Raw genomic sequence first — 57671 nt, 5'->3', positions numbered from 1 at the left:
AAGTTGATCTGCCCGTTCGGTTGTTTGTGCCTTTGTTTCAAGATTATCGTCCAGATGTTTTTGTTTCAGCAGATGCCCAAGTTGCTATGGGACCCATTGATTATGTGTTTACCGGAACACAACATGCGGTAGTCTTTGTAAGGGATGTTTGGGCGTTTGATGTCGCATTTTGGGGGCCTTTGTTGCGTTGGCATTCGGCATTCGCTCCGGAAGGCATTAATATGAACTTTGTGGAAGTAATAGATCCCGGTTCCGATACGTCACCAGGGCATTTACATATTCGTACCTATGAAAAAGGTGTGGAGGCAGAGACACTTGCCTGTGGGACAGGTGCTCTGGCAGCAGCCATTGTGGCCCGTACCAGACACTTGGTTCACAGTAACCATATCCGTTTAAGCCCCAAAGGAGGGGATCTTGAAGTGGGGTTTACCTATGCTGAAGGGGTGTTTTCAGCGTTGTATCAGGCTGGGCCAACAGCAACTGTATATCGCGGTAGTATGTACCTGTAGCAGGTATTAGTGCGGATGAATTGTAAAAGGGATTTCTCGTGCCGCGTAGGCTGCCCCAACAATCCCTGCATTGTTTTTAAGGGTAGCAGGCACCATCTTGGCATTGGTTTTTAATAAATCCCAATATTTATCTGTTTTATTGGCAATCCCGCCGCCAATGATGAATATGTCTGGAGAAAACAACAATTCTAAATGGGCAAGATATTCATTGAAGCGTTCAGCCCAGGTGGGCCACTTTAGCTTTTGCTCTTTTCTGGCGCGGTCGCCGCAGTATTTCTCGGCAATGGTATCGCGCATTTTTAGATGACCCAGTTCGGTGTTGGGTACCAAGATACCATTACAAAACAGGGCAGATCCAATGCCTGTACCCACCGTGAGTAATACGACGGTTCCTGGATGGTCATTGGCGGCTCCAAAGTGTAGTTCGCCGATGCCCGCTGCATCTGCATCATTGATGACTTTAAACTCAAGTTCGGTTTTGGACTTAAAGAGTGCTTCTGCATCCACACCAATCCATTCTTGCGGAATATTGGAAGCCGTTTTGGTGACGCCATGCTGTACAATACTGGGCATAGTACAGCCAACGGGGCCATGCCATTTAAAATGGGCAATCATCTCGCCCACCGTATCTGCGACAACTTCCGGATAAGCAGGTTGGGGTGTATCAATACGATGGCGATGCCCCATCACTTCCCCATTTTCGGTATTCACTGGAACGCCTTTAATGCCACTCCCGCCAATGTCTATGCCAAGTCTGATCATGCTGGTTGTGTTTCAAGAACGAATAATAATTGCCGGATACGGTATTTCGATGCCTTTTTCTTGTAATGTACGAAGGAGGGCCTCATTAAGATCACCACGAAGGGGTACTTCATGCGCCATATTGCGGATCCATACGCGAAGCATGAGTGAAATGCCAGAGTCGGCCATTGCTGTAACAATGACAGAAGGTGCCGGGTCTTTTTCCAAACGGGCATCGGCGGCGGCAATCTGGAGTGCAACTTCTCTTGCTTCGGCAGAAGACTCGTTGTAGCCAATTGAAAATGGAATTTCCAAACGCAACAAGCCCATCATGGAGTGGTTGATTACCTTGCCATTGATCATTTGGTCGTTTGGCAAGACCATAATTTCATTGTTGACCGTCTTGATTCGGGTAGAGCGGAGGGTGATTTCATGAACCACGCCGTATTTTCCTTCCAAGACAATGTTATCCCCCACGCGAAATGGCTGGTCTATCAGAATGGTGATCCCGGCAATGAAATTTTTGATGGTGTCTTGTGCAGCGAATCCCACGGCCAGCCCAACCACGCCCAAGCCAGCCAAAAGGGGCGTAATGTTGATAAATTGGCCCAGTGCCGTCACAAGACCAAACGAAAAGATAAACAGTTTGGCGGTTTTTTCAAGTAATTGGTGCGCCCCACTGCCACTCTTTCCGGTTTTGTCCACTGTTTTGTGAATAAGCCGAACCACCACCTTGCTGACGAACCAAAAGAAGAGAAAAATTAGGAAGGCCCAAGCGGCCTTATAAAGTAAATCTTGTAAGATATACCCCCAATTGTAAAATAGTTCACCGGAAGCGAGTTGTTTAACCGTCGCAGCTACATCGGGTGGGGGTAAAGGCTTCAGTGTATTCGGGTCTATATCAGGTACTTTAGGTTGCATAAGGATGGTTTAAGAGATTTAAGGATGGTTTTTGATAGCAGCCGTCAGGGTGTTTTTGAGCAGCATAGCAATGGTCATTGGTCCTACCCCTCCAGGGACCGGAGTGATGAGGGCGGCCTTTTGAGAGACAGCATGGAAGTCCACATCACCTACCAAACGATATCCATTTTTTTTGGAAAGGTCTTCTATACGGTTGATGCCCACGTCAATAACCACCGCTCCTTCTTTTACCATGTTGGGGGCCACGAAATTTGGTTTTCCGATGGCCGCAACCAAGATATCTGCCTGTGCACTCAGCGCAGCCAAGTTTTTGGTACGACTATGGCATACGGTTACCGTGGCATCTGCTCCGGGCTGAATGAGTAGGTTGGCCATTGGTTTACCTACAATATTGGATCTTCCAATGACTACAGCATGGGCGCCTCGTGTCTCAACCCCACTTCTTTTAAGGAGTTCCATTACACCCGCTGGTGTTGCGGGTGAAAATGCCGGCTGACCAATGACCAAATTTCCGGCATTTTCAGGATGAAAACCGTCCACATCTTTCTGCGGAGCAATGGCATGAAGCACTTTTTTCTCGTCCATATGGGGTGGAAGGGGGAGTTGAACGAGGATACCATCTACGTTTTGATCTGTATTTAGGTGCTGAATAAGTTTAAGCAGGGCTGCTTCTGTCATAGAAGCCGGGTGTTGGATCGTTTCAGTGCCCATTCCCACCTCGGCACAGGCTTTGGCCTTGCCTCGAACATAAGAAGCCGACGCTGGATTGTCTCCGATTAACACCACTGCAAGAAAGGGGGGACGATGGCCGTGGGCGACCCATTGGGCTACGGCTTCTTTTACTTCTGCCCGGACTTCTGCTGCGATTGTTTTTCCGTCTATAATAGATGCTGCCATAGCTGTTTTTAAGGGGAAGATAAACGATGTTTTTGGTTCTTGAATTTGAATCTTCGGTCAGTAATAGAAAAAGCGCCCCGTTTTGAAGCGCTTTTCTTGACTTCGGATTATTATCTATACCGCGTAGGGTTATATTCACCTTGGGTTCTGACGCGATTGGTTACGGGAGGTAGATAGCCTCCTAAACCAGTGTCCATACCAGCGTCGCGGCAGGCATATAACATTTTTAGAACCCGGTCGCGGGTTTGCCACAGTACTGTAGATTCTACGTCGTTTGGAATCAAGATCATGTTGTCTCGATACCCAAGAACAAAACTGTTAAAATTGTCTGAAACCGTTATTTCTGCATGATCGCCCACATTTTGGTATTGTGCGGTGAATCTTCCACATTGCACCGAGTTACGATTCGTTTTTACAAAGTTCTGAAATAAGCGCAGCATAGAGGAATTTTTGTAGCCGTCCACTTCACAATTTAATTCTTCCTGACTCCCTCTGGGGAAGGCGCTACATCCTGTTTCCGTACCAGGGACAGGGGCAGGGTTGTGAGGACCATACTGCGAGTTGGCATAATGAGGATTTATCTTTGTCTCTGTAGGAACATTGTTTTGTGGCGCTACGGCACGGAATACTGGTTTTCCACCGCTGGACGTGTAATAGGGTGTTGGTTGAGGAGCTGGAACGCTGGGTTGAATGTCTCCCCATGTGGTCTGTGCCCAAGCAGTCGGGATCAGCAATACTGTGGTACAGGCAATGAGTAAATGACGATGAAGTTTTTTCATGGTTGATTCTCCCTGAACTGAAAATGTGGTGGTAAAGGTATCTAGGAAATAAAGATTATAAGGAACACCAGACTTGAATCTTGGACGAGAAGTTTAGATTCCCGTTTAACCTAAAATACGAAAAATATTGTTCAAGGCATATAGAAAGCGTTTCCATTTAATAAAATTTAGCGGTTTTTCGATGGAGGGCTTGAATTATAAAGTTCAAACAATGTATCTTTACCCCACTTGTTCTTTTTCAAGTTAAGCATTTATCCAGAAGAGCCGAGGGACAGGCCCTACGACGCTCTGGCAACCGTTCCCCATTACAGGGAAGAAGGTGCCAATTCCTGCCTTGTTGCATATGCACGGGGAAAGATGAACGCTTGATAGACACCGGTTATCCTATACGTTGATTTATCAAATGCGCCTCTTCTACCTCCGATGTAGTTGAGGCTTTTGCTTTTGCGCGCAAGCATGTCCCGCCTGCATCAGGACGTTGAGACTGGATGAATGTTCTTTGTTTAACCACTTACCCCATTTAAACAACGAGCAAAATCATGAGCAGACTACACTTCGATACCCTACAACTTCATGCAGGGCAAACACCTGCGCCCGGAACCAATGCACGCGCTGTTCCGATCTACGCAACAAGTTCCTATACGTTTAATGATGCCGATCATGGTGCCAATTTATTTGCCTTAAAGGAGTTTGGAAATATCTACACCCGGATTATGAATCCCACAAATGATGTTTTTGAGCAGCGGATGGCCGCGCTTGAGGGAGGCGTAGCGGCTTTGGCTACTTCCTCTGGACAAGCGGCGCAGTTCTTGGCCCTGACTACCTTGGCCGAGGCTGGGGATAATATTGTGACGACAAGTTACTTATATGGTGGAACGTATAACCAATTTAAGGTGCAATTTCCACGTATTGGTATTCAGGTTCGGTTTGCCGAGGGTGACGACCCTGCGAGTATCGAATCTTTAATTGATGAACGAACGAAGGCCATTTATGTAGAAACTATTGGAAATCCAAGATTTAATGTTCCGGATTTTGATGCGATTGCAGCCATTGCCAAAAAATATGGTGTGCCTTTGGTTGTGGACAATACCTTTGGTGCTGGGGGATACCTCTTTCGCCCGATTGAACATGGCGCCGACATCGTGGTTCATTCGGCCACAAAGTGGATTGGTGGGCACGGTACGGCCATTGGTGGGGTAATTGTGGATGCGGGTACATTTCCTTGGGACAATGGCCGTTTCCCGACGTTTACCGCACCTTCTCCAGGGTATCACGGCCTCAATTTTTGGGAAGTTTTTGGCAGTAATGGCGTGCTTGGCGTAAATGTAGCTTTTATCATCCGGGCCCGGGTGGAGGGATTGCGGGACTATGGCCCTTCACAAAGTCCTTTTAATTCCTTTTTATTGCTCCAGGGTTTGGAAACCCTCTCTTTGCGTGTACAACGCCATGTGGAAAATGCGCAGGTAGTGGCCGAGTGGCTAGAAGCCCATGATGCAGTAGCATGGGTGAGTTATCCGGGTCTTGTCAGTCATCCATACCACGAGCAAGCCAAAAAGTACCTCAAACGAGGTTTTGGGGGCGTGCTCAGTTTTGGTATAAAAGGTGGGCTTGAGGCCGGAAAGACATTCATTAACGGTGTGAAACTTGCCAGCCACTTGGCCAATGTGGGTGATGCAAAGACCCTAGTGATTCATCCGGCTTCTACTACTCACCAACAATTAACCGCAGAAGAACAACATGCTTCTGGAGTAACCCCCTCCCTCATTCGGCTTTCGGTGGGAATTGAATACATCGAAGATATAAAAGCCGATTTGAATCAGGCCTTAGTCGCATCACAGGTCTCTTAATGCACCAGACTGGGCGGAAGGACGGCTGGTATGTCCTTCCGCTTATCCTTGCCCACCTTAACAACAAACCATCATGGACATCCCTCTTCCATCCGGCCTTAAAACCTTATATATCCATCCATTCACCCTTGAAAATCAACACCAACTACATGCCGTACAGGTAGGGTATCAGGCGTGGGGTACACTCAATGAACGTCAAGACAATGTATTGGTGGTCTGCCATGCCTTGACCGGAAATACGGATATCGCTGACTGGTGGGGCGATCTATTGGGGCCAGGTAAAGCATTTGATACGAATCGGTATTGGGTGGTGTGTTTAAATGTATTAGGGTCGTGTTATGGGACGATGGGGCCATGCACAATCAATCCGGAAACAGGAAAACGATATGGTGGAACGTTTCCAAGGGTCACGGTTCGAGATTCGGTTCGACTCCACATCGAGGCACTAAAGCAATTAGGAGTACAAGGAATCGAAGCCGTTATTGGTGGTTCTATGGGAGGGATGCAAGCCTTGGAATGGGCTTATTTGGCACCGGAGTGGGTCAAGCGTGTGGCCGTGATTGCGGCTTCTGGACGCCATTCCGCCTGGACCATTGGGTGGAGCGAGGCACAACGTGCAGCAATCTATGCCGACCCTCATTGGCAGAATGGCTACTACGACGAAGCGAATCCGCCGCTTGCAGGATTGGCAGCTGCTCGTATGAATGCCATGATTTCGTATCGGTCTTGGCGTTCTTTTCAAGACCGCTTCGGTCGGGCAGAGCAGGCGTCTCAGGGCGAAGCCTTGTATGCCGTAGAGAGCTATCAACGGTACCAAGGCAGAAAATTAACCGAACGGTTTGATGCCAATGTCTATGTTCGGCTGACACAATTAATGGATTCGCACGATGTCTCACGAGGGCGTGGGGTCTATGAGCAAGTACTTCGAAGCCTGAACATTCCGGTCTTGGTTGTGGGGATAGACTCCGACCTTCTATATCCACTTCCTGAACAGGAGGAGTTGGCGCGGCATATACCGCAAGCACATTTCCGAATTTTACATTCAGAAGATGGCCACGATGCGTTCTTAATCGAATTTGAACAACTGAGTTCGTTTATTAAGCCCTTTCTGTCAGATTCGTACCCCCAAGTGAATGGCAAGGCCATTTCAAAATCGGTTGCTGAAAACGCGGTAGGGAAACCTGTTGGCCTACCTTTGGTGTCGGCAACGACCTCGAATAACCATCCCTTAAATCATAAGCTAAAGGAGTTAAAATGCAAAAGTATCGTGTTGGCGTCTTAGGGGCGACTGGTGCTGTTGGTCAGAAGTTCGTGGAGTTGTTGGATGGGCACCCGTGGTTCGAAGTGGTTGCCCTTGCGGCTTCCGAGCGATCGGCCGGGAAAAAGTACATAGATGCCGTAAATTGGATTGGCGCAACCCCGATTCCTGAAAAAATTGCAGGTCAAACTGTGGTGCTTGCGAATCCGGAAGAAGTGGATGCCGACTTTGTTTTTTCCGGTGTAGATGCCAGTGTGGCGTTGGAAATGGAATTGGCGTTTGCACAAGCTGGTATGCCAGTAATCTCCAACACCCGAAACTATCGGATGGAGCCGACTGTCCCATTGTTGGTTCCAGAAGTGAACCCGGCGCATCTGGCTTTAATTGATCGTCAGACCTACAGCAAGCAAGGCGGCTTTATTGTCACCAATCCCAATTGCTCAACGGTCGGTCTCGTGCTGGCCTTGTTACCCCTTCAGCAAGCATTTGGTTTGGAGGCAGTCCACGTGGTGACCATGCAGGCTCTTTCCGGCGCGGGTTATCCGGGTGTACCTTCTTTAGACATTTTAGGTAATGTCGTACCACACATCGGGGGCGAAGAAGCCAAAATGGAAACAGAGCCACTAAAATTGTTTGGCACCCTTTCAGAAGAGGGCATTCGCTTCGCAGACTTTAAGATCAGTGCTTCCTGTAATCGGGTTCCTGTTTTGGATGGCCATACCGAAAGTGTTTCGGTTAAATTAAAAACGCCCGCCGATCTTTCTGCAATCAAAGCAGCGTTTGAAACCTTCGAAGACCCGATTGGTCATCTGGGGTTGCCTTCGTCGCCTACGCCCCTGATCAAATTATTCGAGGATGAGCGTTTTCCGCAACCACGACGCCATGCTTCTTTGGGAAATGGCATGACGGTCTCGGTGGGGCGGGTGCGTGCGGATACATTATTCGATGTGAAGTTTACGCTTCTGGTCCATAATACCATTCGTGGAGCAGCAGGAGGCGCCATTCTCAATGCGGAACTTTTGGTGAACAAAGGCTACTTGAAACATCGGATTTAAAAAGCGCCTTTTAAATTGGGGTGCATCAACAGGTGTGCCCCTTCTATTTTGGGTATCCATGGCACATTTTACGATTATACAAGCCAAACGAGAACATCGAGATGAAATTGAACGACTTTGGAGGTCGCTTATGCGGCTACACCAGTCGTTGGATACCCGCTTTAGGCTTGCACCGGATGCAACAGATCGCTGGCGTAATAGTTTTTCCGACTGGCTCTATGAAGCCGATCATAAGATGTGGGTTGCCGTCGAGGAAAAGGGAATCGTAGGGTACATCGCAGCCCATTATGCCGTTACTTCTACCATTTTTGAACCGCCAGGAGAAGTTTTTATTCAAGAGATTTATGTTGATACAGCATATCGAGGGCTTGGGATCGGTAAAGCCTTGGTAGATCAAGTAAAAGAGTGGGCTGTGGAAATTGGAAGCGAACGCATTGGCTTAATTGCCTCTTCACGCAATGCGGAAGCCCAATCCTTCTGGAAACAGCAAAATGCGGTCGAATTCGCGATTCAATCGGTCATTGAATTATAAAATGATGTGAATATTGACTTGTTTTTTTAGGGGTAAAGCCAAACGTCGCAGGTATCTTCTTTTGTTTTTTTGGTTAATGTGCATATGTTCTTATTTAATTAAGTATTGAAAGCGCTTTTATGTTATTTTTGTAACCCAGTCTCTTTTTTGCTTCATTTATTTATCCTAAATCCCTTGCTGAGCCGTTGTTCTTTAGGTTTTATTTGTTCAATAAAGTTTGTTTATTTAATGGCACGTCCCCAACCTCAGAGGCAAGTTCGTCTTGTATGGATGCTACCTTCTTTGCCTAAAGGTTCTGACCGGATTTGGTTCTGAAATGAATCGTCCATCCTTGATCTGGCTAAAAATTTGTTGCTTCAAAAACAAAATCCTTAAAATAAGCAACTTGCTTTTTTAAGACCACTATAACCCCAATCTTATGACCACGCAGAATATCCCAGATACCGCCGGTGATGCAATTCCCGACGAAATGGTAACAATCCAGCCCCCGACAGTTACTGGTTCCGAGATTCTTATTCGAACTTTAGAATATGAAGGGGTAGAAGTTATTTTCGGCCATCCAGGAGGTGCTATTATTACTCTTTATGATGAGCTCAGCCGGATTCAGCCTTCGTTTAAGCATATTTTGGTGCGACACGAGCAAGGTGGGACCCATGCCGCAGAAGGATATGCCAAGGCCACGGGGAAAGTAGGGGTGATGCTGGCCACCAGTGGGCCGGGGGCAACCAATACCGTGACTGGAATTGCAGATGCTTATATGGACTCCGTGCCGATTGTCGTTATTACAGGACAGGTTCCTACACATCTAATTGGAAATGACGCTTTTCAAGAGGCGGATATTGTGGGGATTACCCGAACCATCACCAAACATAATTATTTGGTGCGGGATGTGCGGGATCTTTCAAGGGTGGTGCGTGAAGCCTTTCATATCGCCCAGTCCGGACGTCCAGGACCCGTTCTGGTAGATATCCCTAAAGACGTTCTACTGGCCAAGGCACCGCTTCAGATTCCAGAAAGTATTGACATCCGGGGGTATCATGTTCCAATGCAGCCATCCAAAGCAAAAGTCCAACAGGCTGCCGATATGATCATGGCCGCAAGCAAGCCCTTGTTGTATGTGGGTGGGGGATGTTTGTTTTCGGGCGCAGCCGAAGAATTGGCAGAACTGGCCAGAAAAACCCAGATTCCGGTGACGACTACCTTGCATGGCATCGGAGCGTTCCCCGTGACCGATGAGCTTTCGCTACATATGTTAGGAATGCATGGGACATGGTATGCCAATCAGGCAGTTCAACATGCGGATTTGCTGATTGCCGTTGGAGCACGGTTTGATGACCGTGTGACAGGGAAATTAGAATCTTGGGCGCCCCATGCAAAAATCATTCACATGGATATTGACCCTTCCTGTATTTCTAAAAATGTTTATGTGGATTGTGCGGTTGTGGGGGATGTGAAAAGGGTGTTACAGCAATTATTGCCTCTGGTTGGCAAAAAAGACACCTCGGCATGGCTTGAGCAGATTGCACAATGGAAACAAGAATGTCCATTGGGTTATGATAAAGACGGACAACTTCGGCCACAATATATCTTGGATTTGTTGTGGGAGAAAACCCAGGGAGATGCCGTTGTGATCACAGACGTCGGCCAAAACCAAATGTGGGGCGCACAATTTTTTAAATACGTCTATCCTCGTACCCATATTACTTCGGGCGGATTGGGAACCATGGGGTTCTCGTTACCAGCTGCCATGGGAGCTTCCTTCGGACAACAAACACGTCCCGTGGTCTCGATTAACGGGGATGGTGGTTTCTTGATGAATGCCCAAGAATTGGGGGTGATCTCGCAGTACAACCTGCCCGTAAAAATCATCATTTTCAATAATAATTTTCTTGGAATGGTCCGTCAGTGGCAGGAATTATTCCATGAAAGCCGATACAGCCATACCGATCTTTCTGGCTCCAATCCGGATTATGTAAAATTGGCCGAAGCATTCCGTATAAAGGGCTTGTATTGCGAAAATGTTGCCGATGTACAAAAAACGCTCGATGAAGCCTTTGCACACGATGGCCCCGTATTGATGGAATTTAAGGTGGTGAAGGAAGAAATGGTGTTTCCGATGGTTCCTTCTGGTGCTTCGACCGATGAGATGATCACGAAACGGATGACCCCCGATAGTTTTGTCTGATTTGTTTGCCTTAATCCATTAAAACATAAACCTATGTCCACCAAGACTTTAACCCCCCAGCAGATATACCGTAAAAAGGCAGACGGACTCCCCATTAATCCGGGTGATGAAACATTGGTGCAACGCCATATTATCAGTGTATTGCTGGAAAACCAATCTGGATCTTTGAACCGTGTACTGAATATGTTTGCGGCACGGGGCTTTAATTTGGAAAGTGTTGCTGTTGGTGAAACCGAAGATCCAAGTGTTTCTCGGCTCACGTTAGCCACCAGCGGAAATACCAAAGTAATCCGGCAGATTCTCCGTCAACTGAATCGGCTTGTTGAAACGTTGGAGGTGACAGACCTAAACGATGCGGACTATGTGGAGCGTGAAATTTGCCTCATCCGGGTACGGGCATTGGCTCATCAACGCAGCGAACTACGGGATACCCTCGAAATGTTTGAAGGAAAAGTAGTGGACATTACGCCCGAAACGTTGATGTTTGAAGTGATCGGCCCTACAAAAAAAATTAAAGCCCTTATTCATATATTGGGGCCTTATGGCATTTTGGATGTGGCCCGAAGCGGTAGGGTAGCCTTGGCCCGTCCTCTCATTCACGGTGATTGAGTTGTTCGCCATAAGTCTTTATGCGTAAATCAATACCAAATTTTGTACATAACCCATTAAGTTCACCCATGAAAGTTTATTATGATGCCGATGCTGACCTCGGTCTGATTCAGTCAAAAAAAGTAGCCGTTATCGGTTACGGGAGTCAGGGCCATGCCCATGCCCTAAACCTTCACGAAAGTGGCGTAGAAGTGGCAGTGGGCTTGCGTCCCGGTTCTGCTTCAGCCGAAAAAGCCTCGGAACGGGGTCTGAAGGTCTTGGCAGTTGCTGAGGCGGTTCAGTGGGCAGATGTGGTCATGATCCTCATTCCCGATCAGCACCAAAAAAAAGTATTTGATGCCGAAATTGCACCAAACCTTCGTGCCGGACAAGCGCTTGGCTTCGGACATGGTTTCAATATTCATTTCAAGCGGGTCATTCCTCCAACGGATGTGGATGTGTTTATGGTGGCCCCGAAATCTCCAGGGCATTTGGTCCGCCGGACTTATACCGAAGGTGCTGGAACGCCGTGTTTGGTAGCTGTTCATCAGGATGCAACCGGAGGCGCCTTGGAATTGGCGCTTTCCTATGCCTCTGGCATAGGAGGAGGACGTGTGGGGATCATCGAAACCAACTTTAAGGACGAAACCGAGACAGATCTTTTTGGGGAGCAAGCCGTATTGTGTGGTGGCTCGGAAGCCCTGATTAAAGCGGGCTTTGAAACTTTGGTAGAAGCGGGTTATCCGCCGGAATTGGCGTACTTTGAGTGCCTCCACGAGTTGAAGCTCATCGTTGACTTGTACTACGAGGGTGGCTTGGCGTACATGAACTATTCCGTATCCGATACTGCCGAGTATGGTGGTTATACACGTGGCGTGCGTGTAATTAAGGATACGGCAAAGGCCGAGATGAAGAAAATCTTGGACGAGGTACAAAATGGCCAGTTCGCGCAAGAATTTATTGACGACTGCGACAATGGGTCTGCGAACCTACAAGCCATGCGCGAAGCCGATACTGTGCATCCAATTGAGGTCGTCGGTAAAAATTTGCGTGCCATGATGCCTTGGCTGAAAACCAACCGAAAAGCTGAAACGGTAGGTGAGCCAATTGGTCAATAATTTTTAGAGGGTCGGGGTAATTTCTGGCCCTCTTCTTATGTTTTCGCGCATGGACATACAACTTATTGCCGCTGAGTGTATCCAGTATTTTGAGGAAAATCTCTCCAAAATCCGTGCCTGTCTGGCATTGATGGATGAGACAGAAATTTGGACAAAACCTTCCGGCAACTCGAATGCGGTGGGTAACCAATTGTTACATCTTGTAGGCAATATCCGACAATATGTGCTCTCTGGTTTGGCTGGGAGGCCGGATCTACGAGATCGCTCCTTTGAGTTTAATGCCGGAGGAGGCATGTCAAAAACGCAGTTACTGGATGCACTCACTGAAACCGTTGCCGAAGCTGTGGCCGAAATGAAATCATTAAACCCGGATGAACTGTATTGTAAACGGGCGGTGCAGGGAAGGAATGACTGGAGCGTTACAGGTATAATGATTCATGTCACCCAGCATTTTTCTTATCACACAGGACAAATTGTATTCTGGACGAAAATGCTTAGGGATGTGGATATGGCATTTTATACCGAGCCAACGCTGAATGATCGGGTAAAGACTGATTAAATATTACACCTTATAAAACCTTACGCTACGTGAAACCCTCCACCTATAATATTACGCTTTTATCTGGAGACGGGATTGGCCCTGAAGTGGTGGCCGAAGCCGTAAAAGTATTGACCCGTGTTTCGGAGTTGTTTGATTTTGGGATTTTGTTCGAGTCGGCACTCATCGGTGGGGCGGCGGTAGATGATCTTGGTAGCCCCTATCCAGACCAGACGCATGAGTCTTGCAAACGCGCCGATGCCGTCTTGTTAGGCGCAGTGGGTGGCCCCCAATATGACGGTTTGCCAAAGGAACTTCGCCCCGAAACGGGCCTATTGACCATGCGAAAGGCCCTAGACGTATTTGCAAACCTTCGTCCTGTCGCTGTGGATGAGGTTCAGGCGGTGCGTTCCCCTTTGCGCCCGGAGAAAGTGGCGGGAACCAATTTGTTGGTAGTTCGGGAATTGGTGGGAGGGATCTATTTTGGTACGCCTTCTTACCGAAACGATTTTGAAGGGGTGAGTACGATGCGTTATACCCGTCCAGAGATCGAACGCATTGCCCGTATCGCCTTCCGGTATGCCCGTGACCGCAGAAATAAGGTGACATCGGTGGATAAAGCAAATGTTTTGGCGGTTTCGCAACTTTGGCGAGAAGTGGTCCAGGACATACGTGATGCCGAGTTCGAGGATGTTCAGTTAGAGCACATGTACGTGGATAATGCAGCGATGCAATTGATCTTGAATCCACGTCAGTTTGATGTAATCCTCACCGGAAATCTTTTTGGAGATATTCTGAGCGATGCCTCTGCGGTATTGCCTGGTTCTCTTGGAATGTTACCCTCGGCCAGCATCGGTGAATCGAGTGGCTTGTTTGAACCAATTCATGGTTCCGCACCCGATATTGTCGGAAAAGGGATTGCAAACCCAGTTGCTACCATACTCAGCGCAGCCATGATGTTGGATTTTCTGGGCGAAAATGCCGCCGCAACCGCTATTCGTCTTGCAGTCTCAAAAACACAATTGGATGGTTTTTTGACAGCCGATTTGGCAACAGGTCCGATTTTACCACTTACTACGTCTGCTTTTGGAGATGAAGTGGTGAAACGACTTCAGTTCGGTTGATGCAACCTTAATCTCCAATTCTTACGATTAAACGATTTGTTTTCTTAGCTTGGGTACTTACGGGGCAATGTCTTGTTGCTACCGCCCACCAATTTGGTTCGTGTGATGAAGACCGACCCAGCAATGTATCAAGGCCCTTTTGGCCTGTCCTTTCTTGTTTTTGTCTTGCTTGGCCTACGACTTCCGTGCGCCAGCCTGATGCCCTATTCCTTTTGGTGATTTCACCCTTCAAGCTGGCGGTTCTTTTTTCTAAGTCGTTTTTTTCCAATAAGTAACATAAATATATGTGTATCACTATTTTTGATACCACCCTGCGTGATGGAGAACAAGCGCCGGGTGCATCTATGACCATCCCGGAAAAACTACACATTGCACACCAACTGGCTGCTTTGGGGGTGGATGTTATCGAGGCCGGGTTCCCCGTGTCATCCCCTGTTCAATTTGAAGGTGTGCAACGGGTGGTGCAGGAAGTTCATGGGCCAACCGTTGCGGCGTTGGCGCGTGCGGTGGAGTTGGACATTCGCGAAGCCGCAAAAGCACTTGCTGGCGGAGCAAAAACACGGATTCATACCTTTATCGGCACCAGTGATATTCACATCGAAGGGAAGTTTGCCGATGTCAAGTACGGTGTTACATTAGAAGACAAGCGAAAAACAGTCCTGCAAAAAGCAATCGAAGCAGTACAATACGCCAAAACCTTTACGAATGATGTGGAGTTTAGCGCCGAAGACGCTGGACGAACACCGGTGGCCTATCTGCAAGAGGTGATTGCGGCAGTGATTGAAGCCGGAGCAACGACCATTAATATTCCCGATACCACCGGATTTTGTCTCCCTAACGAATATGCAGACCTCATACAAGCGTGCATGAAGGCTGCAAACGGCAGGTCGGATGTCATTTTTTCTACCCATTGCCATAACGATTTGGGGCTTGCTGTTGCCAATTCTCTAGCTGGTGTTCAGGCAGGGGCCAGACAAGTGGAGTGTACCATCAATGGGATTGGCGAGCGGGCCGGAAATGCCGCTTTAGAAGAAATTGTGATGGCATTGCGGGTGCGTCAAAGTATTTTTGGCGTTGACTCTCGGGTGAATTCTCCGATGCTGATGGGGTTAAGCAAATTAGTTTCGACGTATTCGGGGTTTAGTGTGCAGCCAAACAAAGCCATTGTTGGTAAAAATGCCTTCAGCCATGAAGCAGGCATTCACCAAGATGGCGTGCTGAAAAGACGGGATACCTATGAAATCATGCGTGCCGAAGATGTGGGGCAAGACACCAATCGCCAGATTTCTTTGGGACGCCACTCCGGACGACATGGCTTCTTCTCGCGGATACAAACACTGGGATTCTCGGTGACGACTGATCTGAAAGATGATCTTTACCGACGCTTTCTTGATATTGCCGACCAGAAAAAGCACATTTACGACGAAGACTTGGTTCTGATGATGAAGACCTTAGAGTCCGATAGTTCAGAAACCTATGTTCTCTTGGAGCACCTCCAAGTACATGTTGAAACTGGAAAACCCAATTTAGCAACCGTAAGGATTCACTTTGCCCGAACAGGTCATAAAAAAGAACATACCGCCACCGGAGATGGGCCTATTGATGCCATTTATCGGGCCATTGACCATTGTATGGAGCATGGGTACAAACTGATGGGGTATCACATTCGTGCACTTTCCGAAGGACAAGATGCTGTTGGGGAGGTGGATGTGGAAATTGAATTTCAAGACCGCACGTTTAAAGGTGCTGCACGGAATATGAACACATTACTGGCATCGGCATTGGCGTATATTGATGCCATCAACCATGTCGAAGCGTTTCGGGACAGCCAAGACATGGTACGTCATTCCATCCGCGAAAAAGTGGAAGTGGACGCTCAAGTTTAAACCAGATGGATGGGGCGGCGCTTCATCCGTCCCCAACCGTTTTAAGATGACATCGGGAAAAAAGAGTGCGCTCTTGTTGGCGTTCGTCGGGATGGCTGTTAATGGGTACAGCATCTGGTTCCTCAGTACGCGCACCGCAGATTGGGGGATGATTTCAGATTTGTTTGTTGCGACCTTGCCCTATTGGTTGATGGTCGCTTTGATGGTGGTGGGTAGTGGCCCGGAAAGAATGTACTGGATTTTGTGTGGCCTTTTGGCAATCATGATTATAGCCGGCGGTATTGGCCTGCAATATATCTTTGATTTTTCTGTCGAATATCCGAAAAGTCGCTATTATCCGGGAAAAATTATTACCTCTTTTGTCACTACGATGATCGAAAGTTTTAGTCTGGTAATTATGATTATGTTTGCTTATGGTGCACAAACCATCGCTTCTGTACTCGGGCTGGGCGTTGCGGCTTGGTTCCGATACCGAATAAACAAAACCGAAAATTGAGCAATTGTTTAACCGCAAATAGGTTTTTTATGTCTATGACCATAACCGAAAAAATTCTGGCCCGATCTGCTGGCCGTGATCGGGTTTCCCCTGGAGAAAATATCTGGGTTAATGTTGATATTTTAATGACACATGACGTATGTGGGCCTCCTGCTGCTCAGATATTTAAGCGCGAATTTGGCGAACATGCAAAAGTGTGGGACAAAGAAAAGTTGGTCATTATCCCAGATCACTATATTTTTACGTCCGACAAACATGCCAATCGGAACGTTGTGCTGTTGCGGGAATTTGTTGCCGAACAGGCATTGCCGCATTATTACGATGTGGGTTCAGATCGTTATAAAGGGGTTTGCCATATGGCGCTGGCCGAAGAAGGCTTCAACCGGCCTGGTACGGTTTTGTTTGGGACGGATAGCCATACTTGTACATCGGGTGCCTTTGGAATGTTTGCAACAGGTGTTGGCAATACCGATGCCGCCTTTATTATGGGAACGGGCAAGCTTTGGGTCAAAGTACCGGAGTCTATGCGCTTTATTATGGAAGGTGAAATGCCTTCCTACCTAACAGCTAAAGACCTTATTCTGGCAATTATTGGGGAGATTGGTGTGGATGGTGCGACGTATCGTGCTATGGAGTTCGATGGGGAAGCCGTATTTGGCCTTTCCATCGAAGAGCGGATGACGCTTACCAACATGGCGATTGAAGCAGGGGGGAAAAATGGCATTATCGCACCAGATGAGAAAACGTTTGAGTATGTACGGGCGCGGACCGATTATCCGTTTATGCCTCTCTATTCCGATCCGAATGCTCGTTATCATAGTGAATATCGTTTTGATGTCACCAAACTTGAGCCGATGGTTGCCAAGCCGCATCGTCCCGATAACAAAGCCTTTGTCTCGGAAGTTGCGGGCACAAAATTGGATCAGTGCTATATTGGTTCGTGTACTGGCGGGAAGATGGAGGACTTTATTATGGCGGCGCAGGTATTGCGTGGTCGTGAAGTGGTTGTTCCGACGTTTTGTGTGCCAGCCACAACCCATGTTGCCAAATTGATGCACGAAACCTTGATGGAGGGGGAGTCGGTTTGGGATATTCTGGAACGGGCTGGTTGCCGACTAACCCATGCCTCCTGTGCCGCTTGTCTGGGTGGTCCGGTGGATACGTTTGGACGTACTCATGGAACCGAAAATGTAATTTCTACGACCAACCGCAATTTCCCTGGGAGGATGGGTTCTAAACAGTCTTCCGTGTACTTGGCTTCGGCTTATACAGTTGCGGCCTCGGCGCTTGTGGGGGCAATTGCCGATCCACGCGGGGTTTTAGTCTAACCTATAGGTGCGCTCCAAAATGTGTTAACACCACCGAGTCGTGAAATCGTCCGTGATAAAATTGGTTTTCCTTAAAATAGCCTTCTTGGATAAAGCCAATTTTTTCAAGGAGATACCGAGAAGGAAGATTGTCCGGAGAAATAATGGCTTCTACGGTGTGGAATTTCCAAACACGGAATCCATGTATCAAGACGGCATTTAGGGCCTCGGACATAAACCCGTTTCGTTGATAGGGTACGCCGAGTAAATAGCCAACTTCTGCGCGAGAATGTTGGGGATGTATTTGAACATATCCGATAGTACCAATTAATGCCTCCGTGGAGCGAAGGAAAATCCCCCACGTAATGGCCTGATGGGCCTCGATAAGTGCTTGAAAAGCCTGAATGAGCGCTAAGGTATCCGAGGTCGTTTTTGCAAGGGGTCTCGGAATAAAACGCATTACCACGGGGTCGGATCGAAGGGCGTATAAGGATGGACTGTCTTCAGGTGTCATCACCCGGAGTTCTAACCGAGGAGTGGTGATAATTGGGGCGGGGAGTAGGGAAAAGGAAGATAGCATCGTGCGCCATTAAGAGGATAAATAAATTCATTGCTTAAAATAATTCAATTACAAAGATGAAAAAAATGATTCGTGGCTTGGCTTGGGTTTGTGGCGAAGCCGTAGATACCGACCAAATTATTCCGGCCCAATACTTGGTGTACAGCATGACCAAGCCAGACGAAAGAAAAATGTACGGGCATTATGCCATGAGTAGTGTACCGCCCGGTGAGCAGGGGTTGCCCGACGGAAATACGCCGTATGTACAGGCCGATGCTTATACCAGTAAGTATAATATCATGATTGCTGGTGGCAACTTTGGATGTGGTTCCTCGCGGGAACACGCGCCTTTTGCAATGGCCGAGGCTGGATGTGAGGCGGTGGTAGCCGAGAGTTATGCCCGTATTTTTTACCGCAATGCTGTGGATGGGGGGTTTTTAGTCCCATTCGAGGGCATGGAGCGACTGAATGATAAGATTAGCACCGGAGACGAGGTGGAAATTGACGTGGCCGCCGGAACCCTTACCAATCTGACATCGGGGGAAACGTATTTATTACGGCCTCTCGGCGATGTAGCGGATATTTTGGATGCAGGCAATATCTTTGAATATGCCCGAAAATCTGGGATGATTCCCTCTGTCTGAATGACCGGAGATGGCATTTTGAACGCCAAGCCAATAGATACACAAAAAAGCGGATGAAGCCCCCAAATGGATTGCTTCATAAACTTGATATCAGGGATGCCTTTCGTTTATTGGTTAAAAGGTGGTTTTATGTTGTACGGACAAATTAAGAGTTCAGAAAGTGCTTGACAGATGTCAGAAATAGCATTAGGCTAATTTTTATCATAAAGATTAGTTTAATATTATCGTAAAAGCTTAGGCCTATACCCCAAATTTTGTGAAAGTTTGATCCACAGCCTAAATTTATGGTAAATACATACAAAGACCGAAAATAGGAAATATATTATTATCGTATAGTGGCGATGGATTAAGTCGTGAAAAACGATTTTAATCTCAATATATCAAAGTATGTGAGCATATCGTTAGACGAAGAATTCATTTACTTGAAAATAGTAAACCAAAACTCGTTGACCTTGATAAGGACATAGCCAAGGCAGGAGAGACGCATAATAAATTTTTAAAGGAACTGGGACTCTTACCAATATAAAAGGGTAAAATATATGTTCTTAGCTACTTTTGTTTGTTTGAAAGCTGAAAAGGATAATTTTTTAAAAAATTAAACATTAAACGCCTAATTTATTTAAAAATATGATCGGAGGAAATTTTTTGAAACCACGTCTTTGTGAGTCCTAATCAATTTTATACCTGTTAAGGTTTATATAAATAGGGCAATGTGTTATTTTAATTTTTTTAAGGTTTTAAATTATTTTAAGACTTAATTAATTTGGCTAACATATAGAAAATACTTTGACCATTTGCAAGCACATTGCCAAAGTCGCACAAGCCCGATACCGCGCCCTATCCGACCATTAATCATAATACTATGAAACGCACGTTATTAATTATACTATTGTTTTTTTGACTTCAATGCTTTATGCGCAAAGAGGAGTTGACCCAGAACCTATGATTGGTTTCGCTTGTTCGGTAAGTGGAGAACGGTCTGAATCTGTTCAAAAATTTTCACAACTGTTAGCAAAACAAAAATATCAAAAAATATCAAACTTCTGAATGCTAAAAACGTTGCAGAAAAGGCATTGGCGGCATTTGTTTGTGACAAATTGAGGGATAGTGGAAAAATAACTCTTTCAACAAAAATTCTCGAACAAATTTAAAATATAAAAAATTTAATAGAATTTGTTTTCGTTTGTTTAGGCTGTACACAATTTGAAAAATACCTATTAAAAATTTATTTTTTAAAGAAGGTAGCGTGTTACCATATGAAGAATTTTTACTTGAAGATCATGGGGGTTTTTGGTTTGATTATTATGTAAAAAAATAACCTGTCACCAACAGTGCTTTTGCGTCATACGGGGTGACGGCAGTAAATTCAAGTCCCATGCAGTATCTCAAGAGGACGTTTGGGATTGGGTAAAATCAAAACAGCTTATGGGTTATTGCGTGGCCTGTTTTGTGGAGGGCGTGCGCCAGCAGGGGGTGCCAAACGAGGCGGTTCTTTGTGCCCCTGATGGCAAGTGGAGCAATTTACCGTCATGCCACGTTTATCGGCCAAGGCAGGAAGTTCTTTTACTTTGGCGTTGGTAAACTCCACCAACCGCGCCATATCACGGGCAATGGCGTGATGCTCGTTAGTCTCATCCGCCCAGTTGTTTACGTTGTGGCAAAAATTACACGACACGCCCAAACCACGGCTATAACCTAGGTTCATCGCACGGTAAAAGCGTTCCAAAGGAAGGTCTTTCAAGGCTTGTACTTTTAGGTTGGGGAATACATCGCCTGCTTTGTCTTGTTCGCGGCCCTTGTATTTTTCGATCAGGGCCAACGTATGTCGGTCTCGGTCGGCTTGGAGCGAATCTGCAACGGTGGCAACGGGGTTGGATAAATGTGAGGGCGTTGGGCGTTGGGTAGCCCAGATTAGGGGCAAAGCAAAAATGCCCAGCATAAGGAAGAGTGTGGCTTTCATCGTTCTGTTCACATGGGTTTAAAGAAACGGTGAAAGGTACAATTTTTTTGCGCAAATGCCAAACAAAACTATTTAAGAAACCCATTCACTGTACAAGCGGGATGAACGTCTAACCACCGCAGGGCTTGGGCATTGTTTACGCGGCTTCTGCAACCCTAAAGTTCGGGTTTGTGGTGTCGGTTTTTGTTTTCCCGATGAAGCGCCACATAGCCATCCGAAACCCTTGTTAAAACGGTTCTTATCACCTTTTCCGGTTGAATGCCCCATACTTCAATGTCTTCATCGGGCTGCTCAAACAAAAAATCCGCATCCGAAACAAACCATAATGGGCGACTCAGGACTTCTTCGGGGTATTCCTCGTTTTGGTGGGTTGGCCCATAGACCACATGGTATTTTAAATAATTGTTGTGGCGTCCGGGGTTATAAAAGACCCGCGACCGTTTTGGAATGGGGATTTGGGTGCTGGTGGTATCGTGCCGTAAGGTAACAGTACGGATGGGAACAGAAACGGCCATCAGCATCCGGCCTGGTATATGAACCGTTTCCCAATCGGAAATTTGGATAGAAATAGGGTTTAAGTTGCCATTATCTATGTATAAATGAGTGTGGTTATTTTTCCAACTCCAAAACAGCCCCAATCCGGTCCCAATACCCACTAAAACATACACAAATGCGGTGAGCGTGCTGCCAATGTCTTCGAAGAGGTTTCGGCTCCCAATCACCCATTTAAAGAAGAAACCCAATGCCAAACACCCGACAGGAAAAGCAATCATCGAAAACGAGGCCAGAGAAATAAACGGCCATAGGACAAAAAAACCATTTCCCAAAAAGTAGGTGATAGACGAGGCGATGGTCAAAAATCCAAAGGTAAATTTATACATACGATTATCCTGAAAAAGGTAAACAACCGTTGGTAAGATCCATTTAACGAAGAACGGAAAACTTGGTTCGTAAGAGCACGGAATAAAAAAAGCCGCTGTTCAAAATAAAACAACGGCTTATATCGGCAACTTATTTTATCGGGACTACCACTCGATGGAAAAACCAATATTGGGCAGGAAAGAGACCTGTGAAGAAGGTCGAAGGTTGTTGGGATAAGCCGGGTCTTGTGTATAGGTGTAGGTGAAAATATTCTCGCGGTTATACAGGTTTTGAATATCTATATACGCCACCCCATTCAGTTTATTAAAGAAGAAACGACGATCCACCCGAAAGTCTAAACGGTGATAGGCTGGCATCCGTAGGCTGTTGAGTTTGGAAAAGTCCTGTACCCCACGTCCCGTAATTTGGTATTCTGTTGCCGACTTTGCCAGATCGTAAGGCGTAAACGGATTGCCGGAGGTGAACCGCCATTTTACGCCAAACTCCCATTTTCGGCCAATACGATACCCGGAGGTGAGCGAAACCGCGTGACGAACATCCCAACTGGAGGGCCGAAAAACCCCATCTTTTCCGGTAAATTCGCTCCAAACTAAGGCATACGAGGCGAGGCCATAGAGGCGTTCCACCATTTTCTTTTGTGCAAATAGCTCAAGCCCGTAAGCGCGGCCTTTCCCAACGCCTGATACCGCTTCCGCACCCACGAATCCAAAATCACCACCCAAATTGGCCAAGGAAATACCGGATTTTTCCGAGACTGGATAGTTTTCGTATTGCTTATAAAAACCTTCTAGAGACAAACGCAGACTGGGACGGGCTTGCCACGCCAAACCGCTAATGTAGTGAGTGGTATGGATGTACGGAAGGCCTTGGTTGACATAGGCATCGTTCTGGCGGATGGCCATAGTCAGGTATTCCGGTGATTGGTTAAAAACCCCATAAGAGGCATTGAGCGAAACCGTTGGAGTTAGGGTATAAGAGGCCGAAAGGCGGGGCGCAAGGTAGTTTTTGCCAAGGAAGGAGTTGCCATCATAGCGTAATCCGAGGGTGGACGTAAATTTACCGTTTGCATTTTTAAGAATGGCCTGACCATAAGCAAAATATTTCCAAAGTAATAAGGTGTTCTGGAAATTTAGGTCAAAGGGTACAGCAGGCGTGGCTTTCTGGAAAAAGTCGGAGGCAATCCGTGCATTCGTAGCCCCACCGCCATATCCCAACGAAAGGGTTTTGGTGATCTTTTTGTCCACATCCACCCGTAAACGGTTTTCAGATTCTTGGGAGGTATTGGTGAAGACGTTTTCGTTGGTTTCACGGTTTACGTCTGCAAACCGGAATTCATTCATAGAGCGGCTAAGGGCCACGTTCATAAAACCATCTTTAAAAAGATGTCGCCATACAAGGCCGTTGGTATAGCTCCATTGGTCATTGTCAAAAATGCGGTCGGCAATTTCTTGTTGCTCAAAGGTGGGATCTTCGGGCACATTAAACTCAAAATCATCAATTGCGCCGAGTCCTACAAAGGTTAACCGATTGTTTTTATTTAGGTTGTACTCTAATTTGGTTTGAAAATCCCAGTAGGAAGGCAAGATGGGAAGGCCAATTACCTCGAAAAGAAACTGGATATAAGATCTTCTGGCGGAAAAAAACCAGTTGCCCTTGTTACCAAGAGGGCCGTCTAAATTTATTCCTGCATCGGTGGCCGAAACTGTAAAGTCCCCGGCAATCCGATCTGGTGAACCCGGACGGTTTTCGATAATGAGCAAGGAGGAAAGAGCGTCTCCATAACGTGCTGGGAAACCACCGGAATAAAAATCACTGTTGGCAATAAAATCCACGTTGATCATGCCTAAAGGGCCGCCTGTTGCCCCTTGGGTAGCGAAGTGGTTGATCTGTGGAATTTCGATCCCATCTAAAAAATACGCATTTTCGCCAGGGCCACCTCCGCGCACCAAAAGGTCGTTTCGGTTATCAGCGCCGGTAGTAACGCCAGGCAAAGAGAGTAGCGAGCGGGAAATATCGCCCTGACCACCTGGTGTCCGGCGGATTTCCTCTGCCGAAATACTACGGATGGAGACGGGTGCATCGGACTTGGTTTCAAAAACAGAGCCTTGAATGGTGACACTGGCCGCTTCGTTGATGGATTCTGAAAGCTCAAGTTGCAAAACGGTTGGGCGGCTGTTCTGAACCACAATATCCGTTTTGGTTAGGGGGGTGAATCCGACAAACGTGGCCCGAATAGTAACCACGCCAACAGGAATTCCTGAAATTTGGAAGTTTCCTTCTATGTCGCTCACGGCACCAAACGATGTGCCGACGATCTGAACGGTTACGCCCGGAATCGCTTGTTTGGTGAGTGCATCGTTAACGGTTCCCCGAACAACGCCTGTTTGGGCGAAAGCCCATGCGGGAAGACAAAATGTCAGAAGTAGATAAATTTTTTTCATATGGAAACGGAAAATCGTTTAGGTATTTACTTTTTCACGTGCAGAATAGGCATTTCGTAGCTGTTCCGTCTATGAGAATCGTTTAACAGCCTGACAAGTGCGACAAACGGTAGGAGGGTGTGGGTGCTCATGAAGGTCTTGATCCTTGAAGGATGAGGTGTGCCAATTCCATTGGCGCTTCTGAAAGCAAGGCATGTCCGGCATTGGGGACGATATGGTGTTGGGTGTGGTGAATGTGCTGAGCCATCTCTTGGTTTAGGGTGGTAAATTTGGGATCATAGTCTCCTGTGATCAGGCACACTGGAAGGGCCAGTTGGTTTAAAACAGGCCATAATGAAGGCTGCATCCCTGTACCAATGGTTCGTAGCGATAGGGCCCATCCTGCGGGTAAACCCTGTCGCTTATTCGAGATAATGGCTTCCAGAATATCGGGACGTGCATGAAGCGAAGCCCATATTGGGGTACGGTACCACTGATGCAAGTATTCTCGGAGGGCAAAGGCACGTTTATCTTCCTCTAACAAGGCAAGTTGTTCCAATTGAAGAGCAAGGGCTTCGTCCTGTGTTTGTCGTTCCTTGCGTTCTGCTACTGTTTTTAGGCCTGGAGAAGCCGAGATGAGAACCAAGCGTTGAAGGGATGTCGGGAAATGACAGGCCATGAACAATGCGACACGCCCCCCCATTGAGTAACCAGCAACCTGCCATGGAACGTGCAGCACGTTTTTTCTAAATGTTTCTAATGCGTCCGCAATTTCGGACATCGTTCCGGAAGGCAAAGGTATTTCCACTTCTTGCCAATCGGGAGCCAAGTCTTTTGTGGAGATGCGATGCCCCGGTAAATCAGCCAGAATACACCGATACGCTGCTTCTAAAGGCTGGATTACTGAATACCAATCACCCGCATTTCCCATAAAACCGTGGAGGAATAACATTGGAGGACGTGAATCCGCCGGATGGTTTATGAAATAGAGGCTAAGGCGCATTATGGCAGGGCTTCTATGGTCATCCGTACCTTTTCTTCGAAATAAGGCCGTCTCAGAACCTCGGTAAGTGGGGTCTGGCGTACCAATATACGGGGAAAACGGCGCCTGAGTTGGGCCACTTCTTCGGTCAAATTCCCCCCTTTTAGACAGAGGAGGCCGGGTTGCCAAGCAACGACGGGTGCAGAAAAGGGAATCCGCACGCGGTTGAACCAAAACCACAAATCCTTCAAAGGGGCCGTTGCTCGCGAGACGGCATAATGGGCTTTTCCCGTCCAGGTCTCGGCCCGGAGTGCATACGCAGATACGTTATCCAATCCTAAGGTGCGGGACATTTCCTGAACGGCCCGTATTTTCTTTCCAGTACTATCTATTAAGTGAAAGTGTACCTTCGGAAAACAAATGGCCAGCACCAGACCGGGTAAGCCACCTCCGGTTCCAAAATCTACGACTTCTGCCTGATCTGGAAAAGGCCGCTCGGTAAGGCTGAGGCAGTGCAAAATATGCCGTTCATAACAGTCGGCGGGATTCATTTGTCTGGAAATGAGGTTAATCCTGCTATTGGTTTCAATAAGCAAGGTCTCGTAATGTTTTAACAATGACCGTTGCTGTTCGGATAAAAAATCTTCAGGTTGAAACATATCTTCGTGCGTTCTTTTTTAAGGGGTAAATTACAGTTCTGTCCCTTTGGGTTCTGCGGGATTTTTTACGAAACTGGTTTGATTGTTGCTTCCAAAACCACTCTTCGAACAATGGGGGGCAGGTTAAGGCTCAAAATGCCTTTGCATCTTGGCTACCAGAGATTATGGCTGAAAATTTTTTCAGGGAAATACCCGTAAAACCCGCTCTAATGTGTATTTTGCACTTCCATTCAGTCAACCAATATCCACATGAAATATGTACCTTTTCTGTTGTTCGGACTTTCTCTGTTCCTAACACAATGCGATACGGGTCTTCAAGAAGCCTTTATCCGTGAAGCATCCCAAAAACCTGCTGGAGTGACCCGTACCGATAGGGGCGGTGGCCTACTAAAAAGTACAAATGGTACGCCCATCGAAGAAGACAAAACCGATTGGCGCTCTGCTCCTTTTTATACTGGCTATATTCGTTTTAACCCTGCCTTCCCCAATCCAATTTCAAGTGGCTTTGTCACCATACCTGTCATCGTTACAGCGACGGACCAATTGCCCAATGGCCTGACTCTAAGGGGGTACAATGACCAGGGTCGGTTTGTACTTTTAGATGAAATTGGTCAAACGGGCTTACCGGGTGCTTATACGTTTAATTTTGACATTAGCCTGCTTTCTGCATCTGGATCGGTCTCTACCATTAAAGGCATACACCGCCTTTTTATCTTTGACCGATTGAGTGGGGAAATGGTAAGCTATGGTGATTTATTGGTTGAATAAAAAAAAGGCCGATAAACACATATCGGCCCCCAAACATAATACCATTGAAAGGAACTACCTACCAGAAGACGTGTTCTCTTCTGGTAGCTCGGTGGCAACTGCTACACGTAAGTCCAACGATGCCGCCGCCGACATCACCGCAGTGACAACTCCATGACGTGCTTTTTCATCTGCACGAATGACCACTTTTTGCATATCCCCTTTGTTTGCATTTAAGGTGCCAACCAAGTCCTCTTCACGGATTTGTACTTGATTCACAAAAATCTCGTTGTTTTCCGTGACAATGACGGTCAGGTATTGCTCGCTGTCTGTCGGGGTTCCGGCTTCGGCCTTGGGGACGTTAACCGGAAGTCCATTTTGGATGATAAAATTAGAGGTTAGCAAGAAAAAAATGAGGAGCAACATGGTGATGTCCGCCATTCCTGCCTGACTAAACGACTCCATCGGACGGAGTTTGTTGGTGGAAAAATGAAAGCGGCTCATTTCAGTATTGCGGATTTTGTTGCGGGTATGGGTATGGTTGCGTGGTTTGTGGCATCACCATAGTGGGAACGGGTTCCTGTAACAGGTCAATAAAGTCCGAGGAAAAACGTTCCATTTGGTTCACAATGAAATGATAGCGCTCCAATAAGTAATTGTAGGCAATTTGTGTTGGTATAGCAACAATTAGACCACCTACGGTGGTAATGAGTGCCGTCCAGATTCCGCCTGCTAAAACACTTGGATTCACCTGCCCTTGCATACTTTGAATAGACTGGAATGCCTCGACCATGCCCAAAACAGTGCCCAGAAATCCTAAAAGTGGGGCAACTCCAGCAATGGTTGCAAGCCATACCAGCCTTTTTTCTAACTTATATGCCTGATCCCTGCCTTCGATCAGAACAATTTCCTGTATCTCGGTAATCGGACGCCCAATCCGTTCTAAACCCTTTTTTACAACTTGTGCCACTGGTTTTGAAATGGTAGCGCAATAGGTCAGTGCTCCCCGAACATCGCCACCTTGTAGGTATCGGCGGATGTACTCAATAAAGTTTTCGTTTGCTGCAGCCTTGCGGTAAAGTAAAAAACGTTCTATAAATACATATACCGCCAAAAGCGAGGCGATGATAATTGGGATCATGACCCATCCGCCAGACCAAACGAGGTCGAACATATTCGTTGTGGCCTGTGGTGTTACAGGGGTTGGGCCCGGTTGCGTAGCAAGAGGGGTGGCAGTTGGTTGCTGTAAGGCAAGGATGAATCCGTTGAGCAATGGCATGGGTTTTGCGGAACAAGTGGGAAAAAGAGAAAGAAGCCTATCTAATGCCTATACATTATAAGACAGGCTTCCGAGGGTTTTATTTAATTTCTACGGTCCAAGCGTCCTTGGGCGTATCGTAGGGCAATTTGCCTTTTGATGCTTTGGCTTCCTCTTTAGACTTGAACTGACCTAAAATCAGCCGATAGCCTTGCTGGGGGGAACTGATGGTGATAATACCTGTACGATACCCACGACTACGTAGGTTGGCTGCCATCTTTTCCAGCTCGGTACGGTTAGAGGAAAACTTGAGAGACCAGCCCCAGCCGCCAGCCGAGGTGTTTAGATCGCTCCCCCCTTGTACCTCCATAGGACTGCGGAAAATATCGGACGCTGATCCTGTGGTTGTACCACCACTAGCCGTAGCACCCGTGCCGCCGGAAGTGGCCGTCGTACCCTCTCCGTTACCAATCAATCCGCCCGCTGTACCAGGAGCAGGCGTAGGAGAAGTACCCCGTTGCTGTACCAAACTTTCATTGGTAAGACCCGTTTGTCCCGATTGGGAGATGGTTGGGCCAGTAGTACTGGAAAAGAGTCCTCGGCTCAGGGTAAACAAAACCAAGGCAATGAGAAAGAGGGCAAGGCCACTCAATATATAAATTAAGCCGCGCACTTTGGGAGGTTTAGATTGTACAAAATTTTTGGCTCTTAATAAAAGCGGAACGGAAGTGGCCGTAGCGGCTACGGCCGCTGTGGTTGCTCTCGAAGATTCGTTAGAAACAGGTTCGTTAGGGTTTTGTTCCGGTGTTGATGACATGCGTACTGTTTGTGGAATCGGCTGGGCAGGTGGATTACGCATTGTGGGCCCCATCACAGGTGGAGCGATGTAGTGATATGGCTCGTCGGTAACGGGTTGAGGTGCTGGTATATGGGCCGCCGCCGCGGGCGTCTGGTCGCCAATGGGACGAAAACTGGGCAAGGGCGTGCCATATGGCGGCTCAGGCTGTTTGGGTTCGCTGGGTACCTGTGTGGCAAGCGCTGTGTTGAGGGTAGGGCGGGTTACTTGCTCTTCCGAAGGAGTATCCACATCTATCCATTGAAGATATTCTTGTGCTTTTGATACTTTGGGGTGATTGGGGAATTGGCGCACAAAGTCTTGAAACAGGCCGCGTGCTTTTCCGGGTAGTCCGGCTTTCTGATAATTTTCGGCAGCCCAGAAAAGGGCATCCGCACCCGATTCTCCGGTCGGGTCTTGGCGATAGGTTTCGAGATACCGGACAGCCACGGTAAAAGCCGGTTCATCTTGTTCTAACATCATGGCGATTTCCTGTTTAGGATCAGTGGGTGGTGCAATGGGATCTTCTGGCGCCAAGGGAATCGGTTGCGCCAGAACGGGTACAGTTTCACGTGCGGTCAAGGTTTCAAAGGCTTCGGTGCGGTCGGGAACCGCAAGGTCTGAAATTGGGCCTCCCTCAGCCGTGTTTTCAGCCGTAACTGATTCCAAGATCATAAGCGGTTCGGTTGGGTGTGCCAAGCCGCCGGATTCTGAAAAGTCCATAATCGGAGACCGTAGATCATCCGGCAACTCATTGCCTAAATTCATCAAAGCATTGTCAAGGGGGGGCGTTGCCTCAACGGAGGGGAGTACCAGAAGAGGTTCATCATCTACAATAGCTTGGGATGAGATTGCGGATGGAAGGTTTTCTAAAGGTTTCCATTCGGTTTCGGAAGCTACTGAATGGATTTCGCCAGTATAAGCGATGGGTGCCGAAAAAGAGGCTGTATCCATCGGATCCCCAAGGGTTTCATCGTATAAAAAGCGGTTGATACCTTCTACTTCTGCCTGAGGTAGTTCTGGAATGGCCTGTGGAATATCGGCAATCAATCCTTCGGTCGTAATTTCCGGTGCGGCAACATGAAGGGTTTCGTCAAATCCGGATACCCCCTCTGCAATGGATTCGGCAGCCGAGCTTCCTGAAATGGGTAAGTCTTGAACAATACCTGTGGGACTTGGCAGGCCTTCCGGTACAAAGGCTACCCCTTCAGGAGCATCCGAGGAGAGGGCATCCAAAACGGCTGCTGCTGCTTGGGCCGGATTGGGGATGGGATGTTGTATATCCGATTCCGGTATTTGTGTAGATTGGAACACTTCTTCGCGCCGGAATCGCGGCAATGGATCGTTCATGTTTTCGGCAAATAAAAGATTGGTTCAGAAACTGGAGGGCTTTACAAGATAATCATGAATCATACATTTTTGAAGCCATCCGTGGATAATTATGGTAAAAATAAACCGTTAATTCAATACATTCAAGGCTGTTTTAATACCCAGCATCACCACAAATCGGGCTTCAGGATAGCCAGCCCAGCGTTCGTATGGACTGGCGGAAAGGTGTTTTACTTGTGCATAAACGCCATAGTCTTTCCAAATTTGATAACTCCCTGAAATTCCTAAATCCAATACAGGTGTAACTTCTCCTGTTTTATCGGTGCTTGCATATCTCGTGCCAATCATGTTAATATCCGCTTGAAGACGTGCCTTTTGTTTTAAAAAGGTGTACACGAGGCTGCCAGAAGACTCAAATGTGGCTTCATGTGGGATTAGGGTATCTTCGTTTCCCTCTGAACCAATCAGGCGTCCATTTTGTAACTTTGCCGTCACCGAAGCCCAAAGGACTTCAAAAAGGGTGATACCCGCCTCGGCCTGTGCATAAAAAGCATCCGCCAGTGCATATTGAGATTCAAATATCCCTCTTGCAAAACCTGCATATCGGTCCTTGGTAGCCTTTTGAAAATATAAATATTCCGGGTTTTTTGTATAACCTGCTTTAAAACCAAACTGATAAGGTTGTCTTCTTAAACCGATACCAGACTCAATGGCAATGGTGCTTACGGTTGGTTTAACTATCGGATCATCAATCAAATACGGATTCTGTGCAAATAAGCCGGAGGTAGTATGATGGATGATGCGGGGGTCGTTTTTCAAAAACACCTGCAATCCTTTGGGGAAGAAATAATCGGCGCGGATATAAGGTGCGAAGAAGTTTTTTGAAACAGGTTCCGTACCCATGTTTCTTTCCGAAGCCTCAAAGCCAGCATATTGAAGACCCGTGCTGATACATAATGCCTTCGTGATCATCCAAGTAATCCCTGCTTTCACCGATTGCGAAAGCAAGTCTGAACCGAGTACGGCTTTTGAATCTATTGCAGAGAGGGTCAGGTGTGCATCCGAAAAAAACTCAACTTTTCCCATGGGTATTCGGGCCTCGCCGCCGAGATTCATGCGTTTTTCAGTTCTGGAATAGATATCCGGTGCAACAGATAATATGTCACTATCGAATCGTTCACTCTGGTAGTCAGCACGAATTTTAAAAGGGAAACGGGCGGTTTCGAGGGCGTACCAATCTCCGCCGATTCCTAGGCCACGTCCCTTTCGGAGGGGCTGTGCCATTAGTTTAGGGCCTGTCACCACCATCATTGTATCGGCACCAAAAAGATTGTTTCGGGTGGAAAAGCCATTCAGAATCAAACGGGCAATACTTTTTTGGTATTCTTGAGAGGAGCCGATTTTAAGTTTGAAATTCGCAAAAGTAGCCTTTAAATCCGGTTTTGCTTCAAAAGGCTGATGTCCATCGCTCCCCAAGTAGTCTATATCCCCAAAAAAAGCAACCCCATCCCGAAACGGTACATGGGCAAATGCCTGAAGTTCACGACTAAAATAACGGCCCGCAGACGCTTTTAGTAGAAGTTGTCTTGGCTGTGCAGAAGACAGGGTAAAACGATCGCCAACGGGAACATCGGCCAACGAATTATGAGGAAGTTCGGTGGGGTTTTGCTTGTACCCACCAATAAAAGGGGTTTGTCCTTCGGGTGGTGAAAAAGGCTTCGGAGGAATTACCAAACTGGTGATGGAGGGGCGTTCTATTTTTGGTAATTCGATTGGCTTTTTGCTTCGGATCACCACTTCATTCGGCTTAAGGTCCGGTACAACGGGTTGTGCCAGCAAAACCTGTCCGATTAGTAAAAAAAATAGAACCCCAAAACGATAGCTTTTCATAACTCTTAAACTGTTTTATAGGGCGTTTTCGGGTTTAAAGTGTTGCTTTCTCCGAACGGGCAATCTGTGCATAAGGGGTTTGACCATATTCCACTATGACCTGATCATATGCCTGAAGGGCGCTGGCTCGATTGCCGAGTGCCCGATATGCGCGTGCCTGTCCCAAATAACTTTGCGCCACCCAATCTATCACATCTGGAAAACGTTGTTGGATGGCGGTGAAGGCTTGAAGGGCTTCTTGTGCGCGGTTCATCTGCAACAAGAGGCTTCCATAACGAAATTGTGCTTCACTGGCAAAAACATCGTCGTTGGTTTGGGCCATTCGCCGATAGAGATCTAATGCAGCATTTAAATTGTTCAATTGTACGTTCACGGCGGCGAGTCGGAGTAAGGCCGTCTTTCCAGCATCTTGTGTGGCGTGTTTGGATGCAATTTGTTCCAACAACCGACGTCCGCCCTCGGTATCCCCCAACGCAATCATGGCTTGCGCCTGACCTAATTGGGCTTCGGAGATTTCAGAAATATCTCCCTCTGCATTGGTCTCCAATCGTTTGAATAAGCTAAGGGCTTCATTGGGCCTTCCGGTTGTCAGCAATAAATTGGCCAATAGACGTGCGGCTTCAAACGATGCTGGCTCCGAGGGGTAACGATCCAATACTAGTTTTAAGTACTGTTCCGCATTTCGGTAATCTTTCAGTTGGTAATAACTGGCTCCTACATAGTAGGTTGCAGCTGGGGCTAATGCCGGATTTCGGTTCGCCTGCAAAAAGTACTGAAATCCAGTGAGGGCTTTTTGGGTTTCACCATTCTGAAACTGCATTTCAGCTTGCTTAAACCGTACTTGATCTGCCACTTCTGTTCCGGGATTTTGGCGCAAATACTGGTCAATGAGCGTTTCGGCTGCACCAGGCTGATTTAGGGCGAGATACGAAAGTTGAATTCCCATAAGTGCATCCGGAATCACAGGGCTTTGGGGATACCGGATGATCACTTCTTTGTATGCATTAATGGCCTCGGAAAAGCGATCTTGGTTAAAATAGGCATCTCCGATTCCATATTGTGCTTTAGCAGCTTCGGGGCTTTGGGGATAGAAACGCAATACATTGAAGTACTCATTAATGGCCAAGTCGTATTTTTGTTGCTGGAGTAGGATGTAACCTACGAGGTATTGTGATTCGGGCGCCCATTCGGAGTTGGGATAATTGCCGACCAATCTACGGAAGGCATTGATGGCATCGGCCTCCTGTCCACTGTTCATGTATGCTTGACCAATCTGGAAGAGTGCATATACGGTCCCTTGATTGCCCACTTTTCGGTAGGCGAGAACGGCATCATCAAACCGTTTCAAAGCAAAATAACTGTCGCCGAGCCGCATCTGGGCATCGGTACGGTACGCTTCTTGATTGGCGGTGGGCCGGAAGTTAGCGGTAAAAGTCTCGAAACTGCGGGCAGCCAAGTCGTAACGGCCCGTATTGAAGTAAATCCAACCCAGTACATAATGGGCACTGTTTACGTTTGGATCTTGTTTATATCCGGCGATGTATTGGTTTAAGAGGCGTTCGGCATCCGCATACTTACCCTCCTGAACCAAACTTTCGGCCTGCCAAAAAAGGGCCTCTCCGGCATTAGACGTCGTAAAGGCTGTTCCAAAAGCGGCTTGTGCCTCTGCAAAATTTCGATTTTGATACAATAACCATCCTTTCCGATAACTTAATTGGTTGCGTGCCGATGCCGTCAGATTGGTTTGGCGCATGGCTTGTTCAAAAGCTGCGTTGGCCCGGTCGTTATCACCCAATAAGGCAAACGATTCGCCAAGGTACAAATATGCGTCTCCGGTTCGGTTGGAAGCAGGAAAACCGGTTACCAATTGGTTGAAATACCGTGCACTCTCTTCCCAACGTTGTGCTTTATACTGAAGGAGACCTAGTTCAAAAAGTGCCTGGTCTGTAAATTCTCCTTGCGGCCAAAGTACCACTACATCCGAAAAGATTGTGCGTGCTTGATTGGTTTCTCCTAAAAGTAATGTGGATACTGCTTCATAATAAGTGGCTTTTTGTGCCAGATTGTCTTTGAAATCCTGTTTACTTGCGCGGAAAAAACCTGATGCTGTACTGTATTGTTTTTGTTGAAGATAGGTCCATCCTAAGCCAAAATTCGCATATCGGGTATAAGGGCTGCGGGGAAAGTTGTTGTTGAGTTGGGTGAAGTAATATTGTGCCCTACTAAAATCGTTTAACTGTGAGGCCGATTCGCCCATCATCATCAATGCCCGCTCTAAATCGCGGCCTGTAAAAAAGGGTAGTCGTTTGTCTCCTTCGCCGAGTACCCGTTCAAATCGGCCTAATTCAAAATTGGCTTCCATGCCAGCCAGAGCCGTCTTTCCGGTAAAGTCGGACAAGGGGTAACGGTTTGCTAATTGATCAAAAAGTTCGGCTGCACGGGCAAAATTTTTACGTTCCAACTCGGTTTTTCCTACCAGATACAGTGCCTGTGGGGCAATCTGGGTATTTGGAAACCGGATATGGGCTTGATCCAAGTAGTCTAAGGCAATATCCATTTCATTTAGACGGATACTGTTTAGCCCCATCCAATAAAGGGCTTCAGCAGCCAGTTCAGGATCTTTTTGGTTTTGAAAAACCCCTCCAAATGCGGCACGCGACTTGGCATATTCCCCCTTTTCAAAATAATATTGGCCTAGGGTCATTTGCGCTTTTTCCCCAAACGGATGGCCGGGGTAGTGACTTGCAAACGAGGCGTAGAGCGGTGCCGCTTCTTGGGTTTTTCCTAAAGCAAGTAGCGACTCCGCCTGATAATATCGGGATTCTGCCGCATGAGGATGATCCGGATATTGCTGCTCGAAAGACTTAAAGGCTTCATAGGCTTTTTGATAAACGCCCGATTGAAAAAGCGCTAAAGCCGTTGCATATTCGGTGTGTGCAGAGGTGGTAGGTGTTTGGGCAAAAGCCAGTTCACCAGAAAACCACCCCAAAAATAAAAGCAAGGCGCATTTTGGGGAGAAGCCAAACGCCGGAGAAACGAGAACAAAGCGCATGTACGTGCGGTCTTTGTGAAGGTGATGGAGGATAAACTACAGTACCGATGCGCAGACCGGAAGATAGCAAAACAATATAGCAACTTCCTTTCCCGAAACAAACGTGAATTGGTCTGCTGGATAACCAAATTCCCGATTTTGAAACCGTTTTTCTTTTTCGGAGAACGCCCTTATCTTATCGCCGCCTCGGTTTGATTACAACGACGTGTCAGCCCCCGAATATTGTATATCTATGAAAGTAATTCACCAAATGCTTTTTTGGGCCTCCTGTGTCCTACTCACAACCTGTCAGCCTGTCAAGTTGTTGCACGACGACCTATCTGCTCAGTTTTTTGGGATTCCACAATATGATCTGGATGCCGAATCATCTTTACAGCAGTTGGTGGACCAAGAAAAAGGGCAGTATCTGGGACATCCGACCACTGTCTTGCTGGATGATCAAAAAACCGTGTTGGTGGTTTACCCACGGGGGCATGGGAAAGGGGCTATTCTGTATAAAAAAAGTGAAAACGGTGGAAAAACGTGGAGTGAACGCCTCCCGACACCCGAAAATTGGGACACCTCGCTTGAAACACCCACCATATACCAAATCAGAACCCAAGCAGGTGGGAGGCGGCTTTTACTGTTTTCTGGACTGTACCCCATTCGACTGGCTACATCCGATGACAATGGCCACCATTGGACGCCACTTAAGCCGATCGGAAATTTTGGGGGCATTGTGGCGATGGCCTCATTAGAGGTTTTGAAAGAAGGCAGCCTTATGGCATTATTTCACGATGATGGACGTTTTATTCGTGAAAAAGGGGCAGGAGAACGGCGGTTTCGGGTGTATAAGACCCTTTCCTCAGACGATGGCAAAACGTGGTCTGAACCCATCGAAATATTGACCGATGCCACATTACACCTCTGTGAACCCGGCGCTATTCGATCGCCTGACGGGCGTCAGATTGCTTTGTTAATGAGGGAAAATAGCCGAAAAGCACCTTCTCAAATTGTTTTTTCGACAGACGAAGGGGAAAATTGGAGTCAGCCACGTGCTTTACCGCTCGCTTTGACTGGGGATCGTCATACGGCAAAATACCTGAAAGATGGCCGTTTGTTCATCGCTTTCCGGGATATGGCCGAGGGAAGCCCCACAAAAGGAGATTGGGTAGCTTGGGTGGGCACATATCAGGATTTGGTTGAAGGGAAAAAGGGGGAATTACGCTTCCGCATCAAAGACAATAAAAATCAATGGGATGCTGCTTATCCTGGGGTGGAAGTTTTTCCGGATGGGCGTGTTCTAACCGTTACTTATGGCCATTGGTCACAAGGAGAAGAGCCTTATATACTGGCGGTTCATTTGCCCGCCAATCTCCTATTTGCCCGCAAAAAAAGCAGGTAAGCCTTTTCTTACAAGTCCATACGACTTTTTTTATGACTTTACTTTGCCAGTTTTGATCGTTTTGTCCCACTTCATCTCTGCACCTTGTGCCTCTAAGATGTATGAATGAAACGTGATTGCGCACAGCATGGGGCCAAAACCAACAAAGTACATAAGCATCGGCGAGAGCCATTTAAATCGGGTTTTGTCAATTGCACGCACCCCCCAAGCCGCAACCATACACAAGGCTTGCCAAGCATAAATAAACAGAATGATTCCCTGAACCACCCAGTCTGGTGGGAACAACCCCGATCCAACCAGCCATTCCGTCACTTGGCGCACGAATTGACCGGGGAAGCAAGAATAGACAATTACCGAAAACGAAATGATGCCAGGAAACAGAAAGCCTTCTAACCACGTTCGCTTGGCTGTAAAAGGATCAATGGCAAAAGACATGAGGGTAACAAATAAATAGTTGATGGCGTGAAAAAGCCAAAAAGCCCGAAAAACTTCCCAAGCAAAGGGGAAATCCATGAAATAAAGCGAAACCAAGCCTATCGAAGACAAGATCATAAGGACGGGCATCAAAAAAATATTGAACCAGATAAACCCAAATGCAAACCCACCCAACTTCCTGTGGTATGTTTTGTTGAACCAAAGATGCTTGAAGTGCTTGGTTAACTGAACATTGCCTCTTGCCCAGCGCAAGCGTTGTTTCCAAAGACCATTCACATCATCCGGCTCTTCTGCCCAAACAATCGCATTTCCTTCAAATACCACCTTTTTTCCTGCTTCGATCTGGGTTTTAAATGTAGTAAAGGTGTCTTCTGCCAAAGAACTGGTGTCTATCCGTCCGCCTATGAGTTCTAGGTTTTCGCGGGAATGTAGTTGCGCACCACCCGCCAAACAAAACATCGCTCCTAAAACATTTTGCGCCCGTCGCGAAGCAGCCTGTGCCGTAATATATTCGTAGCCGATAAATTTCTGCATATAGTTTCCGGGTGAAGACCCTTCCTTTATATAAGCCGTTACAGCACCAATCTCTGGGTCAGAAAGGTGGCGTGCCATTTTGCGCAGGGCATCACGTTCAAAAATGACATCGGCGTCTATGATCATTAAGGCTTCCACCCACTGATCGCCTGTGACCTGTGCCAATTCATCAAGATGTGCCCAATTGGGCATATAACGTCCAATTTGTTCGAAGTTGGGGCGGGTAAATGTTTCTGTATCGGGCTCTAAAGGCGAGTTGAAAACTTCTTCAGGAGTGTTATTTAGCGTAGTTTCCGGTTCTGAATGTAGAAGCTGCTGAATGCCATGATTGAGGGTGTGTGCCTTACCTTGCCCGCCTTTCTCGCGGCGAATATGAAAGGTTCTGCCGGAATACTCTTTTGCCTTTTGTTGGATAACGTCAGGGGTGTCATCGGTGCTGGCATCATCTACCACATATACTCGTAACCGATCTTCGGGATATTCCATCTTCATCAAACGGTCTATGGTTGCACCAATCACCGCGCCCTCATTCCAGGCGGGCACAACAACAGCAACCCTCGGATAGTAGTTTTCTACACGGTTATAATGATCGCTAAACTGATGAAAGCCTGCAAGAATGAATTGATAAAAAGATGCAAAAATAGGCATGGTCCCTAAAATAACGAAAAAAACCATGACCCATTTCAGGGTGATAAGTATGAATTCCAAGGTATATTGTTGGGATGCGAGGATTTACAAGCTTTCCGACTGGCACATGCACGCTACTTCCCATCTTTAACTCCATTGGATTTAGTCTATTTCGATGGAAAGTAAAGGTAGTTGTGTGGCAATGGTCCGGACAAACTGATATTCCCCAATGGTTTCTTTTTTATGGCTATCGGTACTGACAGGCATTTCAACACCCATTTCCCATAAGAAGTGAGCGGATTCCAATTGTGGGCATTGCCAACGCTCCGAAATTTCGATCTGAGATCCGGTTTCTATGGCTGCACGCGCCAAAGCCGCTTTCAATTCTATATGGATGTCTTGCTCCAAAAGACCGACTTTAGGCAAAATACTGAATAAATGGGCAATCACAACCGTTGCCTGTTCAGAATATTTCCACATTGCGCCAATGGTCGCACGAATCAAGTGGCGGAAAAGAACTTCCTGTTGTACCAAACCTTCATCCAATAATTCCTTTATTTGACGGGGATTATAAATGTCAATGCCGTAGGGGAACTGGTGGTCGGCAGCAAATATGTATTCAACCCCTTCTATGTTATCTGGTAAGTCCAAATCTCCGGCGGCATTGATAAACTTGGCCTCAATGCCAATGCTGATTTTGATCTGATCCCCGTATTTGCGTCTGAATTGATGGATCTGATCCACATAATTCGGGACCCAATTGGTATCTCGTCGCACATGATCTACGCAGCAAATATGCGTTAACCCGCGACTGATTGCCATTCGGATGTTGTTTTCTATACTATCCGCTCCGTCCGAAAAGGTGGAGTGAATATGGAGGTCTTCCCTTAAGTTTAATTTTTTTGCAGACATAGGAATAAGGGTTAGGCGGAATTTAAGGCGGATTTATAGCGGTCTGGGTGGGTCATGTAGGCCTTTTCCTTTTCTAATGCTTCCACTTCACCAGAGGGTACAATGGTTTCTTGCAAATAGCGCATGACGGAAATTTCTTCATATTTACATTGATCTGCATGGATGGTTTCACCGTAAAGTGATTGAAGGCATAATAAAGGCATGTTTATACCTGCAGCTACGGTTAGGGGCATGGTTCCGGGGAAACGTGCATTTATTTCGAGCAAACGTGGGGTTCCGTCATGGTCTAACTTGAACTGGACATTGGCACAGAATGTCAACTTGAGGCGTTCTGCAAGCTTCATGGCCCACTTTTCTAAGGTGGGATCTCTACGAATCCTCGCCGCAACGGCAATCCCAGAATCAATCTTTAACCGCTCGCGGGGAACTGCTGCCATCACTTTGCCTTTGGCGGTAGCAAAGACATCTACCGAAAATTCGGGGCCAGGTAAATATGCCTGAATAATATAAGACTCATCTTTTGGAACGAGTGCCAGTGAATCCCACGATTTAATCAGGTGGATTCCATTTGAACCGCTCCCTTTTCGGGGTTTTGCAATCACAGGGAGCATCCAGTCGGTGGTGTCTAAGGTGTTGGTTAGCAGGGCCGTGCGTGGGATCGGAATGACTTCTTGGGCGGCCTGTAAAAGTGTCCACTTATCCAGACACAGGTCCAGTGTTTCTTGAGGAGCCAGCATCAACTGGGTTCCATCAAACTCAAACAAGTTGCGGTATTTAGATATTGACAAAAATTCAACCTCAACAGTAGGGATTAACACATCTATCCCATTGCTTTGGCAGGCATGGAGCAAGGTTGGTATAAAAGCCTTGTGGTCACCACGTGGTAACAATATCCTGCGCTCCGGCGAAACCAAATATAGGCCCGCAGCATAGGGGTCTATATCAGCCATAAAACAAGTGATGTTAGGCAAATTAAGGGCTTTAAATACGGATACTGCCGCAGCCCCTCCTGCACCTGTAATCAGTATATTAACTGCTTGGTTCATAAAACGCCTGTATCATCACCCTTATACAATAGCAAGTCTTATCAGATAAGCTATTATATAAAGCGTATTAATGTATTTTTAAACTATGTATTGGTAAGGTCTTTGGCGGAATGATAGAGCGTATATGCAAAACAGACCGGATTGCAGGACACAGCTATATCATTCAATATATCAACTACCATACCAAAAAATGACAGTGTGAATTACCTTTTATCGCAAATTAATGATGAAAGTCGAAATTGTGGCTTTGAAGCGCGTTTTTTCTACGAAAGAATTTTTGCAGAAGCATTGTCTCAATATGAGATAAAAGGTAGAGGTCAACCTAAATATGACGAGTGCAAGATAAGTTGCGGAATAGAAAATCGTCAAAAAAATTGTGTGAATGGAAATAAGGCATCATGTTTGCACCCATTAGGAATATGTGGTAGATTAATTGGTTCAAATACCTTCACCTCGGAACACGGTAGCGCGGTTATGCAATTTTCAGGCTTCGACATAGCACATGATATAGCGACGTTGTATGAGATTTCGCTGTCTATCGGGACTTCTTTGGATGTTCAGACCAATTGCGCAGCGTTTGTGGAAGTACTCGCTGCTCGCAAAAATTTAGATTTAGTTTCTGTTTGGGTTGAAAAACAGGCCGGGGAAGGACGTCGTTATGAGCTACTCTATGCCGAGCCTAAAATCCGCATGACGGAAGGAGTGATAGCCTACGATCATCCACTTGCCCTACGGACACGCGAGGCCGCATTCTGGAGCCTTTCCAGCGAACACGAAGCCTTTTCTGAATTAATCACCGAAGATATTGTTTATCCGGAAGGAGTATTTGCTGTTTTTCGATTAGAAAACTTGGGCTTTCTAAAACTGTATGATGCCAAGCGCCGACTTCCGTTTTATACCCGCGAACTAAATCAACTCCAGCCGATTGCCCAACAATTTGGTGAATCTGTTTCTCGTTGCTTAGCCCATCAGGCGTTGTTACAAGAACTACAAGAACGCCAAAGAACGACCCATCGGCTACGGGAAAGCGAGACCCGAAAATCGGCGATCTTGGAATCGGCATTAGATGCGATTGTTACCATAGATGAGTATTCACGAATTTTGGAGTTCAATCCAGCAGCAGAACGTACCTTTGGCTACACCAAAAACGAAATTATAGGGCAGTCGCTGGCAGAGGAATTGTTGATTCCAGAGCATCGCGAAATCCTCCGAAAAGGGATACAAAATTATTTAAGAACGGGGCAAGGGCCTGTTTTAGGTCGGCATATGGAGATGCAGGCCGTCCATAAAAATGGACAACCCTTTCCGGTTGAACTGGCCATCACCCCAATAGAGAATAATGACCGACGTTTGTTCACGGCCTATTTGCGTGATATAACCGAACGAAAGCGGTCGGAGGCCGATCTGTTACGTGCAAACGACATCGCGGAGCAGTCTATCAGGTCTAAGGAACGGTTTTTAGCCAATATGAGCCATGAAATGCGGACGCCTTTAAATGCCGTTATTGGTTTGACGCATCTTCTGGAAGAAACAAGCCTCACCCGTCAGCAATCTCGGTATCTGGAAGCCATTCAGTTCTCTGCCGGATCTTTGCTCGCGTTGATCAATGATATTCTCGACTTCGCAAAGATTGATGCGGGGAAAATAGATTTTGAAGAAGTACCATTCCGCTTAGACGAGTTATTTAAGGGTCTCTATGCCATGCTGCGGTTTACAGCCGAGCGCAAAGGACTTAAGCTGCAAATTCTACCAGAAGAAAACCTACCTCAAAGTGTAGTAGGGGACCAAGTTCGCCTCCGTCAAATTCTGTTAAACTTGGTGGGAAATGCCATTAAATTTACCGAAAAGGGCGAAGTGAGGTTGAAAGTGAGTGCCGATGTGGTTACCGAGGGAAAAATCCCATTGGTCTTTATAGTGGAGGATACGGGTATTGGGATTTCCGCTGAAAAACTGCCTCGAATTTTTGACAGTTTCAGCCAAGCAGCTACCGATACCACCAGAAAATATGGCGGTACAGGGTTGGGATTGGCCATTGTGAAAGAATTGGTGTCGCAACAAGGCGGAAATATCGAAGTGAAGAGTGTCGTAAATGAAGGGACTGTGTTCCGCGTTGTACTGCCCTTCTTGGTTTCGGAGCAGTCTGTTGCTGCTTCAACTACCCACGAAGGCTTAGAGGTGGACCAAAGCCTGCTCAACGCTCGCATTTTGGTGGTCGAAGACAATAATATGAACCAATTCGTGGCCCATCAGATGTTGACAAAGTGGGGGGCGGTAGTGGATGTGGCTGAAAGTGGTCTCGTAGCCATCGAAAAAGTACGGGAAAACCATTTCGACCTCATCTTGATGGATATTCAGATGCCCGGTATGGATGGTATTGAGGCTACCAAGTTTATCCGGCAAAATCTAAAAAAAACCTCTACGGAATTGCCGATTATTGCCCTGACGGCTTCTATGCTGTCGGAAAACCGTGCCCAAGTTTTTGAAGCAGGAATGAATGATTTTGTGCTAAAACCGTTTGAGCCTGCCCATTTGCGCAAAGTATTGGTCTCTCATTGGCAAAAGTCGCAAGCAAACAAACAACCTCCGAAGCCAGCAGTTCTGACGACGGAAAACAGTACACCAAAAGCCCCTGTTCCCGTAATTGAGTCTGTTCCAGAAACCATTCGCTGGACGACAACTCCTTCATTTCAGCCTGATAGCAAGCCGATAGCGGCACCAGCAACAGGTAAAAAAGCTGTAGAAAAAACACCACCCCCTACAACGGTAGTGGCTTCTCCTGTGATCCCACTCGAATTTGAGGTAAAACCCACTCCTCCCAATGGAGACTCACTGCCCGCTCAGTCGGTCAATATTCAACAATTATTGGATCATTCCCTTGGTAATAAAGCCTTTGTGGTGCGGGTCATAGACCTTTTCCTTATGCAAACCCCTGAACAGATTCATGAACTGACCGAGTTCTGGCGTCGGGGCAATTTTGCACATGTCAAATTTATTGCCCATAAAATGAAATCATCTGCCCGCATGATTGGCATAGATTCATTGGCGCAGCAATTAGACACGTTGGAACAGGACTTAACGGAAGGGAAGACCATGTCGCCACAAGATGGTCGGATGCAATTCATTGTTTCCCTTACAGATCAGGCCATCGCCGAATTAAAACAACACCGGACAAAACTGGCGAATTAGCATGTTTTTTGGGCCGTTTTTTGAGATTCGTTTGATGTTTGCAGGGTTAAATCCTATCTTGTTTCCTTGTTCACCCGAAACCCTGGCGAGTTATGCGCTGTTTATTAGTTGACGACGACGACATGGCCCGAATGCTCATGGAGCATTACATTTCTCAGGTCTCAGATCTGGAGTTGGTAGCCACCTGCGAATCGGCCATTCAGGCGGCCAATGTCCTTAAAAAACAATCGGTTGATCTGATTTTTCTGGATGTTGAAATGCCGGAAATGACGGGCCTCGAATTCATCCAAAGTTTGGAACACCGACCTATGGTTATTTTGGTAAGTGCAAAAGAGCAGTATGCCGTGGAAGCATTTGATGTGGAAGTAACGGACTATATGGTGAAACCTGTGAAGTATGCCCGCTTTTTAAAGGCTGTCCAGCGGGCACAGTCCAGAATGCTGGCCGCAAAAGAAAAAGCGTCACCCGAACAAGATTATGTGTTTATCAAAACGGAAGGGCGGCTTGTTAAGCTTGCGCTCACGGATATCCAGTGGATTGAAGCACAGGGAGACTACGTGCGGATCCATACCGTGAAAGAAAATTATGTGGTACATGGAACCATAAAAGGGTTTGAGGAGAAACTACCTGCCAATGCCTTCTCTCGGGTACATCGCTCGTTTATTGTACGTATAGATCAGATTGTGGACATTGCAGACTCATCTATTGTGATCGGGCGATCGGTTATTCCAATTGGGGCATCTTTTAAAGATATGTTACTTAAACGGCTTAAAACAATCTAAGTTCGTATCGGAGAATCGTATGAAAAAACCCACAAGTGCAGAAAACGCAAAATCTTACCAATGGGGTGAGAACGCCAAAGGCTGGTGGCTGGTGGATAACCCCCATTTGAGCGTCGTAGAAGAAGTTGCGCCTCCCGGAAATGCAGAAATCAGGCACTTACACCATCAGTCGCGACAATATCTATATGTGGTAGAAGGTGAGGCGACCGTTTCCATCGAACACGACGAATTTGTGCTACATGCAGGCGAGGGCCTCGAAATACCGCCTAAAACATATCACCAGTTTCGGAATGAATCCGGTAAAAACGTTCGGTATTTGGTGATTTCATCTCCCAAAAGTACCAACGACCGAAAAAGTTTTGATTGGTAGCATTAACGTATCGCTTTTGGCCTAACTTTTGTTTATATTACTTGTTGAGTTTGTCTAACCCCTTGACTTCTTCGTGGTAGTCGTATGAAAAAAGTCATTTTTACCTTTCTGTTAGGACTTATGGTAAGTTCGTCGGTTGTACTGGCGGCTCGTACACCCTATAAATCCTTTGACGATCTGTTGCGTATCACCCACGACCAACCCAAGTCATTCGCATTGTACCAAAATTTTCCGAATCCGTTTAATCCTTCTACGGTCATTCGCTTTGAGTTGAAAACCAAACAATATGCAAAAGTGAATGTATATAATATTTTGGGTAAGCTGATTGCTACGCTTAAAGATGAAACGATGGAACCCGGCGTTTATGAAGTGAAATTTAATGCAGGTGAATTGCCGAGTGGGGTTTATTTTTACAGCCTCGAAACCCGATCGGGTAAAATGACACGCCAAATGCTTTTGATGAAATAAGATTGCGTTTTTTTGCAGAGAAGCCTTGTTCCAACCCCGAACAAGGCTTTTTTTGTACCGACTTCTTCGAGCCGGGCAAATAAAATGTTCTTATTCGTGCATGGATTTACAGGTGAGACCCCCCATTTGGTGGTTCCTTGGGTGTATCTTGTTTTTTTTAACCTTTTAACCCGATTATGATTACCTATCGCGATGCAGGCGTGAACATTGACGCCGGAAATGAAACGGTGAGCCGCATTAAACCCTTGGTTCGGAGTACCTTTACGCCGGGCGTGCTGGCAGATATTGGTGCATTTGGCGCCTTTTTTAAACCTGATTTTACAGCTTATCAGGAACCCGTGCTGGTCTCTTCGGTGGATGGGGTGGGGACCAAGCTAAAGGTTGCTTTTTTGATGGATCGCCACAATACCGTCGGGCAAGACTTGGTAAACCATTGTGTGAATGATATTGCAGTCTGTGGGGCTGTTCCGATGTTTTTTATGGATTATTTTTCTACCGGATCCCTAAACCCAAGGGTGGTTGAAGAAGTCATTCGCGGTTTTTCTGTCGCATGTCGTGAAAATGGGTGTGCATTGATTGGAGGAGAAACGGCTGAAATGCCAGATTTATATGCGCCGGGGGAGTATGATTTGGCTGGAACGATAGTCGGTATGGTGGATCGGGCGCAAATTCTGGATGGTAGCCGTGTACAGGCTGGGGATGTTCTAATTGGATTGCCTTCTACGGGTTTACATACCAATGGTTATTCCCTTGCCCGCAAAGTGCTTTTTAGCAAGTACCAGATTCAAGATACGCCCGAAGCCTTGGGTGGACGTACAGTGGGTGAAGTTCTCTTGGATGTACATCGGTCCTATCTATCTGCTATCCAACTGCTCGCGCAGAAAGACATCGCCCATGCATTCTCGCATATTACGGGCGGTGGATTGATCGAAAATACCCGACGGGTCATTCCCAAAGGGATGACCTTACAAGTTGATTGGGGTGCTTGGGACAGACCCGCCATATTTAATTGCATACAATCCATTGGAGAGGTACCAGAAGACGATATGCGCCGAACTTTTAACCTAGGTATTGGCTTGGTTGCTGTGGTGGCGGCCTCTCAGGCCCAAGCCGCGCTGATGTTGTGGAATGAGGCTGGCGAGAAACCCATTCTGATTGGAGAGGTGGTGCAAGATACGGCAATTGCCTAAAGGAGAAATAAATGATGCATCCACGGAAAATTGGCATTTTTGGTAGTGGCAGTTGGGGAACTGCCCTTGCAGTGGGTTTGGTGGAGAAAGGTCACGATGTCACGTTGTGGGCCCGCCGCGAAGAAGCAGCCGAAACCATGAGGCAAACCCGCCATAATCCAGATTATCTTCGGGAGACGCTATTGCCCTCCGATTTGGTGATCACGCATGATTTGGCACGCGCTGCTCTGAACAAAGAAGTGTGGGTAATGGCCACGCCTTCACAGTCCATCCGAACACTGGCAACGGCCCTAAAACCCTATGCAAACAAGCGATTGGTTGTGGTCTCGGTGGCGAAGGGCATCGAAAACGGAACTTTACTTACGACTTCGCAGATATTAACGACGGCGCTTGCCCCAGTGGTTCCTCAAAGTCATATTGGTGTTTTATATGGTCCCAGTCATGCCGAAGAGGTGATTCAGGGGATGCCCACAACCGTGGTCTCTGCGGCAGGGTCTCTTGGAACGGCACAAGAGATTCAACGTACTTTTATGAGTAAAAAACTCCGGATCTATGTGAATCCGGATTTATTGGGGGTTGAAATTTCTGGTTCGGTAAAAAATGTGATGGCCATTGCTGCTGGGATCAGTGATGGCGTGGGGTATGGAGATAATACAAAAGCGGCTATCCTGACCAGGGGCATGGCCGAGATCCGGCGTTTGGGGTTGGCAATGGGGGCCCGCCCTGAAACGTTTTCTGGTTTGGCAGGAATCGGAGATTTGGTGGTAACGTGTATGAGCCGCCATAGCCGAAATCGTTATGTGGGCGAGCAAATCGGGAAGGGCCACACATTGGCCGAAATTGAAGCCGAAATGAATATGGTGGCTGAGGGCGTACGAACTACCCAATCGGTCATGGAACTTGCCCGTAAACTGCATGTAGAAATGCCCATTACCGAAGCGGTTCATTCGCTCCTGTTCGAGGGCAAAAAGCCTCAAGAAGTGGTGATGCACCTGATGAGTAGGGCGGCGAAAAATGAGGTGGACTGGCTGGGTTGATGTTCCTTTACTCCCAAATGAATGACTGTACAAGCGTTGCAGCGCCTCATCCAAATAGGAGAGGGTTTGCATATTGAGTTTAAGAAGAAGATCCCAGAGCCGGAGCGGATTGCCAAAGAAATCATTGCATTGGCTAATACAAAGGGTGGCAAAATTTTGGTAGGCATCGAAGATGATGGAACAATGTGCGGGGTACGAGATGCAGAAGAGGAACTCTTTGCATTGAAGGAGGCTATGGCCCGGCATATCTCGCCAGAGGTCGAGCATGAGATTGAGGTGGTTCCGGTGTCACGCAAAAAAGAGGTCTTGGTGCTTTCGATTCCAAACAGCCATAAAAAGCCACACTTTCTTATTTCTGCGGATGGTGTGCGGAAAATTGCTTTTGTGCGTCTGGAAGATAAAAGTATTGAAGCCAGTAAAGAAATGGTTCGGATTATGCGGGACGAGCAAAATCCGCGTGATGTCCAGTTCGAGTTTGGGGAAAAAGAACGCAAATTGATGGCCTATTTAGACCGATACGAAAAAATCACGGTTTCTCAATTTGCACGGTTGGCAGATATTCCTCCAAAGCAGGCAGCGCACACCTTGGTATTATTGGTTCGGGCGAATATTCTGATTCTAAAACCGCAAGAAGGTGAAGATTTCTATCTTGTGGCCTGAGAGATTAAACCGTTGATCTTTACTTTAAATCCAACAATTCTTATGTTGCCGTCATTACTTTTTGTTAATCACTAAATCCCTAAGGAGAAATAAGATGAGTATGATGTCCGAATTTAAAGAATTTATTGCCAAAGGCAATGTGATGGATTTGGCTGTTGGTGTGATCATCGGAGCTGCATTCCAGAAGATAGTGGATAGTTTGGTCAATGACTTGCTCATGCCGATCGTCGGTATCTTCTTGGGCGGCGTGGACTTTTCTGCACTCGAATATACTGTCGGAAGTGCAACCCTAAAGTATGGCATGTTCATTCAGGCTGTGATTAACTTTGTCGTCATTGCTTTTGTGGTCTTCCTGATTGTGCGATGGGTCAATAAAATCCGAAACAAGTAGGTGACTTTGACGATATACAAAAGGCTGTTCGTGTTTGAACAGCCTTTTTTCGTTTTGGAGCAGGTTGCTTTTATAAGGGGCGCCCTCATGGTATCATGCAAAAATCCATTTGGCGGATTGTGAAGTCCTTTCAAGAGAGCCTTCTTCCACTTCGCTTGGAGGTCATTTTATATGGACAGATCCTTTCTCTGTTTCATTCAGCAAATTTGCCTCTTGTTGAAACTTTTTTGATTCAAGGGGTGGGAGACGAAAAAGCTTTTCTGCATTTCTGGTGGTCATCTCCGCAATAGCAGATACCGAAACCCCTTTCACTTCTGCGAGTTTTTCCGCCACCCACGGTACGAAAGAAGGCTCATTTCGTTTTCCGCGTCTCGGCTGAGGAGCCAGGAAGGGAGCATCTGTTTCCAAAACCAAACGATCAAGAGGTACACGAGCGATGTCTTCCGGAACCGTACTTTTTTTATACGTCAAAACGCCGCCAAGGCCCAGATGAAACCCCAGATCAAGCGCTGCCTCCGCTACCCAAACTGGCCCACTAAAGCAATGAAAGATCCCCTTGAGCCGTTCTCCGTTTGAATGTACACGCTTTTCTTCACGGAGTAACCGTACCACGTCTTCGGAGGCCTCCCGATTATGAATTACCAGTGGCAGGTCTTGTTCTATGGCTAAACGGATGTGCCGCCGGAAAAAGTCCTGTTGCTTTTCATCAAATGTCCGGTCCCAGTAATAATCCAATCCGCTTTCGCCCACTGCTACCACTTTAGGATGGGCACAAAAAGCCACAATGTGTTCAAAATCCCGATCTGTGGCGTCTTTCACATCCGATGGATGAATAGCACTCATTACATACAAACCATCATATTGGTCTGCCAGAACTAAGGCTGCTTCAATGCTCTTGATGTCTATGGCTGGCATGACCACTCGGTGAACACCGGAATCAAATGCCCGCTGGATCATCTCGTCCCGGTCCTGGTCAAATTGTGGGAGGTAGAGATGTGCGTGTGTATCTATAAACATGAACAATTTCTTCTGCTTCTGAACAGGGTTAGGGTTTGTTTTTGAGAACTTGTACTTCTATATAACTGTTATTAAAGACTTTATGTGTGGCGCGTATAAAGTCTTTTTCGTCTGCGAAATAGATGTTGGGAACATATTTTTGCGGGTTTCGGTCGAACAAGGGAAACATTGTACTTTGGACTTGGATCATGATCCGGTGTCCTTTTTTGAAGGTATGCAAGACATCCTGCAAAGGGAATTGGATTTTTGTTTCGGTATTTGCCCGGATAGGTTGTGGTTTGTCGAATCCATTACGATAACGCCCCCGCATGATTTCACTTCGTACCATCATCTGATACCCTGCCATATGGATGTTTTTATGGGGCATATGTGGATGATTTTTAGCATTGGGAGGAAATACATCTATGAGTTTTACCACAAAATCGGCATCAGAACCCGTTGTGGCAATGTTCAGTTGCGCCAATATTTCACCGCCTAAAGTCGTGTCTTCTGTTAGTACCTCTGTTTGGAAGGTCAAAACATCGGGGCGCGTCGAAAAGCAGCGTTGATCGTCCGACATATATTGGTGCATGGTCAGACCCTCGATGGTGGGCACAAGGCATCGAGATGGCACGGGTTTCTGTGGATCGGAGACATAAGCTGCAAAATTTTTAGGCATTTGTGCTTTTGTCTCTAACTTTCCGGTATGATTAAGGTAGAACTTCAGTTTCTCGGCATTGGGGTGGGGCCATTGTTCAAATTTCTCCCATGCGTGCCGCCCTGTATCAAACAGATAAGCGTCCGGAAGCCCTGTTTTTCCATCTCCTGCTTCTTTCAAGAAATGCCGGAAAAAGGGTGCTTCCATATTTTTTTGGTAGAAAACAGCCAAACTGTCGCCAAAATAATGGTCCCCATGCATCGTATGGGCTTCTCCGCCTCCATTCCATTGACCATGCGAGAAGGGGCCCATAACCAATGTGTTGTACGTACCCGGACTGTTCCGCTCAAGGGTTTTATAGACCGTCAATGGCCCATATAAATCTTCGGCATCAAACCAGCCGCCAACTGTCATGGTGGCTGTTTTAGTGTTGCGGAGATATTGTTTTACACCCCGCGCTTGCCAAAATGCGTCGTAATCGGGATGGTTGATGATTTGATTCCAGAATTCGTTGTTTTTGTAAAACCGTGCGGTGGTGTTTTTGAGAGGTCCAAGCGAAAGTTGAAACGCATAATCATCCGGTAGGCCTTCTTGCACCATCGAAGGCAACCACCAATGTTTTTCGGTTGGTCCGCCTGTTGGGATTCCAAACAAGGGATATGTGTAAAAATAGCCTTGAGTTAAGGCGCCATTGTGGTGAAAATCCTCGAAGTAAAAATCGGTTACTGGGGCCTGTGGGCTTGCGGCGACCAAAGCCGGATGGCCAGACAAGATGCCCATTGTGGTATAAAAACCGGGATAAGATGTGCCATACTGCCCCACTTTGCCATTGTTGTGAGGAATGTTTTTAAGTAACCACTCGATGGTGTCGTAGGCGTCGGAAGCCTCGTCGGTTTCGGTTCCTTTTTTGTTAGGGATAAACGGACGGACATTGGTCCAGTCGCCTTCCGACTTGTAGCGCCCTCTCACATCCTGATTCACAAAAATGTACTTTTCTTTAACCATGGTTTCGGAAGGTCCGGGCCTGCTTGAATAGTTGTTTAGGCCATACGGTGCTACTGAGTAACATGTACGCATGAGAACCATGGGATAGGTCTGGTGCTCCGATGCCTCTTTGGGGACATAGACAATGGTAAACAACTTTACGCCATCGCGCATGGGAATATAGTACTCGTATTTTTGGTAGTGCGTTTTTACCCAAGCAGCATTAATCGTTTGCCCTACTACAAATATGGGAGCAACGACAAAAAGTCCGATGAGGAATAGCACACGGAGGTGAAGTCGTGACGGATTCATACGATTGTGTTATCTGGTTATTTTAAAGAATTAGGGTTTAACTTGTTTGGAGGAATCCGATAGTGGTGTACCGCCCGTGCAACTGCATCGACCGATTCTCCTACTTGTTGCTTGGCTATGTTGATTTTAATATGGGCCTGTTCATAAAACGGTTTTCGGACAGCCAATATCTCGGAAATCCGCTTATACAAAACCGTTCGAGAAACCACTTGTCCATTTTCATCCAACAAGAGCGGGCGATGGGTACTATACCGCAGCCGCTCGGTTAGTTCCTCCGCAGATAAGGCAAGATACACCACCAAACCATTCCGAAGCACCCATTTTAGGTTTTCCGGTTGCACAAGCGAGCCACCCCCCAATCCAATTACATGGTGTTTCAAGGTAGCGGTTTTAAACAATGCCTCGGATTCTACACGCCGGAATGCTTTTTCTCCAAACTGGGTAAAGTATGTAGGAATATCCATTCTAATGTGTTTTTCTACCTCTACATCCAGATCCAGAAACATATAGCCCAAGACATTAGACAAAATGGTGCCGATGGTACTCTTTCCGCACCCCATAAATCCGGTTAAGTAAATCCGTTCGGGCATGATTGTTCTTAACTTTAAGGAAATGGTGCAAGGTAGTGCTTTAAGTCGTCTGTATGCAAGCAATACAAAACCGCTCAGCGGTACATTCTGACCGAAACCCTAGACCAGATGACTTTCTGAATTCAATATCTAAAATTTTATGGTGACCTATCGTTTATTAATAGAATATGATGGTGCTTCCTTTGCCGGATGGCAAATTCAGGAGAACCGGATGACCATACAGGAGACCCTCGAAAAAGCACTTTATGTCTTGTTTAAGCAAGAAATTAGGCTGATTGGATCGGGCAGAACAGATGCAGGGGTACATGCCCGTGGACAAGTTGCCCATTTTGTGGCACCACGGTTGATTGAACCATACCGCCTGCAAAAATCCTTGAATGGCCTTGTGCCTGCAACTATTGCCATCCGTGCTGTAGAAGAAGCCCCGACAGGTTTTCATGCCCGATTTGATGCAACAGAGCGCGGGTATAGATATCGGATTTCCACCAAACCGTTTACCTTGGAACGTGGCTTTCGCTGGTTGGTAAGACCTGTTCCAAACATAGACCAGATGAACGAAGCCGCCCGTTTTTTGGTGGGAGAGCATCATTTTGGCTCATTCTGCCTTACCCAATCCGAAACCCAAAACCGGATTTGTTTCGTTACTCGTGCCGAGTGGATTTCGGAAGCCACCGAAGGGTTTTATTGTTTTGAAATTGCTGCCAATCGTTTTTTGCATGGGATGGTGCGTGCGATTGTGGGAACGTTGATGGAAGTAGGGCATGGTAAACGAAACCCAGAATCCCTTAAAACCATTCTTGCTTCACAAGATCGTCGGATGGCTGGATATGCAGCACCAGCATATGGCTTAGTGTTGGAATATGTTCGCTATTAATCTATCATAACTATGTCTCATTTGGTTTACCAACGAATTTACACATTTCTTTTGTTATCGCTTGTAGTTCTGTTTACTGGGTGTGAGCGTGAGTTTGTTGAACCTAAAGCCCCTGGCATTAAAGTGTTTTCGCCACAAAACCCAGATGTGGTGGTGGATGATTTTACTGTTTTTGTTTCCGTAGAGGCGTCTTCGTTTCAAGAGATTAAAAACGTTACGATACGTGGCGATGAGGTCGCTTTTAATCGGGCCAATGGGAGATGGGAAGGCAACGTGAGCCTTAAATCGGGTGTGAACACCATTGTAATTGCCGCAACCGATATAGATGGGTTGGTAGCGCGGGATACCCTCCAAATTCTTCGCTTGTACCCCCGTCTAACCCCCGGCTCAATCACAGTGCCCTATGCCGTTGGCGGACATAGTGCGACCCTCTTGCCAACAGGTCAGTTGCTTATCTCTGGCGGTGCCAAACGCTATAATGATCCGGCAATAAACGAAGCATTTGTGATTGACCCACAAAATGAGTCGCCGCAACTGACCCGTGGCCGCATGGTTGCTGCCCGAACCGGACATGCTTCGGTCGTTTTGCCGGATGGCCGGGCACTCCTCCTGGGCGGAAGTAGGAGGGATAATCCGGTTACCATCAATGACTTGGTAGAAACCGTAGAGGTCTATGATCCCGAATTAGAAGTTTTTTCGACGGTGCCAGTGGGTTTTAGCGATCCCATTCGTCGGACAAACCACGTGGCTTACACCATGCCTGACCCCCAAAAACCAAAAGACTTGCTCATTTACCTTTTTGGTGGACGAGGTGATATTCGCTATGGCACCTCGCCTACCCTGGGTACACGGCAGGATTTACGGGTATTTCGCTTCCGAAACGACTCTTTGTTGTCTGCAGGGCCTACATTCGGATTTATTTTTAAACCGATGGAAGGACCGAGCCTCATCCGGTATCTCACCCTCAATAATCCTTCAGAACAACGTTTTTTGATTACTGGGGCGCGTTTTTCGAGTACCTCAGCACCCTCTTCTGCGAATTTTCGCCTCTACCAGCGAGGCACTTCTCTCACCGAGGTGCCGATGGCCGCTTTTAAATCGTCAAGAATCCGTCATAGCAGTAGCATTTTGCCCAATAATGTCATAGTTTTCATGGGTGGTGTAGTCAATGCACCCAACGACGCACTTCGGAGCATCGAAGCTTATGCACCGCTCTCCCAAAAGATGTATCGCTTTGGTGAAACCGTTTTTTTACCCGAACGGCGTTTTGGTCATACTGCAACTAATTGGACAAATGGACGAATATTGGTTATAGGGGGATTTGACCAAAATGGGAATGCCCTCTCTGCCTCGCACTATTGGACGTTTTAATGCTATGAAAACCAGTTTACAACATATTCTTCGCTTACTCATGATTGCCATTGTTTTGATGTCGGCCTTTTCGCTGTTAGGCGTGGTGGTGGATATTGCCCAAACACTCTTAGGCATTAGCCTGCGCATGCTGGTCTTGCTTTTGGTGGTCTTTATTGTTTTGGGCGTGGTGAATGGCATTTTAAACCGCAAGAAATAAACGGCTTTATGATAAATTGAGAATCCTTCGTCTGTCACTGGCGGAGGATTTTTTTTGTCTTGCTCATTTCCTGTCAAGAGCCAACCTTTATAGCGAACAGCATCGTATCTTGAATGTCAAAAAGTGCTAATATGTCTTTGGATAGCTTGCTCAATACCGAAAAACGTTGGATGAAATATGCCTTGAAAGAAGCAGAACGAGCCGCCCAAGCAGGGGAGGTTCCTGTGGGTGCTGTGGTGGTAAAGGAAGGGATGATCATCGGGCGCGGCCATAACCAAGTGGAACAATTACAAGACCCTACAGCCCATGCCGAAATTCTGGCCATTACTGCTGCCTGTGAAACCCTTGGAACCAAATGGTTGTATGGCTGCACACTCTATGTGACCTTGGAGCCTTGTCCAATGTGTTCTGGTGCTTTGGTGATGGCACGTCTTGCGCGATTGGTTTTTGGCGCTTTCGACGAAAAAGCAGGGTGCTGTGGAACGTTGCACAATTTGGTTCAGGACAAGCGCTTTAACCACCGGATGGAGGTTGTATCGGGCGTAGAGGCAGACCTCTCGGCACAACTACTTAAAACATTTTTCCATCAGCAACGGATGCGGCCTGAAAACGCCCAAAATAATTAATCGGTTATCTAAAATGTACGATATAGTAATCATTGGAGCCGGGCCATTGGGTCTTGCCTGCGGGATTGCCGCCAAGCGCGCCGGGCTTTCGCATCTGATCCTCGAAAAAGGGGCTTTGGTACATTCGTTTGTTGGTTATCCCACCGACTTGGAATTTTTCTCCACGCCAGAATTGTTAGAAATTGGCGGCATCCCCTTTACCACCCGCCATTATAAACCGGTCCGTGCGGAGGCTTTGGAATACTACCGTCATGTGGTACGGGTGGAAGAGCTGAACATCCGATTATACGAGCGGGTCATTGAAATTGGTGGAGAAGTAGGTGGATTTGGCATCCAAACCGAAAAAGGATTATACGAGGCAAAAGATGTGGTCATTGCTACGGGTTTTTTTGATTGCCCAAATCCATTAGAGGTGCCGGGAAGCGGTCTTCCTAAAGTTATTCACTACTACAAAGAGCCTTTTGCCTATGCCCAACAAAAAGTAGTGGTAATTGGTGCCAAAAACTCTGCTGCAAAGGCGGCACTAGACCTTTACCGACATGGTGCGGAAGTAACATTGGTGATTCGAGGAGCGGAAGTTTCGGATAAGGTGAAATATTGGATTAAGCCGGATTTGGAGAATAGGATTCAAGATGGATCCATCAAAGCCTATTATTATTCGACCATACAGGAAATTGCCGAACAGCATATCGTAGTAAATACACCCAATGGATTGACCCGAATGGAGAACGATTGGGTTTTTGCCATGACAGGCTATCGGCCAGACTTCGAGATGCTACGTCATTTTGGATTGGCGTTCGAGTCGGACGTTTGGCAGACGCCGATCCACAACCGCGAAACCATGGAGAGCAACCGCGCTGGTGTTTATCTGGCGGGTGTGGTGTGTGGCGGATTGCGCACCAATGTCTGGTTTATTGAAAATAGCCGCATTCATGCCGATATGATTGTGGCAGATATTCTTAAAAAGCGCGTCCTGGCTTAGGGGGCTTGTAAGACTTGTTGGGCCATTCCGTTGCTAGGGTCAATCGTCAAAGTACGTTTTGCCATCGCAACAGCATCTGCTTTACGTCCTATCTGGTAATAAACAGCAGCCAAGGTTCCCATGGTTGCTGCATTATTTGGAACCAATTGTGCCGATTGTTCCAAAAGCGGTTTGGCTTCTGCGAAGCGGTTGGTTTGGATATAAAGCGAGGCCAAATTATTTAGCATGGCCGCATTATTTGGATTCAGGCGCGTAGTACGCCGGAACATTTGTTCGGCTTCTTTTAGGGCGCCTCTCTTCGCAAACAAAACTCCCAGATTCCCCAAGCCATTGAGGTGATCCGGATTGAGTCGTACCGCCTGCAACAGGTATTTTTCGGCCTCTGCGGCATTATTTTGTTTAAAGAAAAGCGTTCCAAGGTTATAGTTGGCTTCGGTTTGCCACGGGTCTTCTACAACGGCGGCCTTGTATGCCTCAATTGCTTCGTTTAGTCTTCCTTGGGTTTCCAGCAAACGTCCCAAATTGGTGCGGATATTGGCTGCGGCAGGTTGTATTTCCAACGCCTTACGGTATAGTTTTTCGGCCTCATTGGCCGGTCTTCCAGCGGCCTCGTAGGCTTGTGCCAGTCCATTCAGCCGTTCCGGAATGCCACTGTTCTGGGCGTTGGCCTTTTCCATCCACGAAATGGCCTCATCGAATGCGCCCTGAAGAAAAAGTGCATAACCCAGCGAGAACATGGCTTCACCCATCTTGGGGAAGTTTGGCAGGCGCTCCCTGAGCAAGTCAATGCCTTTCTGTAACAAATCTTCTCGGTCCATCCGACGGCCATAAACCATATACGCCATGCCCGCATAAATGTCGGCTTCGGGAGACTTGTCTGGAAAGTGAGGCTTTAGTTCAATCGGGCCAGTCTTTACCGACTCCTCGTACCGCACTTTGCCTGAACGAACCACACGCACCAAATGATCTGTGAATGAAGAGTGCGGCGCATCGGCAGTTTGCGTCTTTGGCATATGACACGAGATACAATTTGAGGTGGTCTGATGGTTTGTTTTTTCATTCACAGCCACTTTTGCGGGTAAGGCTGCTGCAGGGTGGCACGAAAGGCATTGCTTATTAAAATAATCGGTCCCTTTTTTCCTAAAACCCTCGTGTGGATCGTGGCAAGTGGTACAATCCATTGGCTTCTTGGTGGATATAGCGCCTATAAAGCAAGCACTTTCTTTCATCCGATCGGCATGAGATACCACCGAAATTTGGCCATTTGCATCTGCATTGGCCACTTTAAATACCGAAACATGGGTGGATAATACCATCGAAGGGCGGAAATCAAAGGCTTTTACGCCTTCGCGCAAGAGCGAAACGGGGCCATGTAAATGGCATTGCTGACAGACATCTAATCGGCGGTCTAAAGAAAGGTGTTTGGGATTTACAATGGTATAATCGGTCCCTTTAATATCCGGATCTGCCGTCCGTTCTTCAACGTGCAGCGAACCGGGCCCATGGCAGCGCTCACAACTGATTCCCTGTGGCATTTTTGTGTATTTCCCTTCAACAAAAGGTACGCTTTCCGGATACGAATTATGGCAGGCCATGCAACGATCGGGTATCTCGCGGCTGAAACGAGCGTTTTTTTCTTGGTATCCGGGGCTGAAAGACCATTTTTTTTCTTGGGTGTACCATGTGAGCGGAAGTTCATAATGTCGGCCATTCTCTACGGTAATATAGGTGCGTGCTGCTGTACCGCTTCCCACCACATAGTTCATCTCACGTATAAGAGAAGTAGTCTTTTCTCCATTTTCCATACGGTATTCTTCCTGAAAAAACTTTCCACCTTCACGGAACGGGCGGTAATAATAACCAGTGGCCTCGTGGAAAATGGGGGCAGTACCAAAGTTTTCGACCGTATTCGCATCCGTCAAGGCATAAAACGAGTTAGCCATCCCGTGCGACTCGTAGCGGGCCACCAAGTCTTCGTGGCAAGTGGCACAGGATTCGTCACCAACAAAGGATGCGCCAAGGTTTTTAAAGGGATTAGGGGCCGACGAAAGGTCAGCGT

Annotated in this window: 51 protein-coding genes and 1 riboswitch (2 of these 52 cut by a window edge); of the genes, 29 read left to right on the top strand and 22 right to left on the bottom strand. The window is 46.9% G+C overall.

Annotated features, from left to right (window positions below; translation table 11 throughout):
* Window positions 1-509: the 3' portion of a diaminopimelate epimerase gene (locus JNN12_03295; GenBank protein ID MBL7977341.1), read on the top strand. It extends 358 nt beyond the left edge of the window; the window shows 509 of its 867 coding nt (coding positions 359-867); its start codon lies beyond the left edge, outside the window; its stop codon occupies window positions 507-509.
* 6 nt (window positions 510-515) lie between these two features.
* Here the strand turns inward: JNN12_03295 and JNN12_03290 are convergent, their stop codons facing one another.
* The 4 genes from JNN12_03290 to JNN12_03275 all read right to left on the bottom strand — a co-directional run bounded on the left by JNN12_03290 (window position 516) and on the right by JNN12_03275 (window position 3847).
* Complete coding sequence (locus tag JNN12_03290) at window positions 516-1271, bottom strand: ROK family protein (GenBank protein ID MBL7977340.1); 756 nt, start codon at window positions 1269-1271, stop codon at window positions 516-518.
* Window positions 1272-1283: 12 nt separating this feature from the next.
* Window positions 1284-2171, bottom strand: coding sequence for a mechanosensitive ion channel family protein (locus JNN12_03285; GenBank protein ID MBL7977339.1), 888 nt, complete (start codon window positions 2169-2171; stop codon window positions 1284-1286).
* Between the two features lie 18 nt (window positions 2172-2189).
* Window positions 2190-3068, bottom strand: a complete 879-nt coding sequence (folD, locus tag JNN12_03280) for a bifunctional methylenetetrahydrofolate dehydrogenase/methenyltetrahydrofolate cyclohydrolase FolD (protein MBL7977338.1) — start codon at window positions 3066-3068, stop codon at window positions 2190-2192.
* Between the two features lie 110 nt (window positions 3069-3178).
* Window positions 3179-3847 carry a hypothetical protein gene (locus JNN12_03275; protein ID MBL7977337.1) on the bottom strand — a complete coding sequence of 223 codons (669 nt, stop codon included), beginning with the start codon at window positions 3845-3847 and terminating at the stop codon, window positions 3179-3181.
* 248 nt (window positions 3848-4095) lie between these two features.
* A riboswitch (SAM riboswitch) is annotated at window positions 4096-4211 on the top strand.
* Window positions 4212-4386: 175 nt separating this feature from the next.
* Here JNN12_03275 and JNN12_03270 point away from each other — a divergent pair.
* The 12 genes from JNN12_03270 to JNN12_03215 all read left to right on the top strand — a co-directional run bounded on the left by JNN12_03270 (window position 4387) and on the right by JNN12_03215 (window position 17802).
* On the top strand, window positions 4387-5694 hold the full coding sequence (locus JNN12_03270; protein MBL7977336.1) for an O-acetylhomoserine aminocarboxypropyltransferase/cysteine synthase: 1308 nt from the start codon (window positions 4387-4389) through the stop codon (window positions 5692-5694).
* Between the two features lie 73 nt (window positions 5695-5767).
* Window positions 5768-6976, top strand: a complete 1209-nt coding sequence (gene metX / locus JNN12_03265) for a homoserine O-acetyltransferase (protein ID MBL7977335.1) — start codon at window positions 5768-5770, stop codon at window positions 6974-6976.
* The gene (gene asd, locus JNN12_03260; protein ID MBL7977334.1) at window positions 6949-8007 is read left to right on the top strand and encodes an aspartate-semialdehyde dehydrogenase; all 1059 of its coding nucleotides are present in this window, start codon (window positions 6949-6951) and stop codon (window positions 8005-8007) included. Before metX ends, asd begins: the two co-directional genes overlap by 28 nt.
* 58 nt (window positions 8008-8065) lie before the next feature.
* The gene (locus JNN12_03255) at window positions 8066-8539 is read left to right on the top strand and encodes a GNAT family N-acetyltransferase (GenBank protein MBL7977333.1); all 474 of its coding nucleotides are present in this window, start codon (window positions 8066-8068) and stop codon (window positions 8537-8539) included.
* 418 nt (window positions 8540-8957) lie between these two features.
* A complete protein-coding gene (gene ilvB, locus JNN12_03250; GenBank protein MBL7977332.1) occupies window positions 8958-10724 on the top strand; it encodes a biosynthetic-type acetolactate synthase large subunit in 1767 nt (588 codons plus the stop codon).
* Between the two features lie 33 nt (window positions 10725-10757).
* On the top strand, window positions 10758-11333 hold the full coding sequence (gene ilvN / locus JNN12_03245) for an acetolactate synthase small subunit (GenBank protein ID MBL7977331.1): 576 nt from the start codon (window positions 10758-10760) through the stop codon (window positions 11331-11333).
* A gap of 68 nt (window positions 11334-11401) precedes the next feature.
* Window positions 11402-12430: a ketol-acid reductoisomerase gene (gene ilvC, locus JNN12_03240; protein MBL7977330.1), complete on the top strand. Its 1029-nt coding sequence runs from the start codon at window positions 11402-11404 to the stop codon at window positions 12428-12430.
* 49 nt (window positions 12431-12479) lie between these two features.
* A complete protein-coding gene (locus tag JNN12_03235) occupies window positions 12480-12989 on the top strand; it encodes a DUF1572 family protein (protein MBL7977329.1) in 510 nt (169 codons plus the stop codon).
* Window positions 12990-13018: 29 nt separating this feature from the next.
* Complete coding sequence (leuB, locus tag JNN12_03230) at window positions 13019-14092, top strand: 3-isopropylmalate dehydrogenase (protein MBL7977328.1); 1074 nt, start codon at window positions 13019-13021, stop codon at window positions 14090-14092.
* A gap of 284 nt (window positions 14093-14376) precedes the next feature.
* Window positions 14377-15978, top strand: coding sequence for a 2-isopropylmalate synthase (locus JNN12_03225; protein MBL7977327.1), 1602 nt, complete (start codon window positions 14377-14379; stop codon window positions 15976-15978).
* Window positions 15899-16474 (top strand): hypothetical protein, encoded by a 576-nt coding sequence (locus tag JNN12_03220; protein ID MBL7977326.1) that lies wholly within the window; start codon window positions 15899-15901, stop codon window positions 16472-16474. Before JNN12_03225 ends, JNN12_03220 begins: the two co-directional genes overlap by 80 nt.
* 29 nt (window positions 16475-16503) lie before the next feature.
* Entirely contained in the window at window positions 16504-17802 is a 1299-nt protein-coding gene (locus JNN12_03215) for a 3-isopropylmalate dehydratase large subunit (GenBank protein ID MBL7977325.1), read from the top strand.
* Between the two features lies 1 nt (window position 17803).
* Here the strand turns inward: JNN12_03215 and JNN12_03210 are convergent, their stop codons facing one another.
* Window positions 17804-18361, bottom strand: a complete 558-nt coding sequence (locus JNN12_03210) for a GNAT family N-acetyltransferase (GenBank protein ID MBL7977324.1) — start codon at window positions 18359-18361, stop codon at window positions 17804-17806.
* 56 nt (window positions 18362-18417) lie between these two features.
* On the opposite strand from JNN12_03210, the gene JNN12_03205 reads away from it, so the two are divergent.
* On the top strand, window positions 18418-18984 hold the full coding sequence (locus JNN12_03205) for a 3-isopropylmalate dehydratase (protein ID MBL7977323.1): 567 nt from the start codon (window positions 18418-18420) through the stop codon (window positions 18982-18984).
* A gap of 1423 nt (window positions 18985-20407) precedes the next feature.
* On the opposite strand, the gene JNN12_03200 is transcribed toward JNN12_03205, so the two are convergent.
* From JNN12_03200 to rsmG, 5 genes are all read right to left on the bottom strand, one after another.
* Complete coding sequence (locus tag JNN12_03200; GenBank protein MBL7977322.1) at window positions 20408-20956, bottom strand: photosynthetic reaction center cytochrome c subunit; 549 nt, start codon at window positions 20954-20956, stop codon at window positions 20408-20410.
* 143 nt (window positions 20957-21099) lie between these two features.
* On the bottom strand, window positions 21100-21825 hold the full coding sequence (locus tag JNN12_03195; GenBank protein MBL7977321.1) for a hypothetical protein: 726 nt from the start codon (window positions 21823-21825) through the stop codon (window positions 21100-21102).
* A 144-nt stretch (window positions 21826-21969) separates the two neighbouring features.
* Entirely contained in the window at window positions 21970-24267 is a 2298-nt protein-coding gene (locus JNN12_03190) for a TonB-dependent receptor (protein ID MBL7977320.1), read from the bottom strand.
* A 127-nt stretch (window positions 24268-24394) separates the two neighbouring features.
* Complete coding sequence (locus JNN12_03185; protein ID MBL7977319.1) at window positions 24395-25249, bottom strand: alpha/beta fold hydrolase; 855 nt, start codon at window positions 25247-25249, stop codon at window positions 24395-24397.
* Window positions 25249-25887 (bottom strand): 16S rRNA (guanine(527)-N(7))-methyltransferase RsmG, encoded by a 639-nt coding sequence (gene rsmG / locus JNN12_03180; GenBank protein MBL7977318.1) that lies wholly within the window; start codon window positions 25885-25887, stop codon window positions 25249-25251. Before rsmG ends, JNN12_03185 begins: the two co-directional genes overlap by 1 nt.
* Window positions 25888-26136: 249 nt before the next feature.
* Between rsmG and JNN12_03175 the strand changes: the two genes are divergently transcribed.
* Entirely contained in the window at window positions 26137-26655 is a 519-nt protein-coding gene (locus tag JNN12_03175; GenBank protein MBL7977317.1) for a hypothetical protein, read from the top strand.
* Window positions 26656-26709: 54 nt separating this feature from the next.
* Here JNN12_03175 and JNN12_03170 read toward each other — a convergent pair whose 3' ends face one another.
* From JNN12_03170 to JNN12_03150, 5 genes are all read right to left on the bottom strand, one after another.
* Window positions 26710-27138: a biopolymer transporter ExbD gene (locus JNN12_03170; GenBank protein ID MBL7977316.1), complete on the bottom strand. Its 429-nt coding sequence runs from the start codon at window positions 27136-27138 to the stop codon at window positions 26710-26712.
* A 1-nt stretch (window position 27139) separates the two neighbouring features.
* The gene (locus JNN12_03165; GenBank protein MBL7977315.1) at window positions 27140-27913 is read right to left on the bottom strand and encodes a MotA/TolQ/ExbB proton channel family protein; all 774 of its coding nucleotides are present in this window, start codon (window positions 27911-27913) and stop codon (window positions 27140-27142) included.
* 79 nt (window positions 27914-27992) lie between these two features.
* On the bottom strand, window positions 27993-30077 hold the full coding sequence (locus JNN12_03160; GenBank protein MBL7977314.1) for an SPOR domain-containing protein: 2085 nt from the start codon (window positions 30075-30077) through the stop codon (window positions 27993-27995).
* Window positions 30078-30185: 108 nt separating this feature from the next.
* Window positions 30186-31946 (bottom strand): hypothetical protein, encoded by a 1761-nt coding sequence (locus JNN12_03155; protein ID MBL7977313.1) that lies wholly within the window; start codon window positions 31944-31946, stop codon window positions 30186-30188.
* 34 nt (window positions 31947-31980) lie between these two features.
* On the bottom strand, window positions 31981-34998 hold the full coding sequence (locus JNN12_03150) for a tetratricopeptide repeat protein (protein ID MBL7977312.1): 3018 nt from the start codon (window positions 34996-34998) through the stop codon (window positions 31981-31983).
* A 232-nt stretch (window positions 34999-35230) separates the two neighbouring features.
* Between JNN12_03150 and JNN12_03145 the strand changes: the two genes are divergently transcribed.
* On the top strand, window positions 35231-36382 hold the full coding sequence (locus JNN12_03145) for an exo-alpha-sialidase (GenBank protein ID MBL7977311.1): 1152 nt from the start codon (window positions 35231-35233) through the stop codon (window positions 36380-36382).
* Window positions 36383-36412: 30 nt separating this feature from the next.
* Here JNN12_03145 and JNN12_03140 read toward each other — a convergent pair whose 3' ends face one another.
* The 3 genes from JNN12_03140 to JNN12_03130 all read right to left on the bottom strand — a co-directional run bounded on the left by JNN12_03140 (window position 36413) and on the right by JNN12_03130 (window position 39936).
* A complete protein-coding gene (locus JNN12_03140; GenBank protein ID MBL7977310.1) occupies window positions 36413-38026 on the bottom strand; it encodes a glycosyltransferase family 2 protein in 1614 nt (537 codons plus the stop codon).
* A 114-nt stretch (window positions 38027-38140) separates the two neighbouring features.
* Complete coding sequence (locus tag JNN12_03135; protein ID MBL7977309.1) at window positions 38141-38890, bottom strand: PHP domain-containing protein; 750 nt, start codon at window positions 38888-38890, stop codon at window positions 38141-38143.
* Window positions 38891-38901: 11 nt separating this feature from the next.
* Window positions 38902-39936, bottom strand: a complete 1035-nt coding sequence (locus tag JNN12_03130) for an ATP-grasp domain-containing protein (protein MBL7977308.1) — start codon at window positions 39934-39936, stop codon at window positions 38902-38904.
* Between the two features lie 474 nt (window positions 39937-40410).
* Between JNN12_03130 and JNN12_03125 the strand changes: the two genes are divergently transcribed.
* From JNN12_03125 to mscL, 8 genes are all read left to right on the top strand, one after another.
* Window positions 40411-43122, top strand: coding sequence for a PAS domain S-box protein (locus JNN12_03125; protein ID MBL7977307.1), 2712 nt, complete (start codon window positions 40411-40413; stop codon window positions 43120-43122).
* 92 nt (window positions 43123-43214) lie between these two features.
* Complete coding sequence (locus tag JNN12_03120) at window positions 43215-43904, top strand: response regulator transcription factor (GenBank protein ID MBL7977306.1); 690 nt, start codon at window positions 43215-43217, stop codon at window positions 43902-43904.
* Between the two features lie 19 nt (window positions 43905-43923).
* Window positions 43924-44274 (top strand): cupin domain-containing protein, encoded by a 351-nt coding sequence (locus tag JNN12_03115; GenBank protein MBL7977305.1) that lies wholly within the window; start codon window positions 43924-43926, stop codon window positions 44272-44274.
* 84 nt (window positions 44275-44358) lie between these two features.
* The gene (locus JNN12_03110; GenBank protein MBL7977304.1) at window positions 44359-44742 is read left to right on the top strand and encodes a T9SS type A sorting domain-containing protein; all 384 of its coding nucleotides are present in this window, start codon (window positions 44359-44361) and stop codon (window positions 44740-44742) included.
* A 176-nt stretch (window positions 44743-44918) separates the two neighbouring features.
* A complete protein-coding gene (locus tag JNN12_03105) occupies window positions 44919-45932 on the top strand; it encodes a phosphoribosylformylglycinamidine cyclo-ligase (protein ID MBL7977303.1) in 1014 nt (337 codons plus the stop codon).
* 11 nt (window positions 45933-45943) lie between these two features.
* Complete coding sequence (locus JNN12_03100; GenBank protein ID MBL7977302.1) at window positions 45944-46969, top strand: NAD(P)H-dependent glycerol-3-phosphate dehydrogenase; 1026 nt, start codon at window positions 45944-45946, stop codon at window positions 46967-46969.
* A 21-nt stretch (window positions 46970-46990) separates the two neighbouring features.
* The gene (locus tag JNN12_03095; GenBank protein ID MBL7977301.1) at window positions 46991-47629 is read left to right on the top strand and encodes a putative DNA binding domain-containing protein; all 639 of its coding nucleotides are present in this window, start codon (window positions 46991-46993) and stop codon (window positions 47627-47629) included.
* Window positions 47630-47729: 100 nt separating this feature from the next.
* Window positions 47730-48020: a large conductance mechanosensitive channel protein MscL gene (gene mscL / locus JNN12_03090; GenBank protein ID MBL7977300.1), complete on the top strand. Its 291-nt coding sequence runs from the start codon at window positions 47730-47732 to the stop codon at window positions 48018-48020.
* A gap of 162 nt (window positions 48021-48182) precedes the next feature.
* Here mscL and JNN12_03085 read toward each other — a convergent pair whose 3' ends face one another.
* The 3 genes from JNN12_03085 to JNN12_03075 are packed head-to-tail and all read right to left on the bottom strand — an operon-like array spanning window position 48183 to window position 51560.
* Complete coding sequence (locus JNN12_03085) at window positions 48183-49037, bottom strand: TatD family hydrolase (GenBank protein ID MBL7977299.1); 855 nt, start codon at window positions 49035-49037, stop codon at window positions 48183-48185.
* A gap of 28 nt (window positions 49038-49065) precedes the next feature.
* Window positions 49066-50970 (bottom strand): CocE/NonD family hydrolase, encoded by a 1905-nt coding sequence (locus JNN12_03080; GenBank protein MBL7977298.1) that lies wholly within the window; start codon window positions 50968-50970, stop codon window positions 49066-49068.
* A gap of 17 nt (window positions 50971-50987) precedes the next feature.
* On the bottom strand, window positions 50988-51560 hold the full coding sequence (locus JNN12_03075) for a shikimate kinase (GenBank protein ID MBL7977297.1): 573 nt from the start codon (window positions 51558-51560) through the stop codon (window positions 50988-50990).
* A 139-nt stretch (window positions 51561-51699) separates the two neighbouring features.
* Between JNN12_03075 and truA the strand changes: the two genes are divergently transcribed.
* From truA to JNN12_03050, 5 genes are all read left to right on the top strand, one after another.
* Window positions 51700-52434: a tRNA pseudouridine(38-40) synthase TruA gene (truA, locus tag JNN12_03070; protein ID MBL7977296.1), complete on the top strand. Its 735-nt coding sequence runs from the start codon at window positions 51700-51702 to the stop codon at window positions 52432-52434.
* A gap of 12 nt (window positions 52435-52446) precedes the next feature.
* Window positions 52447-53805: a hypothetical protein gene (locus tag JNN12_03065; protein ID MBL7977295.1), complete on the top strand. Its 1359-nt coding sequence runs from the start codon at window positions 52447-52449 to the stop codon at window positions 53803-53805.
* 4 nt (window positions 53806-53809) lie between these two features.
* The gene (locus JNN12_03060) at window positions 53810-54004 is read left to right on the top strand and encodes a hypothetical protein (protein MBL7977294.1); all 195 of its coding nucleotides are present in this window, start codon (window positions 53810-53812) and stop codon (window positions 54002-54004) included.
* 131 nt (window positions 54005-54135) lie between these two features.
* Entirely contained in the window at window positions 54136-54630 is a 495-nt protein-coding gene (locus JNN12_03055) for a nucleoside deaminase (GenBank protein ID MBL7977293.1), read from the top strand.
* 13 nt (window positions 54631-54643) lie between these two features.
* Window positions 54644-55612 (top strand): YpdA family putative bacillithiol disulfide reductase, encoded by a 969-nt coding sequence (locus JNN12_03050; GenBank protein ID MBL7977292.1) that lies wholly within the window; start codon window positions 54644-54646, stop codon window positions 55610-55612.
* Here JNN12_03050 and JNN12_03045 read toward each other — a convergent pair.
* Window positions 55609-57671, bottom strand: partial view of a tetratricopeptide repeat protein gene (locus JNN12_03045; GenBank protein MBL7977291.1) — the 3' portion only. Its footprint extends 145 nt past the window's final position; 2063 of the gene's 2208 nt are visible here — the last part of the coding sequence; its start codon lies beyond the right edge, outside the window — the gene reads right to left on this strand; it ends in the stop codon at window positions 55609-55611. The two genes, JNN12_03050 and JNN12_03045, sit on opposite strands and share 4 nt — an antisense overlap.

Source organism: Bacteroidetes Order II. bacterium, assembly GCA_016788705.1.
In the GTDB taxonomy this organism is placed as follows: Bacteria; Bacteroidota; Rhodothermia; order Rhodothermales; family UBA2364; genus UBA2364.
The sequence above is the reverse complement of the archived record's forward strand: the minus strand, read 5'-3'. Positions and strand labels throughout refer to the sequence as shown.

Coding starts and splice junctions, on each gene's coding strand:
- JNN12_03290 (MBL7977340.1), bottom strand. CDS start 1,271: ATGATCAGACTTGGCATAGACATTGGCGGGAGTGGCATTAAAGGCGTT.
- JNN12_03285 (MBL7977339.1), bottom strand. CDS start 2,171: ATGCAACCTAAAGTACCTGATATAGACCCGAATACACTGAAGCCTTTA.
- folD (MBL7977338.1), bottom strand. CDS start 3,068: ATGGCAGCATCTATTATAGACGGAAAAACAATCGCAGCAGAAGTCCGG.
- JNN12_03275 (MBL7977337.1), bottom strand. CDS start 3,847: ATGAAAAAACTTCATCGTCATTTACTCATTGCCTGTACCACAGTATTG.
- JNN12_03270 (MBL7977336.1), top strand. CDS start 4,387: ATGAGCAGACTACACTTCGATACCCTACAACTTCATGCAGGGCAAACA.
- metX (MBL7977335.1), top strand. CDS start 5,768: ATGGACATCCCTCTTCCATCCGGCCTTAAAACCTTATATATCCATCCA.
- asd (MBL7977334.1), top strand. CDS start 6,949: ATGCAAAAGTATCGTGTTGGCGTCTTAGGGGCGACTGGTGCTGTTGGT.
- JNN12_03255 (MBL7977333.1), top strand. CDS start 8,066: ATGGCACATTTTACGATTATACAAGCCAAACGAGAACATCGAGATGAA.
- ilvB (MBL7977332.1), top strand. CDS start 8,958: ATGACCACGCAGAATATCCCAGATACCGCCGGTGATGCAATTCCCGAC.
- ilvN (MBL7977331.1), top strand. CDS start 10,758: ATGTCCACCAAGACTTTAACCCCCCAGCAGATATACCGTAAAAAGGCA.
- ilvC (MBL7977330.1), top strand. CDS start 11,402: ATGAAAGTTTATTATGATGCCGATGCTGACCTCGGTCTGATTCAGTCA.
- JNN12_03235 (MBL7977329.1), top strand. CDS start 12,480: ATGGACATACAACTTATTGCCGCTGAGTGTATCCAGTATTTTGAGGAA.
- JNN12_03225 (MBL7977327.1), top strand. CDS start 14,377: ATGTGTATCACTATTTTTGATACCACCCTGCGTGATGGAGAACAAGCG.
- JNN12_03220 (MBL7977326.1), top strand. CDS start 15,899: ATGTCGAAGCGTTTCGGGACAGCCAAGACATGGTACGTCATTCCATCC.
- JNN12_03215 (MBL7977325.1), top strand. CDS start 16,504: ATGTCTATGACCATAACCGAAAAAATTCTGGCCCGATCTGCTGGCCGT.
- JNN12_03210 (MBL7977324.1), bottom strand. CDS start 18,361: ATGCTATCTTCCTTTTCCCTACTCCCCGCCCCAATTATCACCACTCCT.
- JNN12_03205 (MBL7977323.1), top strand. CDS start 18,418: ATGAAAAAAATGATTCGTGGCTTGGCTTGGGTTTGTGGCGAAGCCGTA.
- JNN12_03195 (MBL7977321.1), bottom strand. CDS start 21,825: ATGTATAAATTTACCTTTGGATTTTTGACCATCGCCTCGTCTATCACC.
- JNN12_03190 (MBL7977320.1), bottom strand. CDS start 24,267: ATGAAAAAAATTTATCTACTTCTGACATTTTGTCTTCCCGCATGGGCT.
- JNN12_03185 (MBL7977319.1), bottom strand. CDS start 25,249: ATGCGCCTTAGCCTCTATTTCATAAACCATCCGGCGGATTCACGTCCT.
- rsmG (MBL7977318.1), bottom strand. CDS start 25,887: ATGTTTCAACCTGAAGATTTTTTATCCGAACAGCAACGGTCATTGTTA.
- JNN12_03175 (MBL7977317.1), top strand. CDS start 26,137: ATGAAATATGTACCTTTTCTGTTGTTCGGACTTTCTCTGTTCCTAACA.
- JNN12_03170 (MBL7977316.1), bottom strand. CDS start 27,138: ATGAGCCGCTTTCATTTTTCCACCAACAAACTCCGTCCGATGGAGTCG.
- JNN12_03165 (MBL7977315.1), bottom strand. CDS start 27,913: ATGCCATTGCTCAACGGATTCATCCTTGCCTTACAGCAACCAACTGCC.
- JNN12_03160 (MBL7977314.1), bottom strand. CDS start 30,077: ATGAACGATCCATTGCCGCGATTCCGGCGCGAAGAAGTGTTCCAATCT.
- JNN12_03155 (MBL7977313.1), bottom strand. CDS start 31,946: ATGAAAAGCTATCGTTTTGGGGTTCTATTTTTTTTACTAATCGGACAG.
- JNN12_03150 (MBL7977312.1), bottom strand. CDS start 34,998: ATGCGCTTTGTTCTCGTTTCTCCGGCGTTTGGCTTCTCCCCAAAATGC.
- JNN12_03145 (MBL7977311.1), top strand. CDS start 35,231: ATGAAAGTAATTCACCAAATGCTTTTTTGGGCCTCCTGTGTCCTACTC.
- JNN12_03140 (MBL7977310.1), bottom strand. CDS start 38,026: ATGGTTTTTTTCGTTATTTTAGGGACCATGCCTATTTTTGCATCTTTT.
- JNN12_03135 (MBL7977309.1), bottom strand. CDS start 38,890: ATGTCTGCAAAAAAATTAAACTTAAGGGAAGACCTCCATATTCACTCC.
- JNN12_03130 (MBL7977308.1), bottom strand. CDS start 39,936: ATGAACCAAGCAGTTAATATACTGATTACAGGTGCAGGAGGGGCTGCG.
- JNN12_03125 (MBL7977307.1), top strand. CDS start 40,411: ATGCAATTTTCAGGCTTCGACATAGCACATGATATAGCGACGTTGTAT.
- JNN12_03120 (MBL7977306.1), top strand. CDS start 43,215: ATGCGCTGTTTATTAGTTGACGACGACGACATGGCCCGAATGCTCATG.
- JNN12_03115 (MBL7977305.1), top strand. CDS start 43,924: ATGAAAAAACCCACAAGTGCAGAAAACGCAAAATCTTACCAATGGGGT.
- JNN12_03110 (MBL7977304.1), top strand. CDS start 44,359: ATGAAAAAAGTCATTTTTACCTTTCTGTTAGGACTTATGGTAAGTTCG.
- JNN12_03105 (MBL7977303.1), top strand. CDS start 44,919: ATGATTACCTATCGCGATGCAGGCGTGAACATTGACGCCGGAAATGAA.
- JNN12_03100 (MBL7977302.1), top strand. CDS start 45,944: ATGATGCATCCACGGAAAATTGGCATTTTTGGTAGTGGCAGTTGGGGA.
- JNN12_03095 (MBL7977301.1), top strand. CDS start 46,991: ATGACTGTACAAGCGTTGCAGCGCCTCATCCAAATAGGAGAGGGTTTG.
- mscL (MBL7977300.1), top strand. CDS start 47,730: ATGATGTCCGAATTTAAAGAATTTATTGCCAAAGGCAATGTGATGGAT.
- JNN12_03085 (MBL7977299.1), bottom strand. CDS start 49,037: ATGTTTATAGATACACACGCACATCTCTACCTCCCACAATTTGACCAG.
- JNN12_03080 (MBL7977298.1), bottom strand. CDS start 50,970: ATGAATCCGTCACGACTTCACCTCCGTGTGCTATTCCTCATCGGACTT.
- JNN12_03075 (MBL7977297.1), bottom strand. CDS start 51,560: ATGCCCGAACGGATTTACTTAACCGGATTTATGGGGTGCGGAAAGAGT.
- truA (MBL7977296.1), top strand. CDS start 51,700: ATGGTGACCTATCGTTTATTAATAGAATATGATGGTGCTTCCTTTGCC.
- JNN12_03065 (MBL7977295.1), top strand. CDS start 52,447: ATGTCTCATTTGGTTTACCAACGAATTTACACATTTCTTTTGTTATCG.
- JNN12_03060 (MBL7977294.1), top strand. CDS start 53,810: ATGAAAACCAGTTTACAACATATTCTTCGCTTACTCATGATTGCCATT.
- JNN12_03055 (MBL7977293.1), top strand. CDS start 54,136: ATGTCTTTGGATAGCTTGCTCAATACCGAAAAACGTTGGATGAAATAT.
- JNN12_03050 (MBL7977292.1), top strand. CDS start 54,644: ATGTACGATATAGTAATCATTGGAGCCGGGCCATTGGGTCTTGCCTGC.